We start from the raw sequence: 56482 nt of genomic DNA, 5'->3' as shown, positions 1-56482 counted from the left end.
CGGTGCCTTGACCGCCAGCAGCACGCCGTCGATGGCACCGGCGGCACGCACCTGCGCGCCGATATCACCGACGGTGTCGCTGACGCCGATCGTCGCCACCACCTGGCCACCACGCTGCGCGAAGCGCTCGCGGAAGGCGGCAGCCGCACGGCGGCCGTTGTCATCGTTGCTGTGGATCACCAGCACCTTGCTGCGTTCGCGGCCGCGAAGATACTCGGCGGCGATGATGCCGTCGTCTTCCGGGGCCAGCGAGAAACCGGCGCTGCCGGCCGGCGGGGTGTCCTTGCCGCGGTTCAGCGCCAGCACCGGCACCGGAAGCTCGCGGCGGCCGAACACGGCATCCACTTCGTCGCGGCCGAGCGGGCCGACGATGAAATCGGCGCCGGCGGTCACGGCCTTGTCGTAGGCCGCCACGGCCCCGGCCGCGGTGCCGGCGGTATCGATGAACTGGATGTCCGGGCGGCGGCGGGTTTCACCGTAGTAACCGCTGAGCAGGCCATCGCGGACCGGCTGCGCGGCGGTGGCCAGGCGGCCGCTGAGCGGCAGCAGCACGGCCATCTTCACCGGCGGGCGGTAGCCATCGCTCATGGCCGGCGGGCGCTTGCTGGTATCGAACTGCGAGGCGGCTTCGCGATCGAACGGACGCGGCAGAGGCAGGCCGCGGGCGATCAGCGCACGGCCGGCGAAGTTGTACAGCGGCTCATTGGCCGGCAGGGCGGCGGCGCGGGCGCGCAGGGTGGCATCGTCCAGCGTGCCGAGCAGCCCGGCGATGGCCTGCTGGTTGTCGCTGCGCGCCTTGCCGGTCAGTGCGGCGTGCGCACGGGCGCGCTCAAGCGCGGCACCGAGGTTGTCACCCGTGGCCTGCAGCGCGTTGGCGCGGGCCAGCTGCCAGCGCGTGCGCAGCGAGGGGGTGACCGCATCGGCCGAATCCTTCAGCGCGGCCAGCGCCTGCGCCGGCTGCTTGTCGGCCAGCGCCAGTTCGGCGGTGGACAGCTGGTAGCGCTGCAGGCTGGCGCCGCTGAGCTGGCGCGCGGTGACCTGGGCCAGCAGGGTGCGGGCACGGGTGGCATCGCCGGCTTCGTGCCAGGCAAAGGCGGCATCGGCCAAGGCAGCGCTGCGGGCACTGCCGCGCAGGGTGTTGGCCAGCGCTTCCAGCTGGAGCGCCGCATCGCGCGGCTTGCCCTGCTCGATCAAGGCCAGGGCCTGGCTCTGGGCCGGCGATTCCGGCGCGCTGGTGAAGCTGGTCGTGGCGCAGCCGGCAAGCAGCATCAGCGACAACGAAAGGGCGGAGATCCTTACGACGGGCTTGTTCATGATCAGGTCCATTCGATGGGGGCAGCGGCCGTGGCCGGGGAACGGTACGATTCTACCCTTGACCACGGAAGAGCCGCTGATGAGTGCTGTCCCCACGCTGTATGTCGTTGCCACCCCGATCGGCAACCTCGCCGATCTGGCCCCGCGGGCACAGGACGTGCTGCGTTCGGTGGCCGCGATCTGCGCCGAGGACACCCGCCGCAGCGGCCAGCTGCTGGCCCACTTCGGCATCCAGCAGCCACTGGTGGCGCTGCACGATCACAATGAGGAAGCGCTGTCGCAGCGGATCGTGGCGCGCCTGCTGGCCGGTGAGTCGCTGGCGCTGGTCAGCGACGCCGGCACCCCGCTGGTGAGCGATCCGGGCTACCGCCTGGTCCGCGCCGCGCGCGAAGCCGGGATCAAGGTCAGCCCGGTGCCCGGCGCCTGCGCCGCGATTGCCGCACTGAGCGTGGCCGGGCTGCCCAGCGACCGCTTCACCTTCGAAGGGTTCCTGCCGGCCAAGGCCTCCGGCCGCCGCGAGCGCCTCAACGCGCTGGCCGGTGAGACCCGCACCCTGGTGTTCTACGAATCCTCGCACCGGATCACCGAATCGCTGGCGGACATGATGGCTGCGTTCGGGCCCGAGCGGCCCGCGGTGCTGGCGCGCGAACTGACCAAGCTGTTCGAAACCGTGCTGGACGGCGACCTGGCCTCGCTGCTGCAGCAGGTCGAGGCGGATGACAACCAGCGCAAGGGCGAGTTCGTGGTGATGGTGCAGGGCGCGGCCGACGATGAGGAGGCTCAGTTGGCCGCCGGCCGCCGCATGTACGCCAAGCTCAGCGAACACCTCCCGCCGTCCACCGCAGCCAAGCTCGCCGCCGAACTCACCGGTGCCCCCAGAAAAGCCCTGTACGGCGGTTGATCGGCCGGTCGCGCCACCCCACGGGTGGCTGCACGCGGTGCCAAAGAAGGTAGAGCCACCCCATGGGTGGCTGCACGCGGTGCCAAAGAAGGTAGAGCCACCCCATGGGTGGCTGCACGCGGTGCCAAAGAAGGTAGAGCCACCCCATGGGTGGCTGCACGCGGTGCCAGAACGTGAGGCAGCCACCCATGGGGTGGCTCTACCGCGCGGGCAGATTGAATGCCGGCCCACGCCAACCGTCTGGATGCACAGCCCCCTTTAGTAAAGGGGGGCGCGGCGACAGCCGCGGGGAATGGGGCGCTGGTGGCCCGGGGCCCCAGGTTTGCGCTGCAAACCTTGGGGCTTTTTCGTCATGACGAAAAAAGCGGCGGAGCCGGCCGATAAGCCGGGTTTTGTCGTGGACAGTCATTCTTCTAGGCGCTGCGTCACCGCAGCGCTCAAGCAACCTACCCGGACCCGACGCGGGCCACGCCATTAGGTCCCTATTTGGTCTTGCTCCAGGTGGGGTTTGCCGTGCCGGTCTGTTACCAGACTCGCGGTGCGCTCTTACCGCACCATTTCACCCTTACCGGCTTCCCGAAGGAAACGTAGGCGGTATCTTTCTGTTGCACTTTCCGTCGGCTCGCGCCGCCCAGGCGTTACCTGGCACCTTGCCCTGTGGAGCCCGGACTTTCCTCGGCATCCGCAAGGGATGACGCGACTGTCTGGCCGACTCCGCCGCGCGCATTGTCCCACATTCACGTCACCTCGGCGCAGACAGCCGCGTGGTCGTCAGCCGGGTCTCGCCGATGCAGTCACACTCCGCATCGAACCGGCGCTCGGCGATGAAGCCGTGGCCATTGGCGCCCAGCGCGATGATCGTGCTGGCGCGGGTGCCGTACTCGGGGCTGCGGATGAAGGCGGAGGACAGCCAGCGCTCGCGCGCCAGGCCGATGCCGGTGTCGGGCAGGGCGCTGTCGTCGGCGCGGGTCTCATCGCGCAGGGCGTCCCACAGCGGGGTCAGGTCCTCGCTGCCGGCGTCCACCCACGCGCGCAGCGCTGCGTTCAATGTCACGGTTTTCGGCCACGGCGCGTCCAGCGGCCCGTTGGACACGCCATGGATGCCCGGGGCCAGCGGTTGGCGGTGCAGGGGATGGTTGCCCAGGAACTGGCAGCTGTCGCGGTCGGCCAGCACCAGGTTGAAGGGGGCGAATTCCACCGCGCGCGCGGCGAGCTGGTCGGCGAAGACGGCGGCCGGCGCGTCGTCGCGCAGGTAGCCGGCCACCAGGGCGCCGCGCGAGGGGCCGGTCTGCCGGGCCAGCGGGTCGCGGACGTTGGTCACCACCGCCATCCGGCCCTGCCCGCCGATCCCGGCCCAGGTCCCGCCCGAGCGCAGGTCGCGGCCGGCGGCCACGGCCTCATCCGGCGGAGACCAGCGCGCCAGCGCGGCGGTGGGCCGCGCGTGGAATTCATCGCGGTTGCCGGCCATCACCAGCTGCCAGAGGGGGTGTGTTTTCCATGCGAGGGCGAGCAGACACATGCCTCACATTGTGCCGGTTCTGCGCAGCGGCGAGACGATGCCGACCGCGTCAGGACTGAATACGCGGCGATGTTTCACGCGGTCTCCACAGGCCTGAACTTCGGCGAAATCTCAAAAAATGAGACGAAACAGCAACTTTTGGATAAGCCTTGAACAAGTCTCTAAACATTGCTGCAAGCCCTTGATGTTCAAAGTGATTTCCCCTTCGCAAAGTTGTTGACAACCCAATCGGCACTGCTAAGGTGGGCATCAGAGGGGAAACCGGGTTTTTTGTGGTTTTTCGTGGTTCAATGTTTCACCAGGCGAAGGAAAGGTGAAAACGTCGTGTTTCAAGGCGAGACGGCCATCACTGTTGACGACAAAGGGCGCATGGCGGTTCCGACCGCGCATCGCGACCTTGTCGCGCGTGTGAGCAACAACCGTCTGGTCCTGACCTACAACCCGTTCGAGTCCGGCTGCCTCTGGCTGTACGCCGAACAGGAATGGGAACGCGTCCGTGATGACGTCATGTCCAAGCCCAACACACAGCGCGTCGTGCGCCTCCTGCAACAGAAGCTGGTCGGTTCGGCCGCGCATCTGGAGCTGGACGGCAACGGCCGCATCAGTATTCCCGCCAGCCACCGTGGTGCCGTTGGCATTGAAAAGAAGGCGGTGCTGCTCGGTATGGGCGACAAATTCGAATTGTGGAGCGAGCAGGCTCATCGCGCGTTGATCCAGCAGACGTTGTCTGACGAGGATCTCGGCGATGGGTTGCTCGACCTGAAGTTGTGAGCCGGGGTGCCCGGATGCGCGGAGCAGCGCAGACCGGTCACCTTCCGGTGTCGCAGTCGCCGGCAGGCCACCTGCCGGTCCTGTACACGCAGGTCCTGGATGGCCTGAAGGTGATCGAAAACGGAGTGTATCTCGATGGCACGTTCGGTCGTGGCGGTCACGCCCGCGGCGTGCTCGAGCAACTCGGTCCCGGAGGCCGGCTGCTGGTCATGGACAAGGATCCCGAGGCGATTGCGGTAGCCGAGCGTGATTTCGCGCCGGACCCGCGCGTCTCGATCTTCCGTGGCAGCTTCGCCGATCTGCTGCACTGGGATGCCACCGCGCAGGGCCTGGATGGCGTGCTGTTCGACCTGGGCGTGTCCTCGCCCCAGCTGGATGTCGCCGAGCGTGGCTTCAGCTTCGGCAAGGACGGCCCGCTGGACATGCGCATGGACCCGGACAGCGGCGAAAGCGCGGCGCAGTGGCTCAACCGTGCCGAAGAGCGCGAAATCGCCGATATCCTGTGGACCTATGGCGAAGAGCGCCAGAGCCGGCGCATCGCCCGCGCGCTGGTGGCCCGCCGCGAGAAGCAGCCGTTCAGCCGCACCGCCGAACTGGCCGATGCCATCGCCGCCGTGATGCCGCGTGGCAAGGACAAGATCAACCCGGCCACGCGCAGCTTCCAGGCGATCCGCATCCACATCAACCGCGAACTGGCCGACCTCGAGGCCGGCCTGGATGCCGCCCTGGCGCGCCTCAAGCCCGGTGGCCGCCTGGCCGTGATCAGCTTCCATTCGCTGGAAGACCGCATCGTCAAGCAGTTCATGAACCGCCATGCCAAGGCCCCGCCGAGCAACCGCCGGTTGCCCGAGGCGCAGCCGTTCGTGCCGACCCTGGTGCTGCACGGCGGCGCCATCAAGGCCGACGATGACGAGCTGGCGGTCAATCCGCGCTCGCGCAGCGCCGTGCTGCGCGTCGCCGAGAAGTGCGAGGTGGCCGGATGAGCCGCCTGCTGTTGATCGTGCTGCTGGCCTGCACCGTCGCCTCGGCGATCGGCGTGGTGTTCATGCGCCATCGCCACCGCCAGACCTTCGTGGAGCTGTCCCGGGTCGAGCGGGCGCGCGATGAGATCAACATCGAGTTCGGTCGCCTGCAGCTCGAGCAGGCCACCCTGGCCGAGGCCACCCGGGTCGACCGCGTCGCCCGCGAGCGCCTGGGCATGAAGTTCCCCGAAGCGGCCGATGTCGTGGTGATCCGGCCATGAACAAGTCCGGGCGCAACCGTGCGCGCAACAGCTTCAACCTCCGCCAGCGCCTGAAGTGGGTGGGGCTGGCGCTGGGCTTGTGCTCGGTCTCGCTGGTTGGTCGCGCTGCCTACGTGCAGATCATCAACAGCGAGTTCTACCAGCGCCAGGGCGAAGCCCGTTACCTGCGCGAGCTGCCGATCAATACCTCGCGCGGCATGATCACCGACCGCAACGGCGAGCCGGTGGCGGTCTCCACGCCGGTCGCCTCGATCTGGGTCAACCCGCAGGAACTGCTGCGCGCGCCGGACCGCATCCCGGAGCTGGCCACCGCGCTGGGCATGCCGCTGGACGAGCTGACCTCCAAGCTCTCGCAGAAGGCGGACAAGGAATTCATGTACCTGCGCCGCCGGATCAATCCGGACGACGCGGAGAAGGTGGTCGCGCTGAAGATCCCGGGCGTGGCCTCGCAGCGCGAGTTCCGTCGCTTCTACCCGCAGGGTGAGGCGATGGCGCACGTGCTGGGCTTCACCAATATCGACGACCGCGGCCAGGAAGGGCTGGAACTGGCCTTCGACGAATGGCTGCGCGGCAAGGCCGGTGCCAAGCGCGTGATCCGCAACCGCAAGGGCGACACTGTCGAAAGCGATCTGCTGCGCGCCGCCGAGCCGGGCAAGGACCTTACCCTCAGCATCGACCGCCGCATCCAGTTCCTGGCCTTCAAGGAGCTGCGCAACGCGCTGATCGCCAACAAGGCGGCCGGCGGCTCGATGGTGATCATGGATGTGGCCACCGGTGAAGTGCTGGCCATGGTCAACCTGCCGACCTACAACCCCAACGCCGTCGGCGGCGCGGCACCGGACACCCGTCGCAACCGCGCGGTGACCGATCTGGTCGAGCCCGGCTCGACCATGAAGCCGCTGACCATCGCCTCGGCGCTGCAGTCCGGCGTGGTCACCAAGGACACCACGGTGGATACCAACCCGGGCTACATGGCCGTGGGCCGGTTCACCATCAAGGACGTGCCGCGCAACAACGGCGTGCTCAACGTCACCGGCGTGATCACCCGCAGCTCGAACATCGGCGCGGCCAAGATCGCGGCCAAGATGCCGGACCAGGTCTTCTACGACCACGTGCACAGCTTCGGCTACGGCGTGTCGCCGCACAGCGGCTTCCCCGGCGAATCGGCCGGCGTGCTGCCGCGCCCGGCACGCTGGAGCGGCTCGTCCAAGACCACCATGTCCTACGGCTACGGCCTGAATGTCACCCCGCTGCAGATCGCCACGGCGTACTCGGCGCTGGGCAACGGCGGCAAGTTGATCGCGCCGACCTTCGTCAAGGGCCAGCGCAACGAAGGCAAGCAGATCATCGATGAGAACATCGCCAAGGAAGTGGTGGCGATGATGGAAACCGTGGTCACCCAGGGCGGCGCCAAGCAGGCCGCGGTGCTGGGCTACCACGTGGCCGGCAAGACCGGTACGGCCCGAAAGGCCGGCCCGGGCGGGTACGAGCGCGGGCATTACAACGCGCTGTTCGCCGGCGTGGTGCCGGCCACCAACCCGCGCTTTGCCACGGTGATCGTCATCAACGACCCACAGGCCGGCAAGTACTACGGCGGCCTGGTGTCCGCACCGGTGTTCCACAACGTCATGGAAGGCGCCCTGCGCCTGATGGACGTGCCGCCGGATGACATCGAGTCGTGGCTGGCCGCGCAGCAGTCCGGAAAGATGGGCCACTCGGCCTCGGTGCTGCCGATGCCGCCGCCGGAAACGGTGATCGCCCCCGACGCCGCCGCAGAATTCGATGCCGCGCTGCCCAGCGCGCACGCCACGGTGCCGCCCGCGCAGGGAGGCACCCAATGAGCCAGACGATGTTGCTTTCGCAATTGCTTCCCGATGTGGCACTGAGCCACGATCCGACCCTCACCGGCCTGGTGCTGGACAGCCGCGCGGTGCGCCCGGGCAACGCCTTCGTGGCGATCGCCGGTTTCGGCGCGCACGGGCTGGGGTTTGTCGACCAGGCGCGCGCCAATGGCGCTGCAGCGATTCTGTTCGACCCGCCGGCCCCGGCCGAACTGCCGGCGCCGGCCGATGCGATCGCCGTGCCGGGCCTGCGCAACCGCATGGGTGCGATGGCCGACCAGTTCCACGGCCATCCCTCGCGCGCGATGACGATGGTCGGAGTGACCGGCACCAACGGCAAGACCTCCACCGTGCAGCTGCTGGCCCAGGCCTGGCACCTGCTCGGCACCGCCAGTGGCAGCATCGGCACGCTGGGCGTGGGTCTGTACGGCGACGTCGTGCCGACCGGGTTCACCACGCCGCTGGTGCTGCAGATGCATGAGGTGCTGGCGCAGCTGCGCGATGCCGGCGCCCAGGCCGTGGCGATGGAAGTCAGCTCGCACGCGCTCGACCAGGGCCGCGTGGACGCCGTGCATTACGACGTGGCGGTGTTCACCAATCTCACCCGCGACCATCTCGACTATCACGGTGACATGGCGCAGTACGGTGCGGCCAAGGCCAGGCTGTTCCACCGCGATGGCCTGAAGGCTGCCGTGGTCAACCTCGATGACAGCTTCGGCAGCGAGCTGCTGCGCACCGTCGGCGAGAGCGTCCGCCCGATCGGCGTCAGCTCGCGCGGTGCCGCACAGGCCACCCTGCGTGCCGATTCGCTCACCCTGGATGGGCGCGGCATCGCCTTCGACCTGGTGGTCGACGGCCAGCGCCATCCGGTGCAGTCGCCGCTGCTCGGCCGTTTCAACGTGGACAACCTGCTGGCCGTGGCCGGTGCGCTGTATGCACTGGACCATGCCCCGGCCGCGATCGCCGCGCTGCTCTCGCAGCTGCAGCCGATTGCCGGCCGCATGAACCGCCTGGGCGGCGAGGGTGGGCTGCCCACCGTGGTGGTCGATTACGCCCACACCCCGGATGCGCTGGAACAGGCCTTGACCAGCGTGCAGGGCCATCTGGCCGGCCGCCTGGTCTGCGTGTTCGGCTGCGGCGGCGAGCGCGATACCGGCAAGCGCCCGCAGATGGCCGCCATCGCCGAACAGCATGCCGACGTGGTGATCGTCACCGACGACAATCCGCGCGGCGAAGACGGCGACGTGATCGTGGCCGACATCCTCAAGGGATTTGACGCACCCGCGGCGGTCACCGTGCAGCGCGATCGTGCCGCCGCGATTGCTGCTGCGATCGGCCAGGCCGGCGCGGGCGACATCGTGCTGATCGCCGGCAAGGGACATGAGCCCTACCAGGAGATCCACGGGGTCAAGCACGCCTTCGACGACACCGAGGTGGCCGGCCGAGTGCTGGCCGCGCGTGTGGACAACGCGGGCACGCTGCGCAGGGAGGCCCCATGAAGCGCACGCCGCTGTCGCTGATCGCCCATTGGGCCGGTGGCGAGATCCATGGCGAAGACACCGCCATCGATGCCATCAGCAATGACACCCGCACGCTTGCCCCGGGCAGCCTGTACGTGGCGCTGCGCGGCGAGCGTTTCGATGGTCATGATTTCGCAGCCGACGCCCTGGCGCGCGGTGCTTCGGCGATGCTGGTCGAGCGCCTGCTGGATGTGGCCCTGCCGCAGATCGTGGTTGCCGACAGTGAGCACGCCCTGGGCCGCATCGCCGCCGGCATGCAGCGCGACCGCGGCACCGAGGTGTTCGCGATCACCGGCAGCAACGGCAAGACCAGCGTCAAGAGCCTGCTGCTGGCGATCCTGGAGCAGGTGGCACGGGACGACCGCAAGGTGGTCTACGCCAACCCGGGCAACCGCAACAACGAGATCGGCCTGCCGCTGGCCGTGCTCGATGCGCCGGAAGATGCCGACTACGCCGTCTACGAGATGGGCGCCGGCAAGCCGGGCGATATCGCCTATCTCACCGAGATCGTGCGCCCGCACTACGCGCTGGTGAACAACATCGCGCCGGCGCATCTGGAGCGCATGGGCAGCCTGCAGGGCGTGGCCACCACCAAGGGCGCGATCTACGCGGCGCTGCCCTCCGATGGCGTGGCTGTGATCAATGCCGATGACGCCTTCGGGATCTGGTTCGAACAGCACATCGTCGGCCAGCCGCCGCGCTGCCGCGTGCTGCGCTACGGCCTGGACCACAGCGCCGATGTCACCGCGCGTGCGATCCGTCCGGCCGCGCAGGGCAGCCAGTTCGTGCTGTCCACGCCGCAGGGCGATGCAGAGATCACGCTGGGCCTGCCGGGCCGGCACAACATCAGCAATGCCCTGGCCGCTGCCTCGCTGGCGTTGGCCGCAGGCCTTCCGGTGGCGCAGATCGCCGCCGGCCTGGCCCGCGCCGAGCCGGTCCCGGGCCGCCAGATCGCGCACCAGCTGCCCAACGGCGCGGTGCTGATCGATGACAGTTACAACGCCAACCCCGGCTCGTTGGCCGCGGCCATCGATGCCCTGGCAGGCGTGAAGGAAGAAGGCTGGCTGGTGCTCGGCGACATGCGCGAACTCGGCCCGGACGGCGAGGCGCTGCATGCGCAGGCCGGCCGCCGTGCGCGCGAGGCTGGCCTGGCGCGGCTGTATACGCTCGGTCCGCTGAGCGCCGCCGCCTCGACCGCCTTCGGTGAAGGCGGCCAGCATTTCCAGAGCCACCAGGCCCTGGCCGCCGCGCTCGCCACCGAACTGCATGCCGGCGTGCGCTGCCTGGTCAAGGGCTCGCGTGGCAGCGCCATGGACACGATCGTCAAAGCGCTGCTCGCGCAAGGAGAGGAAACCCCCAATGTTGCTTGAACTGGCCCGATGGCTGCAGCAGTTGGAGAGCCTGTTCGGGCTGTTCGGCTACCTGACCCTGCGCGGCATCCTCGCGGCGCTGACCGCCCTGTTCCTGTCGCTGTGGCTCGGCCCGGCGATGATCCGCAAGCTTGCCCAGTTCAAGGGCGGCCAGCCGATCCGCAAGGACGGGCCGCAGACCCATTTCTCCAAGGCCGGCACGCCGACCATGGGCGGTTCGCTGATCCTGCTGACGATCACGCTGTCGGTGCTGCTGTGGGCCGACCTGCGCAACCGCTATGTCTGGCTGGTGCTGGCGGTGATGCTGTGCTTCGGTGCGATCGGCTGGTACGACGACTGGATCAAGATCGTCCGTCGTGATCCCAACGGCCTGAAGTCGCGCTGGAAGTACCTGCTGCAGTCGATCTTCGGCCTCGCGGCGGGTCTGTTCCTGTTCTACACCGCCGATGTCCCGGCGGCGATGACGTTCTACATCCCGATGTTCAAGTCGATCGCGTTGCCGCTGGCCGGCATCAGCTTCGTGGCCATCGCCTACTTCTGGATCGTCGGCTTCTCCAACGCGGTCAACCTGACCGACGGCCTGGACGGGCTGGCGATCATGCCGACCGTGCTGGTCGCCTGCGCGCTGGGCGTGTTCGCCTACGCCTCGGGCAACGTGGTGTTCTCCAGCTACCTGCAGATCCCGCAGATCCCGGGCGCCGGTGAGCTGGTCATCATCTGCGCGGCGATCGCCGGCGCAGGGCTGGGCTTCCTCTGGTTCAACACCTATCCGGCCATGGTCTTCATGGGCGACATCGGCGCGCTGGCGCTGGGCGCGGTGCTGGGCACGATCGCGGTGATCACCCGCCAGGAACTGGTGCTGGTGGTGATGGGTGGCGTGTTCGTGATCGAGACGCTGTCGGTGATGATCCAGGTCGCCTCGTTCAAGCTGACCGGCAAGCGCGTGTTCCGCATGGCGCCGATCCACCACCACTTCGAACTGAAGGGCTGGCCGGAGCCGCGCGTGATCGTGCGCTTCTGGATCATCTCGGTCGTGCTGGTCCTGATCGGCCTGGCCACGTTGAAGGTCCGCTGATGAACGACCTCTCGCGCCAAGCCACCCGCCTTGAAGCCATCGGAGGCCACTTCGACAAGTGGCTGCTGGGCGCGATCATCGCGCTCACCGGGCTGGGCGTGGTGATGGTCGCGTCGAGCTCGATCGCGCTGATGAGCAGCCCGTTCTACTACCTCAACCGCCACCTGATCTTCCTGGCGGTGGGTATCGGCCTGGCGATCATCGCCATGCGCACCGAGCTCAAGAGCATCGAGCAGTACAACCAGATCCTGCTGCTGGGCTGCTTCGCGCTGCTGGTGGTGGTGTTCATCCCGGGCCTGGGCAGCAGCGTCAACGGTGCCCGCCGCTGGATCAACCTGGGCATCTCCAAGTTCCAGACCGTCGAAGCGGTCAAGGTGCTCTACATCGTGTGGCTGTCCAGCTACCTGGTCCGCTTCCGCGATGAGGTCAATGCCACCTGGCCGGCGATGCTCAAGCCGCTCGGCGTGGCCGGCGCGCTGGTGGTGCTGCTGCTGCTGCAGCCGGACTTCGGTTCGTCCACGCTGCTGCTGGCCATCACCGCCGGCATGCTGGTGCTGGGCGGGGTCAACATGCCGCGCATGTCCATGCCGGTGATCATCGGCATGGTCGGCATGAGCGCGCTGGCGATCATCGAGCCGTACCGCATGCGCCGCATCACCTCCTTCCTGGACCCGTGGGCCGACCAGCAGGGCGATGGCTACCAGCTGTCCAACGCGCTGATGGCCGTGGGCCGCGGCGAGTGGACCGGCGTGGGCCTGGGCAACTCGGTGCAGAAGCTCTATTACCTGCCCGAAGCGCATACCGACTTCATCTTCTCGGTCACCGCCGAAGAGCTGGGCTTCCTCGGCACCTGCCTGATCATCGCGCTGTACGCACTGCTGGTTGGCCGCACCTTCTGGCTGGGCATGCGCTGCGTGGAAATGAAGCGCCACTTCTCCGGCTACATCGCCTTCGGCATCGGGCTGTGGATCAGCATGCAGAGCTTCGTCTCGATCGGGGTCAACCTGGGCATCCTGCCGACCAAGGGGCTGACCCTGCCGCTGATTTCCTCGGGCGGCTCGAGCGTGCTGATGACCTGCGTGGCGATGGGCCTGCTGCTGCGCGTCTCCTACGAACTGGATCGCGCCGAGCGCCGCCAGGCCGTGCGCATGGGTGCCGACCAGGAGGGGCCGCTGCCGGGGGATACGCCCAGGGCCGAGAGCGCCAGTGCGGTCGCTGCCGCGATGCAGGACAGCGGCAACCGTGATGCGGCACCGCGTGACAGCTCCACCCGTGGCACCAGCCGCATGCAGCAGCGCATCGAGCCGACGCTGGGGAGGATGGGATGAGCACGCCTCGCCTCGATCCGTCCCGTCGCCCGGTCATGATCATGGCCGGTGGTACCGGGGGGCACATCTTCCCGGGCCTGGCCGTGGCCAAGGTGCTGCGCGAGCGCGGCGTGCCGGTGACCTGGCTGGGTGCCGATGGCGCGATGGAAACGCGCCTGGTGCCGCAGCACGACATCCCCATCGACACGCTCGCCATCGGCGGCCTGCGCGGCAAGGGCAAGCTGGCCCTGCTCGGCGCGCCGCTGCGGCTGCTGCGTGCGATCCGCGCGGCCGGCTTCCTGATCCGCGATCGCCAGCCGCGTGCGGTGATCGCCTTCGGTGGCTTCGCCTCCGGCCCCGGCGGCATCGCCGCGCGCCTGCATGGCCTGCCGCTGCTGGTGCACGAACAGAACCGCGCCCCGGGCATGACCAACCGCGTGCTGTCGCGCGTCGCGCGCCGCGTGCTGGCCGGTTTCCCGGGCAGCTTCGCCAAGCGCGAGGAAGCGGTCGGCAATCCGGTGCGTGCCGAGATCGCCGCGATCACGCCGCCGGATCTGCGCCTGGCCAATCGCCAGGGCCCGTTGCACCTGCTGGTGCTCGGTGGCAGCCAGGGCGCACGCGTGCTCAACAACGCGGTGCCCAAGGCGCTGGCTGCACTGGGCGCCGGCATGCCGGTGCAGGTGCGTCACCAGAGCGGCGAGAAGCTGCATGCCGAAGCGCTGCAGGCCTATGCCGATGCCGGCGTGCAGGCAAGCGTGGAACCCTTCATCGCCGATATGGCCGAGGCGTTCGCCTGGGCCGATCTGGTCGTGTGCCGCTCCGGTGCCTCCACCCTGGCCGAGCTCTGCGCGGTCGGTGTGGGCAGTGTGCTGGTGCCGTTCGCGGCGGCCGTCGACGATCACCAGACCCGCAATGCGGAGTATCTGGTCGAGCGCGGCGCGGCCGTGTTGCTGAAGCAGGATGAAACGCTGGCGACGCAGTTGGAAGGCGTGCTGCGCGATCTGTCCGAAAATTCCGCCCGACGCATGCAGATGGCCAACGCCGCGCGTGCCCTGGCCAAGGTCGATGCCGCTGAGCGCATCGCCGACATCATTCTCGAGGAATCCAAATGAACACCGCTACGCGCGCCAGCCTGGCGCGAGGCCGCGCATGATCCGCCGCCTCCACGACACCAACGACCTGGTACGTGCGTTCCCGCGCGTGCACTTCGTCGGCATCGGCGGCACCGGCATGAGCGGCATCGCCGAAGTGATGCTGACGCTGGGCTATGAAGTGTCCGGTTCGGACAACGCCGACAACGCCGCGACCCGTCGCCTGGCCGGCCTGGGTGCGCGCGTGATGCGTGGCCATTCGGCTGCCAACGTGCTCGGCACCGACTGCGTGGTGGTCTCCAGCGCGATCCGCGATGACAACCCCGAGCTGATGGAAGCGCGCAGCCAGCGCATTCCGATCATGCCGCGCGCGGCGATGCTGGCCGAACTGATGCGCTTCCGCCGCGGCATCGCGGTGGCCGGCACGCACGGCAAGACCACCACCACCAGCCTGACCGCCGCGGTGCTGAGCGAAGGCGGGCTGGACCCGACCTTCGTGATCGGCGGCCAGCTGCTCGCTGCCGGTGCCAACGCCAAGCTCGGCAGTGGCCAGTGGCTGGTGGCCGAAGCCGATGAAAGCGATGGCAGCTTCCTGCGCCTGAACCCGCTGGTCTCGGTGATCACCAACATCGATTCGGACCACCTGGAAAACTACGGCAACGATTTCGCCCGGGTCCAGGCTGCGTTCGCCGAGTTCCTGCAGCGCCTGCCGTTCTACGGCCTGGCGGTGCTGTGCATCGATGATCCGGAAGTGGCCGCGCTGGCCGCGCAGACGCCGCGCCATGTCATGAGCTATGGCATGAGCAGCAACGCCGACGTGCGCGCCGAGGATGTGGTCCAGGATGGCCCGCGCATGCGCTTCACCCTGCGCCTGCCCGAAGGCAGCAGCCACCCGGTGACGCTGGCCCTGCCGGGCGCACACAACGTACTCAACGCCCTGGCCGCCGCGGCCGTGGGCTGGCAGCTGGGCGTGGCGCCGGAGGCGATCGCACGCGCGCTGGAAAGCTTTGCCGGCATCGGCCGCCGCTTCAACGATCTGGGCATCGTCACCACGCACACCGGTGCCAAGGTGCGTGTGATCGATGATTACGGTCACCACCCGCGCGAACTGGCCGCCGTGTTCGCCGCCGCCCGCGGCGGCTGGCCGAGCCAGCGCCTGGTCGTGGCGTTCCAGCCACACCGTTACAGCCGTACCCGCGATCAGTTCGACGCCTTCGCGGCGGTCCTCTCCGAAGTGGACGCACTGGTGCTGAGCGAGGTCTATCCGGCCGGCGAGGCGCCGATCCCGGGGGCCGATTCGCGTTCGCTGGCGCGCGCCATCCGCGCGCGTGGCCGCAGCGAGCCGGTCGTGGTCGGCAACGCCGCCGAACTGGCGCACGTGCTGCCCGACGTCCTGCAGGACGGTGACCTGCTGCTGATGATGGGCGCAGGCGACATCGGCTACATCGCCCAGCAGATCGCCGGCGAAGGCTTCCAGGAGGCCCCGGCGGCATGAACGCGCTGACCTTCCCGCCCCTGCGCCTCACCGATCCGGCCATGTTCGGCCGCGTCGCCGTGCTGCTGGGTGGCACCTCCAGCGAGCGCAACGTCTCGCTGGATTCGGGCCGCAACGTGATCGAAGCGCTGCGCGCGCGCGGCGTCGATGCGATCGCCGTCGATGGCATCCCGGCCCTGGCGCTGGCGCTGGTCGAGAAGCGTTTCGACCGCGTCTTCAACATCCTCCACGGCCACAACGGCGGTGGTGAGGACGGCATCGTGCAGGGCCTGATGGAGGCCTTCGGAGTGCCGTACACCGGCTCGGACGTGCTCGGCTCGGCGCTGAGCATGGACAAGATCCGCACCAAGCAGGTGTGGATCTCGCACGGCCTGCCGACCCCGCGCTTCATCGCGCTGGACCAGGCCTCCGATGTCCACGCCGCCGCAGCCGAGCTCGGCCTGCCGGTGGTGGTCAAGCCGGCCAACGAAGGCTCCAGCGTCGGCATCAGCCGCGTGGTGGAAGAGGCCGGCCTGGATGAGGCGGTCGCACTGGCAGTGCGCTATGACGGCCAGCTGCTGATGGAGCAGATGGTGGTCGGCGACGAGTTGACCGTGGCGATCCTGGGCGACCAGGCGCTGCCGTCGATCCGCATCGTGCCCAAGGGCCAGTGGTACGACTACAACGCCAAGTACATCGCCGAGGACACCCAGTACCTGTGCCCGGGGCTGGAAGGCGAGGACGAGATCGAGATCCGCCGCCTTGCACTGGCCGCGTTCCGCGCTGCCGGTTGCCGCGGCTGGGGCCGGGTGGACGTGATGCGCGACCGCAGCACGGGCCGCTTCTACCTGCTGGAAGTGAACACCGCGCCGGGCATGACCAGCCATTCGCTGGTGCCCAAGTCGGCCAGCCAGGCCGGGATCGGCTTTGAAGAGCTGGTCTGGCGCGTACTGGAACAGACCCTGCCGGGTCACGCAGCGCAGGAGAACCGCCACGCATGAACGCGGTGCTGCGCATCTTCGTCTGGTTGCTGGCCCTGTCGGTCGTGGCACTGCCCGTGGTGGCGGTGCTCAACGGCTGGGTCGGTGCCGAGCGGTGGCCCTTGGCCAAGCTGCGTGTGCACGGTGAGTTCAAGCGGGTGCCGGCCGAGCAGCTGCAGCAGGTGGTGCTGCCGTATGCGAAGTCCGGCTTCTTCGCGGTCAAGCTGCAGGATGCGCAGGACGCCATCGAAACGCTGCCGTGGGTGGAAAGCGCGCAGGTCCGCAAGCAGTGGCCCGACGTGCTGGAAATCACCCTGGTCGAGCACAAGCCGTTCGCGCGCTGGGGCCATGACCGCCTGCTCTCCGAGCAGGGCAAGCTGTTCGCCACGCCCAAGAAACTGCAGGACCTGGAACTGCCCGACCTGGATGGTCCGGACAGCCAGACCGAAGAAGTGGTGGCGCTCTACAACGATGCGCGCGCGCTGTTCGCGCCGGCCGGGGTGGACGTCAAGCGGGTCACCATGGACGCACGCGGCAGCTGGTCGCTGGTGCTGAGCAACGGCACCGAAGTGGTCGTCGGCCGCGACGATGCCCGCTCGCGCCTGCAGCGCTTCGTGCGCGTGCTGCCGCAGCTGGCCAACCAGGCGGCGCCGATCGAGCGCGCCGACCTCCGATATACCAATGGTTTCACACTGAGCTGGGGTACCCCGGCTCCGGCGACGCCGGCCGCACCGGCCGCGCCGGCCAATGTGGCGCACAGGACGCAGGACAGGACATGAATCGCAAGGGTGACAAATCACTGATCGTCGGTCTGGATATCGGCACCTCCAAGGTGGTGGCGCTGGTCGGCGAGTATTCGCCGGGCAATCCGATCGAGGTCATCGGCATCGGCTCGCACGAATCGCGCGGTCTCAAGCGCGGCGTGGTGGTGGATATCGAATCGACCGTGCAGTCCATCCAGCGTGCGGTCGAAGAGGCCGAGCTGATGGCCGGCTGCGAGATCCGCTCGGTGTACGCCTCGATCTCCGGCAACCACGTGCAGTGCAAGAACTCGCCCGGCATCGTGCCGATCCGCGACGGCGAAGTGACCTGGGGCGACCTGGACCGCGTGCTGGACGCAGCCAAGGCGGTGGCCATCCCGGCCGATCAGAAGATCCTGCATGCGATCCCGCGTGAGTACGTGCTGGATGATTCGCAGGAAGGCATCCGCAACCCGGTCGGCATGACCGGCGTGCGCCTGGAAGTGCACGCCCACCTGGTGGTGTGCGCACAGTCGGCCGCCGCCAACATCTCCAAGTGCGTGCAGCGCTGCGGCCTGCAGGTCGATGACCTGGTGCTGTCCTCGCTGGCCTCCAGCGTGGCCGTGCTGACCGCCGACGAGCGCGAGCTGGGCGTGGTGCTGGTCGACATGGGCGCGGGTACCACCGACCTGGCCGTGTTCGTGCAGGGCGCGATCTGCCACACCGCCTCGCTGCCGATCGCCGGCGACCACGTCACCAACGACATCGCGCACATGCTGCGCACGCCGACCCCGGAAGCCGAGCAGATCAAGGTGCGCTACGCCTGCGCCCTGGCCCAGCTGGCCACCGCCGAGGAAAGCATCCAGGTGCCCAGCGTCGGTGATCGTCCACCGCGCCGGATGCCGCGCCATGCACTCGCCCAGGCGGTGCAGGGCCGCTACGAAGAGATCTTCGAGATGGTGCAGGCCGAACTGCGCCGCTCCGGTTTCGAGGAACTGGTGCGCGCCGGCATGGTGCTCACCGGCGGCGCTTCGAAGATGGAAGGCGTGGTCGAACTGGCCGAGGAAATGCTGCAGATGCCGGTACGCGTGGGCATCCCGCAGCACGTCACCGGCCTGGGCGAAGTAGTGGGCAACCCGGTGCATGCCACCGGCGTGGGCCTGCTGCTGATGGGCAGCCAGATCGAACACCCGCGTCGCCCGTCGCTGCCGACCGGCCGCGCCGGCAGCATGTTCAAGAAGCTCAAAACTTGGTTCCGCGGCGAGTTCTGATCGCGGCCCGCAACAGGCAGTACACATGCAATAAGCGATAAGCAGTTCCCGAAAAATCCACACACCGTCCACGCAACGCCGCAACACCCCGCATCACGACGTACACAGCAAGCGCATTACCCGGCCACCTGGCCGACCATTGAAGCAGGCAACACCGTCGCGGTTGGCTCTATCCAGCCCGGCATACCAACTACAACTCGCCGGCACGACGGTGGGGAGGACAGGAGAAGGATTCTCCGAAGCCCCCGTCCCGCGTAAACGGCAACACGAGGACACGGACATGGCGCATTTCGAACTGATTGAAAAGATGGCACCCAATGCGGTGATCAAGGTGATCGGCGTGGGCGGCGGCGGCGGTAACGCCGTGGCGCACATGGTCAGCACCAGTGTGGACGGCGTGGAATTCATCACCGCCAACACCGATTCGCAGGCCATCAAGAATTGCGGTGCCAAGCTGCAGCTGCAGCTGGGTACCAACGTCACCAAGGGCCTGGGCGCAGGCGCGAACCCGGAAGTCGGCCGCCAGGCCGCGCTGGAAGACCGTGAGCGCATCATGGATGCCCTGCAGGGTGCGGACATGGTGTTCATCACCGCCGGCATGGGCGGCGGCACCGGCACCGGTGCAGCCCCGGTCGTGGCGCAGCTGGCCAAGGAGATGGGCATCCTGACCGTCGCCGTGGTCACCAAGCCGTTCCCGTTCGAAGGCCGTCGCCGCATGCAGGTCGCGCTGAAGGGCATCGAAGAGCTGAGCCAGCATTGCGATTCGCTGATCACGATCCCGAACGAAAAGCTGATCACCGTGCTGGGCCGCAACGCCACCATGATCCAGGCCTTCCGTGCCGCCAACGACGTGCTGCAGGGCGCCGTGCAGGGCATCGCCGATCTGATCGTGCGTCCGGGCCTGATCAACGTCGACTTCGCCGACGTGCGCACCGTCATGTCCGAAATGGGCCTGGCGATGATGGGTACCGGCACCGCGCGTGGCGATGACCGCGCCCAGGCCGCGGCTGAAGCCGCCATCCAGAACCCGCTGCTGGACGATGTGAACCTGGCCGGTGCCAACGGCATCCTGGTCAACATCACCGCCGGCGCCGACTTCACGATGGCCGAGTTCGACGAGATCGGCCGCACCATCGATGGCTTCGCCTCCGAAGATGCCACCGTGGTCGTGGGTACCGTGCTGGACCCGGACATGCAGGACGAAGTCCGCGTGACCGTGGTCGCCACCGGCCTGAATCGTGCCGTCACCGCCAAGACCCAGCGTCCGGGCGAGCGCGCACCGATCAAGCTGGTCCGCAACGCCACCACCGGCCAGCCGGAGTTCGGCGAATTCGACAACGGCGGCGATGCGGTCTCCAAGGCCGTCGGCGGGATGGGCATGGGCATGGGCCTGCGTCGTCCCAGTGCCGACACCGTGGCACCGTCGGCTCCGAGCGCTTCGGGTCCGGCCGCCGCTGAACTGCCCAACGATTACCTGGACATCCCGGCGTTCCTGCGCCGCCAGGCGGACTGAGTAACGCTGGCCGGGGTCTTGTCCTCCCCGGTAAGCACCTCCATGTCCCATGCTGCCGGGCCAGGATCGGCCCGGCAGTCTGACCGCCGTCGTGCATCGCGCACGTCCGGGCAGTGCTGTCGACGCACCACGGTTCACGGAAGGGACAGCGGTAGTGCGTGTTATTCTTGTTTGTCACAGCCGCGCTGACCGCGCGCTTTCTGGTCCTGCCCCCGATGATCCCGCAACGCACCCTCAAGAACACGATCCGCGCCACCGGCGTCGGCCTTCACAGCGGTGACAAGGTCTACATGACCCTGCGCCCGGCCCCGGTCAACCATGGCATCGTGTTCCGCCGCGTCGATATGGACCCGGTGGTGGAAGTGCCCGCGCGTGCGGACCTGGTCACCGAAGTCACGCTGTGCACCGGCCTGACCTACCACGAGGCCAAGATCCAGACCGTCGAACACCTGATGTCGGCCCTGGCCGGCCTGGGTGTGGACAACATCATCGTGGAGCTGTCCTCGGCCGAGCTGCCGATCATGGACGGTTCCTCCGGCCCGTTCGTGTTCCTGCTGCAGTCAGCGGGCATCGCCGAACAGGACGCGCCGAAACGCTTCATCCGCATTCTCAAGACGGTGGAAGTCACCGATGGCGACAAGGTCGCCCGCTTCGAGCCGTACGAAGGCTACAAGCTCGGCTTCACCATCCAGTTCAACCACCCGATGATCCCGGCCAAGCAGTCGCGCGCGGAAATCGAGTTCTCGACCCTGGCCTACACCAAGGAAATCTCCCGCGCCCGGACCTTCGGCTTCATGCGGGATCTGGAATACATGCGCGAGCGCAACCTGGGCCTGGGCGGTTCGATGGACAACGCCATCGTGCTCGACGAGTTCCGCGTGCTCAACGACGACGGCCTGCGCTACGCCGACGAGTTCGTGCGCCACAAGATCCTCGACGCGATCGGCGATCTGTACCTGGCCGGTGGCCAGGTGCTCGGCGCTTACGAGGGCTTCAAGTCCGGCCATGCGCTCAACAACAAGCTGGTACGCGCCCTGCTGGCCGATGCCAGCGCGTGGGAGTGGGTCAGCTACGAGTCGCCTGCGGTCGAGGCCCCCGTCGTCTATGGTCTGCCGGCCTACGCCTGAGCCAAGTGCTGGCCAACCCATTGATCTGAAAGAAAATAGAACGGCGCCCAAGGCGCCGTTTCTGTTTCAGGGGGTCAGGACGGGCTCAACACCGCGTGATCTTGACGTCAATGAACCGTAGGGGTGCACAGCGCACAGATTTGTGAACCTCATCAAGGTTTGTGCCGAATTTAACGTTAATTTAATAAAACACTAACGACTGGCGGCACCGACGCCGCTACAGTGCAGACCGGCTCCCAGCCAAAGTTCACGTGATCGTGACGCGGCCGGGAAGGGGCGGGATGCCCCGATGGCTTCACGACTTGGAGGAATCCACGTCGCGCAGACAAGCCAACGCGTCGCGTAGCCCTTTGTGCGTGGCGGCTGAAACAGCGTGGGGGCCATTCCTGTTGTCGATCGCTGGGGAGCGTGGGGGAGGGGCGGACGCTGTTTTGACGGTCACCTTGGTGACCTTCAGCCCGATGGACCGGGCCGCGTCGATCAACTGTGCTTCGGCAAGCCGGACCTTGGCGTGCCACACGGGAGATTCGACGAGAAAAACGAGGTGCTCGCCGTTTACATTCGCCAGCCGGCAACGGGTGGCCAGTGCAGGCGGCAAATGGGGGCGCAATTGACGGTCCAGCGCGTCGAGCCACAAGGCACGACGCAGCGGGTTACCGGCTTTGTCCGCCATGACCGCATCCAGCGCCGGCTTCGGCGTGGATGGGGAACGGGCACTGGATTTCGGCTCAGACATGAAAACTCACTGATGGCATTCAAAAAGATCGTAATCAAAACGCGTGAAGGACAGGCCAAGACGCCGCTGGCGCGTTTGCGTTTCTACTTCGAAGATTCCCCCCGTGCCCTGCTGGGCAGTGTGCTGGGGGTGGGCTGCCTGATCGGCTTCGGTGCCGGTATCGGTGGCAGCATGTTCAACGATTCCCGGCTCCACGCCAAGGTCGCACAGCAGGAACGCGAACTGGCGCAGGCTCAGAAGGACGCTCAGACCCAGGTCAACGCGCTGGCAGCGCGGATGGGCGAGCTGCAGGCGCAGGCCACCCGTCTCAACGCCCTGGGCGAACGACTCACCCAGATGGGCAAACTGGAAGACGGCGAATTCGACTTCAACGAGACCCCCGGCCTCGGTGAAGGCGAGCCCGGCCCGACCCAGGACATCCCGGTCAGCGCGGTCAACGCCGACTTACAGGTGCTGGAGCAGCGCTTTGCTGCTTCAGGCCGCCAGCTGTCGGTGATGGAATCGCTGATGTTCGACCACCAGCTCGAACAGAATGCCGTGCCCTCGCGCATGCCGATCCGCAACACCTACATCACCTCCAACTTCGGTACCCGCAGCGATCCGTTCGGTCGCGGTGCGGCCACCCACAAGGGCATGGATTTCCACGCCAAGGTTGGTGACCCGGTGATGTCGGTGGCCGATGGCGTGGTCAGCTTCGCCGGCGTGAAGGGCGGTTACGGCAACGTGGTCGATGTGGACCATGGCAACGGCTATGTGACCCGCTATGCGCACAATTCGCGCCTGGTGGTGAAGCCGGGCGATCTGGTCCGGGCCGGCCAGGAAGTGGCCAAGGCCGGTTCCACGGGCCGTTCCACCGGTGCCCACGTGCACTTCGAGGTCTGGGAACGCGGCCAGGTGGTCAATCCGCGCAAGTTCCTCGGTGATGGCGGCAACACCCCGGTCGGCCGCGTTTCGCGGGGCTGATCACGGTAACGAACTTGAACGGGGGTGCTTGAAACGCCGGACCCCCGTCCCAAGCTACAATGGGTGTTGCCATAGACAGGGCGCGGTGCGCCCTGTTTCGTTTGCGGCGTGCGCATCCCCCGGGGAGAGCGCCGCCGTTGGGGCGTCTCATTCCAACCGGTTCCTTCAATGATCAACAGCCTGCTTACCCGCGTCTTCGGCAGTCGTAATGAACGACAGCTGCGCCAGCTCAACCGCATCGTCGCCAAGGTCAATGCGTTGGAGCCGGAAATCGAAAAGCTCTCCGACGAGCAGCTCAAGGCCAAGACCCCGGAGTTCAAGCAGCGCATCGCTGACGGTGAAGCCCTGGACAAGGTGCTGCCCGAAGCGTTCGCGGTCTGCCGTGAAGCCAGCCGCCGCGTGCTCGGCATGCGCCATTACGACGTCCAGCTGATCGGCGGCATGGTCCTGCACCTGGGCAAGATCGCCGAAATGCGCACCGGTGAAGGCAAGACCCTGGTCGCCACGCTGCCGGTCTACCTCAACGCGCTGGAAGGCAAGGGCGTCCACGTGGTCACCGTGAACGACTACCTGGCCCGCCGTGACTCGGCGCAGATGGGCAAGCTCTACAACTGGCTGGGCCTGAGCGTGGGCGTGGTCTACCCGGGCATGCCGCACGGCGACAAGCGCGAGGCGTACGCCAGCGACATCACCTACGGCACCAACAACGAATTCGGCTTCGATTACCTGCGCGACAACATGGCGCTGTCCCGTGCGGACCGCTACCAGCGCGGCCTGCACTACGCCATCGTCGACGAAGTCGACTCCATCCTGATCGATGAAGCCCGTACCCCGCTGATCATCTCCGGCCCGGCCGATGACTCCCCGGAGCTGTACATCCGCGTCAACCGCGTCGTCCCGCACCTGATCAAGCAGGATGCCGAGGAAGGCGAGGGCGATTTCTGGGTGGACGAGAAGGGCAAGCAGGTCCATCTGTCCGAAGCGGGCATGGAGCATGCCGAGGCGCTGCTGGTCGAAGCCGGCATCCTCAATGCCGAAACCGAAGGCCTGTACGCCGCGCAGAACCTGACGGTGGTGCATCACCTCAATGCCGCCCTGCGCGCGCATGCCATCTACCAGCGCGACGTGGATTACATCGTGCGCGATGGCGAAGTGGTGATCGTCGATGAATTCACCGGCCGTACCCTGGCCGGCCGCCGCTGGTCCGATGGCCTGCACCAGGCGGTGGAAGCGAAGGAAGGCGTGCCGGTCCAGCGCGAGAACCAGACCCTGGCGAGCATCACCTTCCAGAACCTGTTCCGCATGTACAAGAAGCTGTCCGGCATGACCGGTACGGCCGATACGGAAGCCTACGAATTCCAGAGCATCTACAACCTGGAAGTGGTGGTGATCCCGACCAACCGCCCGACCATCCGCAAGGACGGTTCGGACCAGGTGTTCCTCAACCGCAACGGCAAGTTCAACGCCGTGCTGGCCGATATCCAGGCCTGCAACGAGCGCGGCCAGCCGGTGCTGGTGGGTACCACCTCGATCGAAACCTCGGAGATGCTGTCCGAGCACCTGACCAAGGCCGGTGTGCACCACGAAGTGCTCAACGCCAAGCAGCACGACCGCGAAGCGACCATCATCGCCAACGCCGGCATGCCGGGCGCGGTGACCATCGCCACCAACATGGCCGGCCGTGGTACCGATATCGTGCTCGGTGGTTCGCTGGAAGCGCAGCTGCATGAGCTGGGCGAAGACGCCACCGACGAGCAGCGCGCCCAGGTCAAGGCCGAGTGGCAGAAGCGCCATGACGCGGTCAAGGCGGCCGGTGGCCTGCACATCGTCGGTACCGAGCGCCACGAATCACGCCGTATCGACAACCAGCTGCGTGGCCGTTCGGGCCGCCAGGGCGATCCGGGTTCGTCCCGTTTCTACCTGTCGCTGGAAGACAACCTGATGCGCATCTTCGCCTCGGACTGGGTCCAGAAGGCGATGCGCATGATGGGCATGAAGGAAGACGACGTCATCGAGGATCGTCTGGTCAGCCGCCAGATCGAGAAGGCGCAGCGCAAGGTCGAAGCGCACAACTTCGACATCCGCAAGAACCTGCTGGACTTCGACGACGTCAACAACGATCAGCGCAAGGTGATCTATAGCCAGCGCGACGAACTGCTGGATGCGGAGTCGGTGAAGGAGAACGTCGATGGCATCCGCGGCGACGTGATCTTCGATGTGGTGGCGCGCTTCGTGCCGCCGAACTCGATCGATGAGCAGTGGGACCTGCAGGGTCTGGAAGCGACGCTGGCCTCGGACTTCGGCATCGACATGTCGCTGACCGAGCTGGTCAAGGCGCACGAGGAACTGGACGCCGAAGGCATCGCCGAGAAGGTGCAGGCCAAGGTGGACGAGCACTTCGCCGCGAAGGAAGCCGGCGTGGGCGACGAGACCATGCGCGCGCTGGAGAAGCACGTGATGCTGACCGTGCTGGACCAGAGCTGGAAGGAGCACCTGGCGCGCATGGATTACCTGCGCCAGGGCATCTACCTGCGCGGTTATGCGCAGAAGCAGCCGAAGCAGGAGTACAAGAAGGAAGCCTTCGAGCTGTTCTCGGAAATGCTCGAGAACGTAAAGCGCGAAGTGGTGACGTTGCTGGCGCGCGTGCGCATCCGCAGCGAAGAGGAAGTGGCGGCACTGGAGCAGGCCGAGCGTCAGCAGGCCGAAGCACGCCTGCTGCAGTCGCAGTTCCAGCACCAGGACGCCGGCGGCTACGGTGCCGACGAAGAGGCCGCGCAGGTGGAGGCCGCCCAGAACGGCGTGCCGCAGGTCACCCGCGATGAGCCGAAGGTCGGCCGCAACGATCCGTGCCCGTGCGGCAGCGGCAAGAAGTACAAGCACTGCCATGGGCAGCTGAGCTGATTGGCTGATCCGCTGATCGGAAGTGCTGAAGAAGCCCCGCCTTGTGCGGGGCTTTTTTTGGCTCCTCTTACATCCGTGTGGCAGGCATGCAGCGCGGTCTGACCTGCTCCAGGGCGGCGGTGGCTGGGTCGGCGCTGGGGCCCTTACGCTCGCGGCAACCCCGAGCGGAGACACCACGACGATCCACACTGCGCCTCCACAACTACCCGCAGGGGCATTGCGTCACCGGGGCCGCTTTGGGCATCCTCCGGGTATGTCATCTCCCCTTCGTTCGATCCATGTCGTGGCCGGCGTCATCACCGATGCCCGCGGCCGCATCCTGCTCAACCGACGTACCGAGAACCGCGATATGGCCGGCCTGTGGGAGTTCCCGGGCGGCAAGCGGGAGCCCGGCGAGACCTCCGAGCAGGCCCTGGTGCGGGAACTGCGCGAGGAGCTGGGGATCGAGGCGGAGGTCGGTGAGTGGATCATGGACGTGCCGCAGATCTACCCGGACAAGCGGCTCCGCCTCGAGGTGCGCCGGATCCAGGGCTGGAAGGGCTCGCCGCGTGGGCGGGAAGGGCAGGCGATCACCTGGGTGGCCCCGGACAAACTGCACCGGTACTCGATGCCGCCGGCGGACCTGCCGGTGGTGGCGGCGTTGCGCCAGCCGGATCGGTATCTGATCACCCCGGAGCTGGAGGGCGAGGAGGACAGTGTCCACCAGGCATGGCTGGGGCGCCTGGCGCAGGCGCTGGAGAGTGGCGTGCGCCGGGTGCAGCTGCGCACGCCCTCCAGTCCGGCGCGGGTGGCGCTGGCCGAGCGCGTGATCCAGCAGCATGGGCCGCGCACGCAGTGGCTGGTGAACCGGGATATCGACCTGGCCGGGCGGCTGGGCGTCGGGGTGCATCTGGGCAGTGAGCAGCTGCTGGCGCTGGGCGAGCGGCCGCTGCCGGCCGGTCAGCTGGTGGCGGCCTCCTGCCACGATCTGGCGCAGCTGCAGGCGGCGCAGCGGCTGGGCTGTGATTTTGCGGTGCTGGGACCCGTGCAGGCGACGGACAGCCATCCCGGCATAGCGCCGCTGGGCTGGGACGCGTTCGAAGCGCTGCGCGAGCAGGTCTCGCTGCCGCTGTACGCGCTGGGCGGGATGACCCCCGGCGATATCGAGCAGGCGCGCCGCCACGGCGCGCAGGGCATCGCGGCGATCCGCTCGCTGTGGCCGGCTACAGCGTGATCCAGAAGCAGCCGTACTGACGCCGCAGGCCGAACACGGTCCGGGCCGGGGTGGCGGTGCTGCCCAGGGTCTGTTCGATGCGCAGTCCGATGGGGCGGGGGCGCGAAGGCGCCGATTCAGGACCTGCAGCGGCAAGCGCCGGGTCCACCATCACCGGCGCGCTTTCGGGGTAGATCGGGGCGATGTCGACCAGGGGGCGCTGAACCACCGATTCAAGCCGCCCGATGATGTGGTTCGCGGTCGCGTTGGAGACGTTGCTCCACAGGTAGATCGAGGACAACCGGTTCACGTCCTGCGCGCTGACCGCGTCGCGGATCTGGCCGGTCAGCTCGCTGAGCCGGCGCGCGCAGCCGGCGCGATAGATGCCGGTGTTGCCGACGCTCGCGGTGCGCGGGGGCAAGCGCGACGTAGCACCCACTGCATCGCAGCGGCGGTCGGTGAAGACGGTTTCGCCCTGCGCGTTGGTACAGCGGTTCACGCGCTGCGGCGCCTGCGCCAGGACGGGCAGCGAGGGCAGGCACAGCGCACACAGCAGGAGCCACACGAGCGGTTTCATCGCAGCAGCGTAGCGGCGCCGGCGTTATCTGCAAGCGATGCGAAACCGCCTCAGCTGCGCAGCAGTTTCAGCACCTGGGTGGTCGGCTTGGCCAGGTTGAGCGTGTAGAAGTGCAGGCCCGGGGCGCCGCCGGCGACCAGGCGTTCGCACAGGCTGGCCACCACCTCGGCACCGAACGCGCGGACCGATTCGGCATCGTCGCCATAGGCCTGCATGCGTTTGCCGATCCAGCGCGGGATTTCCGCACCGCACTGCTCGGAGAAGCGGCGCAGCTGGCTGAAATTGGAGATCGGCATGATGCCCGGCACGATCGGCACGGTCACGCCCAGCGCGCGCACGGCATCGACGAAGTGGAAGTACGCGTCGGCGTTGAAGAAGTACTGGGTGATCGCCGCATCGGCGCCGGCGTCGATCTTGGTCTTGAAGTGCTTCAGGTCGAGCAGGGCGTCGCTGGCCTGCGGATGGGTCTCCGGATACGCGCCCACTTCAATGCGGAACGCATCGCCATGCTCGGCACGGATGAAACTGATCAGTTCGGAGGCATAGCGCAGATCGCCGGGATGGCCCATACCGGAGGGCAGGTCACCGCGCAGGGCGACGATCCGCCGGCAGCCGATCGCGCGGTACAGCTTGAGCAGCTCGCGGATCTCCTCGCGGCTGCCACCGACGCAGGACAGGTGCGGGGCGGCTTCGAAACCATGGTGCTGCTTGAGGTGGCGAACGGTTTCGGAGGTATAGCTGAGGGTGGAGCCGCCGGCACCGAACGTACACGAGACGTACTCCGGCGCGAAGGCCTTCAGCTTGGCCGCGGTCCGGTCCAGCTGGGCACGCTGGTCGTCGGTCTTGGGCGGGTAGAACTCGAAGCTGATGGCGGTCATGGGCGGGGCGCGTCGGCGGGTGTGGCTCAATCATATCTCTTCATCGCGATGAATGTGAAGTGAGTCGATGCGCCGTGCACGCCGCGCCGGGTACAGTGAGCGCTGATCTTCCGGAGCAATCGCCATGCAGATTCTCGTGACCGGTGGCACCGGCTTCATCGGCAGCCGCCTGTGCGCGCGCCTGCTGGCCGAGGGCCATGACCCCATCGTGTTGACCCGCCGGCCCGGGCGGAACCCGCAGCCGGGGATCCGCAGCGTTGCCACGCTGGACGAGGTCGGCCCGGTCCAGGCGGTGGTCAACCTGGCCGGCGAGCCGCTGATGGACGGCCGTTGGAGCGATGCGCGCAAGCAGGCGCTGCGCGACTCCCGGATCGGCACCACCCAGGCGCTGCTCGCCTGGATCGCTGCGCTGCCCGAACGGCCCCGGGTGCTGGTGTCCGGTTCGGCGATCGGCTGGTACGGCCCGCGTGACAGCACACCCCTGGATGAAACCGCCTCGCCCGGGCATGACTTCGCGGCGATGCTGTGCCGGCAATGGGAAGCGGAGGCCCTGAAGGCGGAAGACCTCGGCGTGCGTACCTGCGTGCTGCGAACCGGTATCGTGCTCGACCGGGACGGCGGGGCCCTGCTGAAGATGCTGCCCCCGTTCCGGATGGGCGTGGGCGGCCCGATGGGCGACGGCCGGCAGTGGATGAGCTGGATCCACCGCGAGGACCTGGTCGGCATGATCCTGTGGCTGCTGGGCAACGGGCAGGCGCGCGGTGCCTACAATGGGACCGCGCCGGGTACCGTCACCAACCGCGTGTTCGCCACCACGCTGGGCGAAGCGCTGCATCGTCCTGCGCGGCTGACCACCCCGGCCTTCGCGCTCAAGGTGGCGTTCGGCGAGATGGCCGGGCTGCTGTTGACCGGGCAGAACGTGCAACCGGTACACGCGCTGGCCGAAGGCTTCACGTTCCAGTACCCCTCGCTGCCGGGCGCCCTGCAGGCGATCGTGGGCGCGCCGGAGCGCTGAGGTCGCATTTCCATCCCCGCCTGGCGACCGCTCATGGCCCGCTGCGGCCGCTGCTCATGTCATCGCCCCGGCCGTGCCTGCGTGCGGCAGTCTGCAGGCTCACCCCAGCCGGAGCCTGCCATGTCGACCCGCCGCAACCGCCGCATCCACTCCCTTGCGCCATTGGCCGCACTCGCGCTCACCGCCTGGGCCACCTTGGTCAGCCCCGCCCACGCAGCGACCGAAGCGTTTCAGGATCTGCAGGTCGAGGTGATCGGCACCGGCCGACCGGTGCTCATGATCCCCGGCCTCAACAGCGGCGCGCAGGTCTGGCGCGAGACCTGCGCCGCGCTGCAGCCGCAGGTGCAATGCCACCTGATCCAGCTGCCCGGCTTCGCCGGTGCGCCCGCCGTGGCCAGCGATGATTTCCTCAGCGCCATGCGGGACCGCCTGCTGGCCTACAGCGCCGACCGCAAGCTCGATCATCCGGCGGTGATCGGCCACAGCCTCGGCGGCGTCCTGGCCCTGCAGATGGCGATCGCGGCGCCGCAGAAGATCGGCCCACTGGTGATCGTCGATGCCTTGCCCTACTTCGGCGCGGTGCAGAACCCGGCGGCGACACCGGCTACGCTCAAGCCGATGGCCGAGCAGATGCGGGCCGGCATGCTCGCCGCCGACGCCACCCGGTACGCGGCGCAGACCGATGCCGCGGTGGCCGGGATGGCGCATGCACCAGAACATGTTGCAACGTTGAAGCAATGGGGACGCGACAGTGACCGCGCCACCACCGCCAACGCGATGTATTCGATGACCATGACCGACCTGCGCCAGCCGATCGCCGGCATCACCGCCCCGGTGATGGTGCTAGGTGCCTGGGCGGCCTACCAGCCGTTCGGTGCGACCGAAGCCAGCACGCGCCAGGTGTTCGCGACGCAGTACGCCGCGCTGCCCGGGGTGCGGATCGAGATGAGCCGCGCCGGCTACCACTTCCTGATGTGGGATGATCCGCGCTGGCTGCAGACGCAGATCCGGGACTTCCTCGATCTGCCTGCGGCGCCCTGATCGATAGCGGCATGGAGATGATGAGCACGACGCAGGCAGCACGCAGTTCCGGCTTCTGGTGGCGCAACAGCGCGGTCTGGCTGGTCTACCTTGGGGTGAGCCTGGTGCTCGGGTTTTCCTATGGAGGCCACTGGTCCGGCATCGTCCTGATCTCGCTGATGGTGTCGCTTTGCTTGTGGGTGGGCAGCGCGTTCATCCGCCGCTGGGCGCTTGGCCATGACTGGTTGCAGCGCGATCTGCTTGGGTTGACGTGGCGGCTGCTGCTCGCGGTGGTGATCGTGGCAGCGGCTACCCAGGTGCTCACCGCCGCTGTGCTACTGCCCGCTTTGGCCTGGGACTGGGTGCAGCTGCCGGGGCAACGTGCGAACTATCGCCCGGCCGCCGTCTTCGGCTACTGGTTCAATACCGCCATCGTCCTGAGCGTGTGGTGCGCACTGTGGACCGGCCGCCGCGCGCTGCTGCGGGCCCGGCACAGTGAAATGGCACAGCTGCGCGCCGAAGCACAGCGGGCGACGCTGGAGCACCAGGCACTGCGTGCGCGGCTCAATCCCCACTTCGTGTTCAACGCGCTCAACAACCTGCGTGCACTGATCAATGAAGACCCGGCGCGCGCACGCGACATGGTTACCCATCTGTCCAGCACGCTGCGCCACGCCTTGGTGCATACCGATGGCGATTGGGTGACCGTGGCCGAGGAGTGGCGCGTGGTGCAGGACTACCTCGCGGTGGAGGCGATCCACTACGAAGACCGCCTGCGGGTGCGCACCGATATCGACCCCGCCGCGCTGTCCGCACGGCTGCCGCCGATGGCCCTGCAGCTGCTGGTGGAGAACGCGATCAAACACGGCATCGCGGTCCACCCGGGCGGTGGCGAGCTGACGATCCGCGTGCACCTCGATGGCGGCTGGCTGCGGGTGGAGGTGGACAATCCCGCCCCGCACGACGCCAGCAGCGCAGGCCACGGTATCGGGTTGACGTATCTGCGCGCCCAGCTCGGCCTGGACGAGTCGCGTTCCGCATCCGGCCGCGGCACGTTCCTGCTGGAGCGTCAGGGCGAGCGCATGATGGCCCGATTGCAGGTGCGGCAATGAGCCCCTCCCTGCGCGTGCTGATCGTGGACGATGCGCGGCTGGCGCGCAGTGAACTGCGCACGCTGCTGGCGGCGATCCCGTGGGTGGACTGTGTCGGTGAGGCGGACGATGTACCCGCCGCGCGCGATGCGATCCTGCGCGAGCAGCCCGACCTGGTGCTGCTGGATGTGCAGATGCCCTCGGGTGAGGGGTTCGATGTGCTGGATGGACTGGAGACCGTGCCGATGGTGGTGTTCGTCACCGCCTACGACCAGTACGCCGTGCGCGCCTTCGACACCAATGCGCTCGATTATCTGGTCAAGCCGGTGGAGGCCGACCGCCTTCGGGCGGCGCTGGAACGCGGCCGGGCGCGCCTCCCGGTGCCGGCCGCGCCTGTAGCGCCGCACGCCACGCGTGACCTGCTGGGCGCCGACGATCAGGTGTTCCTGCGCGATGGCGAGCGCTGCTGGTTCGTGGCACTGGGCGAGATCCGCAAGATCGTGGTCGACGGCAACCATGCCCGGCTCTGGTTCCGTGACCAGAACGCGGTGCTGGCACGCAGCCTCAGTACCCTGGAAGCACGACTGCCGGCGATGTTCTTCCGCGCCAACCGCAACACCCTGGTCAACCTGCGCCGCGTGCGGGCGATCGAACCATCGCTCGGCGATGGCTACGACCTGACCCTCGACGACGGCAGCCAGGTCGAGGTCTCGCGGCGCCAGGCGCGCGAGCTGCGTGAGCGGTTGGCGCTGTAGGGCACGCGCCGCACACGCTACCCTGTATGGGATCTCCACCGCCTGACTGTGCCCATGTCCATCGTCCTCACTGCATTCGCCCGTCCCCGCCTGTTCCCCCGCGTGCCGCGCGGCAACACCATCCAGGACTGCAGCGCCGAGCAGTTCGAACAGCACCTCAACACGCACGCGCCGTTCAAGGTGCTCGATGGCTACGCGCCGTTCTGCAAGCTGCATGTGTACGAAAACTGGACCTCCACGCGCTGCCTGACCGTGCCGATCACCGAGGCCAACCGTCACCAGCTGCGCAGTGGTTATGAAGCGCGCAACCGCGAGGAGCTGCCGGTGCTGGTGCGCTGGTTCGAAGGCGTGGAATCCCCGCGCGCGAACTACCTGGTGGTGATCCTGTACAGCGCCGAGCAGCTGGCAAAAGAGGGCTCACCCATCGATGCGGAGTGGGGCATCGTGGGCTGCATCTACACCGCCGAGCCGGAGGAAGTGCCGATGGCCCCGATCACCATGATGCGCAATGCGCTGGGCGTGGAAGAAGGCGGCTCGGGTGTGCCGCTGGATCGCGACGCTTATGCGCGCGCGGTGGCGTTCTGGGAGAGCAACGCCAACTGGCGTCCCTGAGGCGCCCAGGCTCGCTGCACGCCTCCCCTGTAGAGCCACCCCATGGGTGGCTGCACGCGGACCGGGGCGAACGCAGCCACGCATGGCGTGGCTCTACAGGTCTATAGAGCGTCCACCTGGATGCCCATGCGCCCAAGCGTCGCGCCAGTACGATGTGCAGCGGCGATGCAATCACGCATGCGTTGGGGTTCCCTCCACGGTGGGACGCGTCAGTTTCCACTCCCACCACGGGTAGTGATACTCGCGGTCGGTGGCCAACAAGTGCGTTGCGCAGTCCACGCAGGTGACGGCATGCGCCTCGCCCCAGCCGTCCTCGGCTTCCCCCACGGCATCGATGACCACATGCCCGCGCGTGGCCTCGCGACGCGGATCGAAGAACGGGTAGTGCGGGTAAAGCGCACACAGGCAGCCGGCCCGGTCCCGCCAGAAGCGCAGCCGGCGCAGGGCGAACTGCAGGTGATGGTTGTTGGCGAAGAGGGCGCCACCCAGCGCGATGTCCGCGGTGGCGCGCTCGATCCGTTCGACCCACGGCGAAAGCGCGTCCAGTTCGGCCGGATCACGGAGCTGGGCGATGGCGCAGGCTGCGCTGTAGATGCGGTCAGGCTCGGATGACAGCAGCGCCTGCAGGTGCTGCGCGCCAGGTCCCTCAGTGGGGGCGACTGAGTCCCGGTTGAAAGGCCCGCGCATCACCGGGCCTTGCCGATGGCGGCATAGCATCCGCCGGTGAGCCGCAGCAGATCGGCCGGTGCCAGCGCCACCTCCAGCCCACGCCTACCCGCACTGACATGCACGGTCGGCAAGGCCTGCGCGCTGGCATCAAGAAAGGTGCGGTGCTTTTTCTTCTGCCCCAGTGGGCTGATCCCGCCGACCAGGTAACCGGTCGCGCGCTGCGCCGCTTCGGCGTTGGCCATCCCGCACTTCCGGCAGCCGGCCGCGGCGGCGAGTGCCTTGAGGTCCAGGGTGCCGCTCACCGGCACGATCGCCACCAGCAGCTCATGTGTCTCGGTGTTTGCCAGCAAGGTCTTGAACACCTGGGCCGGATCCAGTCCGAGCTGCTGCACGGCCTCGCCACCGTAGGATTCGGCGGCGGCGTCATGGTGATAGGACAGCACGGTGTGCGCGATGCCGGAGGTCTTCAGCAGGTTGATGGCGGGGGTCATGGCGGCATCGTAACCCGGTGCGTACCGGCTGCCTTGACCGAGGCTACTGCGGTCGCTGCGATAATGGCGGCGTTCCCGTCTGGAAAGATCCCATGCGCCTCTCTGGCCAATTCAACGCGCTCAGCTTCGACAGTGACGTTGCGCGCGGACCGTATCCCCCTCAGGGGTTTGTATCGATCGCGGAAGGCGCGCTCGGCAACGGCGATTGTTTCGGGCTGTACTGGCCGTTGGGGCGTGAGGGAGATGCGCCCTTCGTCTGCGAGATGTTCCATGACGAATGGCGTATGGAACTGCGCCATTCCTCGGTGCAGGTGTTTTCGCAGTGGCTGGAACTGAACGAAGGCGAGTATGGCGAGCTTGAGGTCGAAGATCCCGGTTCGCCAACCGCGCAGTTGGAGCAGGCGCGCGCGCAGGTGCTGGCGGGGCAGGTCGAGCAGGCGGTTGAACTGCTGCGTGCAGCGTGCACCGCCTTCCCGGAGCTTCAGCAGGGCTGGGCGCTGCTGGCAAGCCAGTACATGCGGCAGGGGCAGCGCGATGCGGCGATCGATGCAGCACGCTCGGCCGTGATCGCCAACTGGGCGTTTGGCATTCCCGAGGCCGGCGTGCTGCGCATTCTGCGCGCTGCCCCGGCCAGCACTGACCCGGTGATCGCGTTGGTGCAGCGGATGGGCTTCGCCTTTGGCGGGGCCAAGACCAATCCGGATTACGCGCTGATGCAGGCCTGCATCGATGACTGCTGGGCGGCCGGTGACGTGCTGACCGCGCTGCGACTGTCGCAGAACCGCTGCTACGTGCTTGCGGGCGAAACGGTGTCTTTCCAGGAACGGGAAGGGTTCACGCTGTCGCGCTGGCAAGCCGAATTCGCCGCGCAGTGCCAGGCCGTCCTGAACGACGACCGCAGGTGTTTCGGCCAGGATTGAAGGGCCTTCCGCCACGAAAACGGGCGCCTTTCGGCGCCCGTCTGTGTTCAACGCAACTGGACCGGCAGGCCGATCAGTAGCGGTAATGCTCCGGCTTGAACGGACCGTCCACCGGCACGCCGATGTAGTCGGCCTGTTCCTGGCTCAGGGTGGTCAGCTTCACGCCGATCTTTTCCAGGTGCAGACGCGCCACTTCCTCGTCCAGCTTCTTCGGCAGCAGGTACACCTTCTTCTCGTAGCTGTCCTTGTTCGCCCACAGGTCGATCTGTGCGAGCGTCTGGTTGGCGAACGAGTTGGACATCACGAAGCTCGGGTGGCCGGTGGCGCAGCCCAGGTTCACCAGGCGGCCTTCGGCCAGCAGGAAGATCGCGTTGCCGTTCGGGAAGACGTACTTGTCCACCTGCGGCTTGATGTTGATGTGCTGCACGCCCGGGAAGCCGACCAGCGCATCGACCTGGATCTCGTTGTCGAAGTGGCCGATGTTGCAGACGATGGCCTGGTCCTTCATCGCGCTCAGGTGCTCGATGCGGATGATGTCCTTGTTGCCGGTGGTGGTGACGTACAGGTCGGCACGGCCCAGGGTGGATTCGATGGTGTTGACCTCGAAGCCTTCCATCGCGGCCTGCAGGGCGCAGATCGGGTCGATCTCGGTGACCACCACGCGCGCGCCGTAGGCACGCAGCGAAGCGGCGCAGCCCTTGCCCACGTCACCGTAGCCGCAGACCACGGCGACCTTGCCGGCCAGCATCACGTCCATCGCGCGCTTGAGGCCATCGGCCAGCGACTCGCGGCAGCCGTACAGGTTGTCGAACTTGCTCTTGGTGACCGAGTCGTTGACGTTGATCGCCGGGATCAGCAGGGTGCCGGCCTGGGCCAGCTGGTACAGGCGATGCACGCCGGTGGTGGTCTCTTCGGAGACGCCCTTCCACTCCCTGACCACGCGGCCCCAGTAACCCGGGCGCTCGGTGGCCACGCGCTTGAGCAGGTTCTTGATGACCTGCTCTTCGTGCGAGGCGGCCTTTTCATTGACCCAGTTGCTGCCGTTTTCGAGCTCGTAGCCTTTGTGGATCAGCAGGGTCACGTCGCCGCCATCGTCCACCACCAGCTCCGGGCCGGTCAGGGTGCCGTCGGGCAGGGTGAAGGTCAGCGCGTCCAGGGTGCAGTCCCAGTATTCCTCCAGCGACTCACCCTTCCAGGCGAACACCGGGGTGCCGGACTTGGCGATCGCGGCGGCAGCGTGGTCCTGGGTCGAGAAAATGTTGCACGAGGCCCAGCGCACGTCGGCGCCGATGTCCTTCAGGGTCTCGATCAGCACCGCGGTCTGGATGGTCATGTGCAGCGAGCCGGTCACACGCACGCCCTTCAGCGGCAGGGTGGCGGCGTGCTTGCGGCGGATCGACATCAGGCCCGGCATTTCATGCTCGGCGATGTCCAGCTCCTTGCGGCCCCAATCGGCCAGGGAGATGTCGGCAATCTTGTAATCGCCTTCGGTGGAGAAGGTCTTGGCAACAGCGTTCATTCAAAGCTCCGGTGTAATGACGAGTCGGTACTCGTGTTCGCCGGGCGCCGTTGGAACCAATCCTGGCCACCGAGCCTGGCCGCCCCCGGAAAGGTCCGGAACGGTCGCAGCGCCCCTCGGTGGAGGGTCGCCCATTATATCGCGGCCCGCTGCGTTGGCATGAATCGGTCCCCGCCCCCAACCATCGGCAGGGGGGCGATCGGCGCCCGGCTGTTAAGGTCGGGGGTTTGTATCAGCATAGGGACGGAACATGACACGCAACCATGGTCGACGCGCACCGCAATGGCGCCATACCTTGATCCTCGGCCTGGCCCTGCTGGCGGTGCCGCCGTTGGCGCTGGCCGCCGCGCCGGCCGCGAAGACCTCCGCGCAGGCCGTGGCCGCCGCCAAGGGTGACCCGAGCGGCTATGAGCTGCCCTCGCCGGCGCTGCAGGCGGTGGTCGACGCGCCGCGTGCCCCGACCCTGAGCCTGTCCCCGCGCCGCGACCTGGCCGCGCTGCTGCAGACCCCGCCGCTGCCGTCGATCAACGACGTCGCCCAGCCCGAACTGAAGCTGGCCGGCCTGCGCATCAACCCGGCCACGCATTCGGCCAGCCGCTTCAGCTTCGCCGACAAGCTGTGGCTGATGAACGTGGCCGATGGCAAGGAGCGCCAGATCAGCGGGCTGCCGCAGCCGTTGTCGATCGCCACCTTTGCGTGGTCGCCGGACCAGAAGTACATCGCCTTCAACCAGGTGCATGCGGCCACCAACACCAATGAACTGTGGATCGTTGATGTGGACGCCGGTTCGGCGCGGCGCCTGGTCGGCGATCTGAACACGGTGATGGGCGATGGCTACAGCTGGCAGCCCGACAGCCGGGGCCTGCTGGTGATGCAGCAGCTCAAGGGCCAGGGGCCGGCACCGTCCGCCGGCGGCATTCCGACCGGCCCGGCGATCCAGCAGACCGAGGCCGACGCCGGCGTCCGCACCATCCGCACCTACCAGGACATGCTCAAGAACGAGGCCGATGCCCGCCTCTTCGATTATTACGCCAGCGCGCAGCCGGCCAAGGTCGCGCTCAACGGCGTGACCACGCCGCTCTCCACGGGCGGGGTGTACTGGGACGTCACGCTCTCCCCGGATGGCCGTTACCTGCTCAGTGAACGGGTGGTGCGTCCGTATTCCTATCTGGTGCCGGCCAGCGCATTCGCGCGTCGCATCGAAGTGCTGTCCGCCGTGGACGGCAAGCTGGAGCACACCGTAGCCAACCTGCCGTTGAAGGAAGGCCTGCCGACCGGCAACGATGCGGTGGCCACCGGCGTGCGCCGGATCGACTGGCGCGCCGATGCCCCGGCGACCCTGGTCTGGGCCGAGGCGCAGGATGGTGGCGACCCGAACCGCGAGGCCAAGGTGCGCGATGCGGTGCTGATGCAGGCCGCCCCCTTCGACAAGCCGCCGGTGACCCTGGCGCAGCTGGGCAGCCGCTATGCCGGCATCCAGTGGGGCCGTGGTGATCTGGCGCTGCTCAACGAATCGTGGTGGAAGAACCGCGAGGTCAAGCAGTGGCGGATCGCGCCCGACCAGCCGGAGAAGGCAGCTGAACTGTTGTCCGCACGTTCCTCGCAGGACCGCTACAACGATCCCGGTCGCCCGGGCCTGGTGCGCGACGTCAACGGGCGCGCGCGCCTGCAGGTGAGTGCCGATGGCCGCAGCATCTTCCTGTACGGGCTGGGCGCTTCGCCGGAAGGCGATCGTCCGTTCGTGGATCGCTTCGATCTGGACAGCAAGCAGACCACGCGCCTGTTCCACTCGCAGGCCCCGTCCTATGCCGCGCCGGTGGCGCTGCTCGACCAGGAAGGCACCTCGCTGCTGTTGACCCGTGAATCGCCCGATGAGCCGGCCAACTTCTACGTGCAGTCGCTGGGTGATGCCACGGCTGCACCGAAGGCGCTGACCCACTTCCAGCACCCGCTGCCGCAGCTGCGTGGGGTGAGCAAGGAGCAGATCCGCTACAAGCGCAACGACGGCGTCGACCTGACCGCCACGCTGATGCTGCCGCCGGGTTACAACGCGAAGAAGGACGGTCCGTTGCCGCTGCTGATGTGGGCCTACCCGGGGGAGTTCAAGACCGCCGAAGCCGCCAGCCAGGTCACCGATTCGCCGTACCGCTTCAACGCGATCAGCTACTGGGGTCCGCAGGCGTTCCTGGCCAAGGGCTACGCGGTGCTGGTCAGCCCGTCGATGCCGATCATCGGTGAGGGCGACAAGGAGCCGAACGACACCTACCTGCCGCAGCTGATCGCCAATGCCGAGGCCGCCGTGAATGAAGTGGTGCGGCGTGGCGTGACCGACCGCGAGCACATCGCGATCGGTGGCCACTCCTACGGTGCGTTCATGACCGCCAACCTGCTCGCGCATACCCGCCTGTTCAAGGCCGGCATCGCGCGCAGCGGCGCCTACAACCGCACGCTGACCCCGTTCGGCTTCCAGGCCGAAGAGCGCAACTACTGGCAGGCGCAGGACGTCTACCAGAAGATGTCGCCGTTCAACTACGCCGACAAGATCAAGGACCCGATCCTCTTCATCCATGGCGTGGACGACAACAACTCCGGCACGTTCCCGATCCAGAGCGAGCGCATGTTCGCCGCGGTGAAGGGGCTGGGCGGTACCTCGCGGCTGGTGATGCTGCCCAATGAATCGCACGCTTACCGGGCACGCGAATCGATCATGACCATGCTGGCCGAGAGCGAGCGCTGGCTGGAGCAGACCGTGGGCGAGGGCAAGCCAGTGAAGAAGAAGCGCTGAAACAACCGATGTGTACCGGCCGTTGGCCGGTACCTCGCGATGAAGGTGACCGGTAGTGCCGGCCGCTGGCCGGCTCCTCGGAATGCACGCGATCGGTAGTGCCGGCCGCTGGCCGGCTCCTCGCGATGCCCGCACTGGCACCTGTCAGATCTGCATGGAGCCGGCCAGCGGCCGGCACTACCAGATGTAACTATTTGCGCGACGCAGCAACGACGCGATTGTGGGTTAGGCTTGAGCGGATTCCGTTCCCGAGGCCAGTGCGTCGCAGATGAACGAGTACCGTAGCAGCATCGTTTTTGCCACTCCCGATATTCCCCTGCGCGACGATGTACGCCGACTCGGCGCACTGGTCGGCGACCTGCTCGCCGAGCAGGTCTCCACGCAGTTTTTCGATGATGTGGAACAGGTGCGTACACGCGCCATCGCCCGCCGCGAAAGCGACGCCCCCCTGTCCGATCTCAACGATGCGCTGACCGGCCTGCCACCGGCGCGCGCCGAAGCGATGGTGCGTGCGTTCAGTACCTATTTCCAGGTGGTGAACATCGCCGAGCGGGTGCACCGCATCCGCCGCCGCCGCGACTACCAGCGCGCCGGTACCGCCACGCCGCAGCCCGATGGCCTGCAGGACGCACTGGTCAACCTCAAGGCACAGGGCGTCACCCTGGACGAACTGGCCGAGTGGCTGCCGCGCATCGACATCGAGCCGGTGTTCACCGCGCACCCGACCGAGGCGGTCCGCCGCGCGCTGCTGGAGAAAGAGCAGTTGATGGTGGCCAGCCTGGTCGACAACCTCGACGGCCAGCGCACGCCGGGCGAAGCGGCCGCTGACGCCGCGCGTTTCCGCATGGCGCTGACCGCCTCGTGGCAGACCACCGATTCCTCGCCCGTGCGCCCGACCGTGGAAGACGAGCGCGAGCATGTCGGCTTCTATCTGGTGCAGGTGCTGTACCGGGTGATTCCGGTGCTGTACGAATCGCTGCAGCAGGCACTGCTGGATACCTATGGGCAGGAACTGCCGCTGCCGCGCCTGCTGCGCTTCGGCACGTGGGTGGGCGGCGACATGGATGGCAATCCGAACGTGGATGCCGGCACCATCCGCAACACCCTGGATGCGCAGCGCCAGGCCGTGCTCGGCCGCTACCAGAAAGACCTGCTGCAGTTGGCCAGCCTGCTCAGCCAGTCCACCGAGCGCGTGGCGGTCAGTGATGAACTGCAGGCCCGCGTGGACCATTACAAGGCGTTGCTGCCCAAGGTCACCTCGCGCCCGCGTCATGCCGACATGCCGTACCGTCTGCTCAATGACCGCATGCGCGCACGCGTGCAGGCGACGATGGACGATGCGGAAGGCGCCTACGTGTCGCCGCAGGAACTCACCGACGACATCGAGCTGATCCTGCGCAGCCTGCACGAGAACAAGGGCGACCATGCCGGCGGCTTCGCCGTGCGTCGCCTGCTGTGGCGGGTGCGCACCTTCGGCTTCCATCTGGCGCGCCTGGACGTGCGTCAGGAATCGAGCGTGCATGGTCGCGCGCTGGCCAGCGTGCTGGATGGGCAGGAGGCCTGGGACGCTGCCGATGCGGTCACCCGCGCGGCACGGCTGGCCCCGTTCGCCAGCGGCGAGCAGGTGCTGCCGGTGAGCAACGAAGAAGGCGGTGAGCGCCTGGACGCGGTGTTTGCGGCGCTGGCCGATGCCCATCACCGGCATGGGGCCGATGCACTGGGCAGTTACATCATCTCGATGGCGCATGACCGCAGCGATGTCCTCGCCGTGCTCGCCTTGGCACGTCGTGGCGGCCTGGTGGATGACGCCGGTGCGGTGCCGCTCGACATCGCCCCGTTGTTTGAAACCGTGGACGATCTCAAGCGCGGTACCGACACGCTGCGCGATCTGCTGGCCGATCCGGTCTACCGCACGCACCTGGCCTCGCGCGGCGATGTGCAGATGGTGATGCTCGGCTACTCGGACAGCGGCAAGGATGGGGGCATCGCGGCGTCGCGCTGGGGCCTTCAGCGCGCCCAGGTAGAACTGTTGGAGGTCGCTGCCGAGAACGACATCCGCCTGACTTTCTTCCACGGCCGCGGCGGCTCGATCAGCCGCGGTGGCGGCAAGACCACGCACGCCGTGGATGCCTCGCCGCGCGGCAGCATCGACGGCCGCCTGCGCGTGACCGAGCAGGGCGAGGTGATCCACCGCAAGTACGGCATCCGTGCGCTGGCACTGCGCTCGCTGGAGCAGTCCACCGGTGCGGTGCTGCGCTCCAGCCTGCGCCCGCGTGCACCGGAACCGCGCGAGGAACAGTGGCGCCCGGTGATGGACCTGATCGCGCAGAAGAGTGCGGAGGCCTACCGTGCCTTCGTCGGCCAGAAAGACTTCATGCAGTACTTCCGCCTGGCCACGCCGATCGATGTGATCGAGCGGATGACGTTGGGCTCACGGCCCTCGCGCCGGTTGGGCGAAGATGCCGCGTTGAGCAACCTGCGCGCGATTCCGTGGGTGTTCGCCTGGAGCCAGGCGCGTGCCGTGATTCCGGGTTGGTATGGCGTGGGTAGCGGCCTGCAGGCGGCGATCGATGCCGGCCACGAGGACATCCTGAAAGAAATGGCGCGCGACTGGCCGTTCTTCAGCACCTTCCTGGATGACATCGCGATGGTGCTGTCCAAGGGCGACCTGACCATCGCCGAGCAGTTCTCGCAGCTGTCTGGTGCGTTGCATGGCCGTTTCTTCCCGCAGATCCAGCGTGAGCTGGAGCTCACCGCGCAGTGGATCCTGGCGCTGACCGGGCAGGATGCACTGCTTCAGCACGATCAGCGCCTGGCGCTGTCGATCCGCCTGCGCAATCCCTACATCGATCCGATCAGCGTGCTGCAGGTGGACCTGCTGCGCCGCTGGCGTGAAAGCGGTGGCGAAGACGATGACGTGCTGCGCGCGCTGGTGGCCTGCGTGAACGGTGTTTCGCAGGGCGTACAGAACACCGGGTAGGCCATGAAGGGGGAGTGCCGGCCGCTGGCCGGCAGCGCTTCTCAGACCCGCTCGACCAGATCACCTGGTGCAGGCGGATTGGATGCCAGCAGCTCCAGGTGGCGCTGCTCCATCTCCTCGCGCAGCTGGCGGCGGATCAACGCGGCGGCATGCCGGCGGCGTTCGTCGGCGGTCTCCAGCACGAGCGGCGGCACCGGGGTCGGCTTGCCCTCGTCATCCACCGCGACCATGGTGAAGAAGCAGCTGTTGGCGTGGCGCACGCTGCGCTTGAGGATGTCCTCGGCCACCACCTTGACCCCGATCTCCATCGAGGAGGTGCCGGTGTAGTTCACCGAGGCCAGGAAGGTGACCAGCTCGCCGACCGCGATCGGCTGGCGGAACATCACCTGGTCCACCGAAAGGGTGACCACGTAGCTGCCGGCATAGCGGCTGGCGCAGGCGTAGGCAACCTGGTCGAGCAGGCGCAGCACCGCACCGCCGTGCACCTTGCCGGAGAAGTTGGCCATGTCCGGCGACATCAGCACCGTCATGGAGAGCTGGTTGGATTTGAATTCGGGCATGGCAAGAGTGTAGCGCCGCTTGACCCATTGGTAGAGCCGACCGTTGGTCGGCTGTTCGTGCGCGGCGCGACGATGGGTCAAGGCGCCCAAACGACGACGGGCCGCTTTCGCGGCCCGCCGTTTGTTTCGCCGATCATTGCCGCGCTGCGCGCGGCCAGCCGACCAACGGTCGGCTCTACCCGCCGCCAGCCGACCAACGGTCGGCTCTACCCTCGGCCAGCCGACCAACGGTCGGCTCTACCCGTAAGAAAAGGGCCGCTTTCGCGGCCCATTTCTTACTTCAACTTCGCATCCGCGCGCAGGGCGGCGGCGCGATCGGTCTTCTCCCAGGAGAAGGCGGTCGCATTGACCTGTTCGCCAGCACCGTTGGTGTAGCTGAACTCCTTGGCCTTGCGGCCGAAGTGGCCGTAGGCCGCGGTCTGCTGGTACATCGGGTGGATCAGGTCCAGCATCTGGATGATGCCGTACGGGCGCAGGTCGAAGTGCTTGCGGATCAGCTTTTCGATCTTGTCATCGCTGATCTTGCCGGTGCCGAAGGTGGTGACCGAGATCGAGGTCGGCTCGGCCACGCCGATGGCGTAGGAGACCTGCACTTCGCAACGGTCGGCCAGGCCGGCAGCCACGACGTTCTTGGCGACGTAGCGGGCAGCGTAAGCGGCCGAACGGTCGACCTTGGACGGATCCTTGCCCGAGAACGCACCACCACCGTGACGGGCCCAGCCGCCGTAGGTGTCGACGATGATCTTGCGGCCGGTCAGGCCACAGTCGCCCACCGGACCGCCGATCTCGAACTTGCCGGTCGGGTTGATGTGGAACTTGGTGCCCTTGTGCAGCCACTTGGCCGGCAGCACCGGCTTGATGATCTCTTCGCGGACGGCCTCGATGAGGTCCTTCTGCTTCACGCCCGGGGCGTGCTGGGTCGACAGCACCACCGCGTCGATGGCCGAGACGGCGCCGTTTTCATAGCGCAGGGTGACCTGGCTCTTGGCATCCGGGCGCAGCCAGGACAGCGGCGAGTTCTTCTTCTTGCGGATCTTGGCCTGCTGCTCGACCAGGCGGTGCGACAGGTGGATCGCGGCCGGCATGTAGCTGTCGGTCTCGTTGGTGGCATAGCCGAACATCAGGCCCTGGTCGCCAGCGCCCATTTCTTCGGGCTTCTTGCGGTCCACGCCCTGGGCGATGTGCGGCGACTGCTTGCCGATCAGGTTCAGCACGCCGCAGGTCGCGCCGTCGAAGCCGACGTCGGAGCTGTCGTAGCCGATGTCCAGGATCACCTTGCGGGTCAAGGCTTCCAGGTCGATCCAGGCGCTGGTGGTGATTTCACCGGCGACGATTGCCACGCCAGTCTTGACCATGGTTTCGCAGGCCACGCGCGCACGCTTGTCCTGGGTCAGGATCGCGTCCAGCACCGCATCGGAGATCTGGTCGGCAATCTTGTCCGGATGGCCTTCGGAGACCGATTCGGAGGTGAACAGGTAGCTGGACATCAGGCGTAATATCCTTTGATTCGGATGGAAAGATGGGCGCGAATGATACACGGCAAGTCGCGCGCTTGCATTGTGCGCCAGCGAGGGTTGCCCGTGGTTAAGCCTGCGTGCCCGTCGCAGGGCCCGGTGTGACGGGATTGAGGCCCAGCGTCACCGCCCAGTGTTCCACCAGCGTGACAAACGGCCGCCCGCAGCGGCACCTGCCCCGAGAAGCACGCCAGCCGCACGCGCCTCACGAAGGGCGCGACGTGCATCCGAACCCCGCGAGCGTCACCGGCCCGTCGTCAAACCGCCATCGGGCTGTCGTCGACGCAGGGCAGGCTTCGGCGCATCCGGCCGCCGGACCTGAGGAGCACGCCATGCACGACGTCGAGCAGCGCGACGCGCGGGAAGCCGCCAAACGGCCCGTGACGACCCTGGCGCCCCATCGGCGGGCCGTCTTCCTTTCCGACGTCCACCTTGGCTCACGCCACTGCCATGCCGCCGAACTGGCCAGGTTCCTGGCCGGGCTGCGCTGCGAGCGCCTGTATCTGGTGGGCGACATCATCGACCTGTGGTGGATGGCGCACCGCCGGGCCAGTTGGCGGCCGGCGCACAGCGAGGTGATCCAGGCCCTGCACGCGCTGCAGCGGGCCGGCACCCGGATCATCTACATCCCGGGCAACCACGATGCTTCGCTGCGCAAGGTCTGCGGGCTGATGCTGCCGGCCATGCAGGTACGCCGGCGGGCGATCCACGTGACCGCCGACGGACGGCGGCTGCTGGTCGTGCATGGTGACGACTACGACGGCATCACCCATTTCGGTGGCCTGCAGGAGCGCTTCGGCGACTGGCTGTACTACCGCATCCTGACCGGCAACCACCTGCTCAACGCGGTCCGGCGGCGGCTGGGTCAGCGCTACTGGTCTCTCTCTGAATTCCTCAAGAAGCGCAGCGGCGCGGCCGAACGCTACATCGAACGCTTCGTCCAGGCCGGGCTCGAGGATGTGCGTCGGCGTGGGCTGGACGGGATCGTCTGCGGGCACATCCACCGCGCCGCACTGGTGGAGCGCGACGGGCTGATCTATGCCAACGACGGCGACTGGGTCGAGAGCCTGACCGCGCTGGCCGAGGATCCGGACGGCAGCCTGCGGCTGCTGGATCACACCGGGCAGACCCTGGCGGCGCTGCCCGGCAACGCCGCACTGGCCAGAGCTGCCTGAGCAGAACGGCATCAACGCAGCGCCAGGCCCGGCTGCTAGCATCGGCCGATGGACTCCCTGACCCAGATCGTACTCGGTGGCGCGGTCGCCGCCGCCATCGCACCGGCCGGCCATCGCCGCGCCGCCCTGTTGGCCGGTGCCGCGCTCGGCACCCTGCCGGACCTGGACGCGCTGCTGCTGGCGTTCACCGCCGCCGATCCGGTGGCGCTGATGGTCGAGCACCGCAGCTACAGCCACTCGCTGCTGGTGTTGCCGTGGGTGGCCGCGCTGATCTGGTGGCTGTTCAAACGCTTTGGTCACGGCCGGGTGGCGCAGGCGCCGGGCCGCTGGTTCTGGGCGATCACGCTGGCGCTGATCACCCATCCGCTGCTGGATGCCTTCACCGTCTACGGTACCCAGCTGTGGTGGCCGTTCACCCCGCACCCGACGATGTGGGCCAGCGTTTTCATCATCGACCCGCTCTACACCGTGTGGCTGCTGATCGCCTGTGCAGTGGCGTGGTTCGCGCGGGCGCGGCCGTTGGCGCAGAAGGCGCTGGTGGCCGGCTTGGTGCTCAGCAGTGGCTACCTGGGCTGGTCGCTGCTGGCCAAGCACAGTGTCGACCGCGAGGCCGACCGCGCCCTGGCCGCGATGGGGCTGGGCGATGCGCCGCGCTTTTCGGTGGCGATGCCGTTCAACACGCTGCTCTGGCAGGTCGTCGCGATGACGCCCAACGGCTACGTGATCGGCGAGCGCTCGCTGATCGCCGACCGCGGCCCGATGACCTTTGAAGGCCATCCCTCCAACGTGCAGGCCCTGCGCCAGGCGGCCACGCTGCCGGCCGTGCAGCGCCTGAACTGGTTCAACCGCGGCTTCATGCGCGCGCAGGTGGTCGATGGCGAGCTGCGGCTGAGCGATCTGCGCATGGGCCTGGAGCCGGACTACACCTTCACCTTCGCGGTGGCCCGGGCCGAGGGCGGGGGCTGGGCCGCGATCACGCCGCGGCAGCTGCGCCCGGCGTATGAAGGGGAGCAGGGCAGGGCGATGGTGAAGCGCCGGTTCTCGGCGATGTGGCAACGCATCTGGCATGCACCGGCGAGCACCGAGGTGATCGCACCCAAGGCAGGTTGGACGGAGGCACCGTGACCGAACGGTTTGAAATGGAGATCAATGGCACGCGCTACACCCGGCTGGCCGATGTACCGCCGGAGTACCGCGCGCTGTTGCTGGATGTGACCCCGGGCCGCTCCGCCGAGCAGCCGGCGGTGCCGTTGCGCGAGATCCTGCACAAGGCCAGGGCACAGCCGGACCGCGCGCGTCAGCAGCAGGTGCTGCTGGAGGAACTGCACAAGGTCGACCCTGAGCGGGCGCGGCGCATGCAGAACAAGCTCACCGAGCGTAACCAGCGGCCGGCCACCGGCATGCTGGAAGTAGGCCACACGCCCACCGCGCGTCCGCGCGAAGGTGCCCGTCTCACCGCCGGCAGTGCGACGGTCGCCCCGGGTGATCGGGGCGGACTGGGCCTGTGGTTGCTGCTGGCCGCAGCGGTGGTGGTGACCGTGATCGCCTGGGCGACGCGCTAGCGCCGCCCCCCGGTCAATACACCGTCGCGCGCGCCTGCACGAAGGAGAAGAAGAACACCGCGTTGGGGTCGTTCTGGACCAGGCTGAACTCGCGGCGCATCCCGTCCACCGTCTCCTGGTCGACCAGGCCGGCTTCCAGCAGCGGATCGGCCGCCGACAACAGCAGTTGCTCCCAGAACGCGATCATCGTCTTGCGACGCGCCGGCTCGCGGTTGTCCAGGTGGATGGTCTTGATCTCGGTGTGCACGTCGCGGAAGCCGCCGGCCAGCAGCAGGTTGCCGAGCTTGGCACCGACGAACGGATCGCCGCCGTGGTCGTACTGGAAATCGTTGAACGCCATCCAGTAGCGCCAGATGTGCGGCGAGTAAGGATCGAGCAGGAACGAGGCGTTCATCACTTCGGTGACATACACCGGCGAACCCGGGACCAGCACGCGTCGCACTTCGTTGAGCACCCGCGCCGGCGAAGGCACATGCTCCAGCACCCAGCACAGGAAGGCCGAATCGAACTCGCGCGCACCGAACGGCAGATTGCCGGCGTCGGCCTGCAGCAGGGTGTAGCGCTCGCGGCACCACGGGGTCTTGGCCAGGTTGGTGGCGGCAGTGGCCAGCTGCGCTTCGCTCAGGTCCACGCCGGTGACGTGCAGGTCCGGGAACCGCCGCAGCAGGATGTCCGTTTGTGCGCCCACGCCGCTGCCGACTTCCAGCAGGCGCGTTGCGCCGCCGTAGTCGATGCCGCTGAAGATGCTCGATTCGAACAGGCGCGACTGGGTGACCAGGCGATGCTGCTCGGTATCGGAAAAGCCGTGGAGATAGGTCGGTGCGGTGATCGGCGGGTTCATGACAGAAGGCTCAGGCAGCGGACGACAACGGCTCGCCGGCGGCGAGGGCGTCGAAATAGTCGGTGGTCAGGGCGACCTGGCTGGCGGCATCCTCGGCGCGGTTGACCACCGCACGGAAGGCGGCGTTCTCCGGCCGGTCCTTGGCGTACCAGCCCAGGTGTTTGCGCGCGATGCGCACCCCCTGCTGCTCGCCATAGAAATCGTGCAGCGCGTGCAGGTGGCCCAGCAGCAGATCGCGGACCTCGGTGACCGAGGGCGGCGCCAGCAGCTCGCCGGTGGCCAGGTAGTGCGCCACCTCGCGGAAGATCCAGGGCCGGCCCTGGGCGGCGCGGCCGATCATCACCGCGTCCACGCCAGTCTGTTTCAAGACCTGCGCCGCTTTCTGCGGTGAATCGATGTCGCCGTTGGCGACCACCGGAATGCGCAGCGCCGCCTTGATCGCGGCGATGGTTTCGTATTCGGCGGTGCCGGTGTAATGCTGGTCGCGGGTACGGCCATGCACGGCCAGCGCGGCGATGCCGCTGTCCTCGGCGATGCGCGCGATCAGCGGGCCATTGCGGTGGTCGCAGTCCCACCCGGTGCGGATCTTGAGCGTGACCGGCACGTCCACCGCATTGACCACCGCGCCCAGGATGCGCGCGACCAGGTCTTCATCGCGCATCAGCGCCGAGCCGGCCCAGGCGTTGCAGACCTTCTTGGCCGGGCAGCCCATGTTGATGTCGATGATCTGCGCACCGTTGTCCACGTTGTAGCGTGCCGCCTCGGCCAGCTGCTGCGGCTCGGTCCCGGCGATCTGCACGCTGATCGGGTCCGGCTCGCCGGCATGGTCCATGCGGTGGAGCGACTTGCGGGTGTTCCAGAAGCGCGGGTCGGAGATGGTCATCTCCGAGGCGGCCAGGCCCGCGCCCAGCCGTTTGCACAGCAGGCGGAAGGGCTTGTCGGTGACACCGGCCATCGGTGCCAGCACCACGTTGGGCTGGATGTTGTAGGGGCCAATCTGCATGTGCGCATTGTAGTGCCGGCCGCTGGCCGCCAACCACGCAGGTACCGCTACCTGTTCAGGCCGATCCGGAAGGGACTGATGCGCTCCGGTCATGAGGATATGCTTGACGATTGGTTCCGCCGCCCCCAGCAGCGGCGGATGCTGGGTGGTTACCGGCCGTGCCGGCCGCTGGTCTGGAATCGCATGATCAGGCGGGGCCTGCCGCGATTCCGGCGATCGTTCAGGGCACCGGACCGCACGCATAGGCCAACACCGCCAGATGCCGCTGCGGGTCGAGCCCGAGCAGGGCCAGGAGGGCGGCGTCGTCGAACGAGCCGATCGCGCAGCCGGCGGCGTTCATCGACGCCACCTGCTGCCCCAGCGCCCCCAGCCAGACTCCAGCCTCGATCAACACGAAGCGGCCGCCGCGCTCGCCGTATTTGGCCAGCGTCCCACCTGGCTCGGCGATCAGGAACAGCACGGCCGCCGGCCGCTCCGGCCAGTCCACGCCCAGCAGCCCGGACAGCGCCGGCCATGCGGGGCAGGGCCCCACCGGTACCAGCGCGTGCTCGAGCGGGTCGTACCAATGGATGCCCGGCGCTGATGCGATCGCATCGTCGATGCCGTACAGCGCGGCATAGGCCTGGATCGGGTACTTGGCCCCACCGGACGGCAGACGCCGCGTGTCACTGTCGCCGGGCCGGGCCCGCAGCGGGGCCAGCACGCGCCCCAGTTCCTGCGCGCCCCACTGTGCATCACCGAAACGGCGGCCACTGCGGCGCTGCGCGAGGGCATCGCCGGGGCGTACCGGGTCCGGCAAGGCGACGCCGGCTGCTGCATGCAACGGCCGTGGCGGCGACCAGGCGCGTGCGGCATCTTCGGCGATGCGCGCGCGCATCACGTCTGCGCGCGCGGGATTGAGCTCGCCGTTGTGCCAGAACAGATGGAACAGCGGGGCATCGTCCCAGGGGGAAGGCGGTGACGGCATGCGGTCCTCGGGGATCAGCCCAATGGATGCGGGAAGGGGTTGGGAAACGCGCCGCCGTGCGGCACGCCGGGATAGCGCCATGCCACGTCGCGGCAGCGGCCACCAAGGAACGGCGCACGTTCGTCGGCATGCAGACCGCTGAGCTGTGGCGACAACACCCGCATCACCCGCAGGCCAGCCGCGGCCACATCGGCGGTGGTCAACTCGCGGTAGTACAGCGCGATGCCGGCACGGCCCAGCCGGCGCCGCAGCTGATCCAGCTCGCCCATCGCGCGCGGCGCGGCCGGGCGATCCGCTGCGCCGGGTGGGGGCAACTGCAACGTGCTGCGGCCCGCCTCCCGCAGCAGCGGCAGCTGCGGCCACAGCTCCGGGCGCAGGGTGTAGAAGGCGGCATGCTCGTCGAAGCTGCGCAGCGCTGCGGGTTCACGAGGCAGCCGGGCGCTTTCGCGGCCACACAGATGCGCGGCAAAGGTCAGTGCCTGCTGCCATTCCAGCAGCGCCTTGTGCAGTGCCTCGCCCGGATCGGCACGGCAGGCGATGCCGAGGACGTAGCGGGGGCGGCCTTCGAAGGGAATGCCACCGGCGACCGCGATGACCGGGTGCGGATTCCAGTGCTGGGTCAGGTCGAACGCCTGCAGTTCACCACCGCGCGCGTCCACATGGGCGTGCCATTGCGCCGGCAGCGCGATTCGCCGGCCGGCCACGCCATTGAGCCATGTCACTGCCAGCGCATCGCGCTCCAGCAGCTCCTGGGCCGCGCGCAACAGCGCCAGCCAGGCGCCATCGCGCCCATCCCGCCAGGCCGCCAGACCACTGGACGTCGATGGCAATCGCGCCTGGCCGCTGCGCGGCCCCAGTCCAACCAGCTCTTGCGGCACCCAAGCGACCCGGTTGTCGTCCAGCGCATGCACCGCTGCGAACAGGTCCTCGTCGCGCTCGGGCATCGGCCACGGAAAGTCCGGCATGGCGCGTTGGCTCGCCGAGAACAGCGCGAATGCCGATTCGTCCAGACGTTGTGTGGGCGTCAGCGCATCGCGACGACGCACTTCCAGGCTCGCCTGCGCCGCCGCCAGCCGCTCCAGCGCCTCGGCGACCGCGCCGTCGGCGGCCGCAGCGGCTTCCAGCGCAACCGCGCCCGAGACGCCCTGCCAGGGATTGGCCGGGTCGGCCGGCGTGGCGGCATTGTGTACGCGCCGTCCCTCGAACAAGGGGCCGGTTGCATCGCACGGGTTGGCCTCGATCGGTTGGGCCGGGCGCACCAGGCCACAGCGCGGACGCGCTGCGCCATGCAGCAGGTGCGAAGACAGCGTGGGCATATCCGGCTCTGCCGCCTGCACGGCGGCGCGGCTCATTTCATCACGCTCAGCCAGAGCATCATCTCGAGCGCGCCCACGGCGAACAGGCCCAGCAGCAGCCCGATGGCGATGCCGATGCCGCGCCCGAGCGAACGCCCCGCGCGCTCGTAGACCAAGGCATAAATGCCGAGATACAGCCCGACGGCGACGAACAGCCCGAATATCGGGTTGGAGGTGCTGATGAAAATGCCGCCGCCGATCGCGGCCAGCGGCAAGGCGAACAGCCCCAGCAGTATCCGGCTGGTGCGGCTCAGGCCGGTTGCCGGCATCACCGGTGCCGGTGCCGCCGGGTGATCGGGAGTGACGGCACTGGGCGGTTCCTGCGGCAACGCAGGTGGCTGGCCGTGGCGCTCGGTGGGGGTATCGACGGTGACGGGGGGGATGTCTGCGGCGCTGCTGATGGCGGCGGGCGCGACGGGTTCCAGCTTGCCCAGCACCACTGCCGACAGTACCGAGGTGCCGAGCAGGGTGACGACGCAGGAACTGCAGGTAGTCGATGTCGAGCCGCCACCTGCCGCGGCAAGGTCCTGGCGCGAGGCACTGGCATCGAACTGGGTCGGCAGGCGATACATGGTCACTCCGTTGACCGAGGCGGAAACGCCCGGCGCACGCCCCACATTATCACGGGCGCCCGGTGTCCCAAGGCAGCGGCAGCGGTGCAGGCATCGACATCTCACCGCCCTGGCAGGCGGGGCACCACGGCAGCCGCAGCACCCGGTCGCGTTCCCCATGCAGGCGATGCAGGTCGAGCCAGACGCTGCGTTCGAGATAGCCCAGCAACAGGTGCGGCTGATCCAGCAACGGCGCGACCAGCGCCGCGATCCGTGCCGGTTGCGCTGCGACTTCCGGCAGCGCCGGCACCACCGCTTCGCCCCAGCGGCGCAGTACGCGGTTGCCCAGGCAATACACACAGGCAGTCTGGCCGGGCACCACATAGGGTCCAAGCGCGAGGGTGTGGTGATAGCTGAGGTCCAGCAGCAGATGCGGCTGTACCGGCATATGTGACACGTAGCGGGCCAAGGCCTGTTCCCAGCCGAGCCCGTGGCGGACCAGCACGAGGAGATCGGCATCGGCGGCGGCATCGACGCGCTGCAGGTCCGCACCAGCATGCTGGTCGAAGGCCTCGGCCAGCCCAGGCAGCGGTTCCCCGAGCCAATCCAGTGCATAGCGGCGCACAGGGCGCGCCGCCTGCGACGGCACCAGTACGCCGAGGCGCATCAACTGGCGGACCGCCGGGCCACAGTCGGCATCGTCCTGCAGAAGCGTCAGTGTGTCGTCCTGCCAATGGCCGAGGATGCGTTCGATGACCGTCGGGGTATCGGCCTCGTCGACCACATACAATTCGTCGGCGCCACCGGACACCAGCAGCAGCGGGCGCTGCGCATGGGTCTGCGAAAACAGGGCCCAGGCCGGATTGCGCGTCCAGCGCGGTGTGTCCGCGTGCGTACGTGCGTGTTGCTGACTGCCTGCTGCTGCCACTGCGTACAGTCCCGGTATCCGCGAAAGCGCAAGGATAGCGGCAAACACGCTTGCCACGTTCTGCTACGGTGCGCGCGTGCCCACCCCGCCTCATGCCAACACTCCGCTCCCGCATCCGCCCTGGCGCGAGGCCATGCTGTGGATGCTGCTGCTCGGCGCGATGTTCATCCATGGCTACAGCTGGACCAATCAATGGGCCGCCAGCCAGGCCCATACCTACAGCCTGCACGGTCGCTGGGACGAGGCGATCCCGTTCTGGCCATGGACGATCTGGCCGTACCTGGCGCTGAACCTGCTGTACCCGCTGACGTTCTTCCTCTGTCCGACCCGATCGGCGCTGCGCCGCCATGCGATGGCCATCGCGCTGGTGCAGGCCGCCTGCATGCTCGCCTTCGTGTGTTGGCCGACCGGCAACGTGCGCGTTTTGCCCCAGCCGGATGGCGCGAGCGGACTGGTGTTCGCCCAGCTGCGCGCGTTCGAGGCGCCGTTCAACATGGCGCCGTCGCTGCATGCCGCGGTACTGATGGTGGTCTGGCAGGCATGGCGGCGCTGGCTGCTGGCCGATACGGCGGCGTTGCGCTGGCTGTGGCACGGCGCCTGTGGGCTGATCCTGGTCTCGACGCTCACCACCTGGCAGCACGATCTGCTGGACGTGCTTGCCGGCCTCCTGGTGGGCGCGCTGGCGCTGTGGATCACCGCGAGCTCAAGGGCCCCGTAGCGACCGGTAGGCCCCTCGGCAAATGTCCCCCGGCCGCCGCCTCACAGCGACGACCTCCTCCTTGATTTTGCCCAGGGGCCTACCGGCCGCTACGGCGCTCCGGCTCGCGGTAGGCAGAAGAGAAGCCGTGCTTTCCATGCAGCGCAAGTGGTCTGGACACGTGGGGCGCGATGCCCTTGTGGGCGAAATAAAGGAGGAGGGGGCGGCCGCAGGCCGACGCCGGGGGACATTCGCCGGCAAGGGCATCGCGCCCCAGCGCTCGACCTACTCGAGGCCTCGCCCGGAAAGGCTCAGAGGGCGCTTCTTGATTTCACCCAGATGGAGCAGAACAAAAAAAGGCCAGCGCGAACGCTGGCCTTACGATATCCACACCGGTGACGCTTACTTGTTCTCGGCATCACCCGGGGTGAAGTGCGGCATCGCCGCAGCGGCGCCTTCCTTCTCGGTCGAACGACCGGCGAACTGGTTGGCGAACCGCACGTGACGGGCGAAGGCCGCCTCCGGGTCCTGCGCGATCGAGGCCACCAGCGCACCGTTGAACGCATCGCCGGCACCGGTGGTGTCCAGCACCTGCACCTGCTCGGCGCCCACGCGGTAATACGGCTGGGTATCGCCACGCAGGTTCTCTTCGGCGTGCGACACGAACACACCCACCGAACCCAGCGTCACCACCACGGTGCCGTTGCCGACCAGCTTGCGGCACAGCGCATGCAGGCTGGCGCCATCCAGCGCGGCGACATCGTTGGCATCCACGCGCTCGCCGACATGACGGCCGAGCAGGGCGGCGAACTCGGTCTCGTTCGGGGTCAGCACATCGGCCAACTTGAGCAGGCCGATGCTGGACGGCGCATCGGCAGGCGCGACGTTGAGCACGGTGGTGGCACCGGCCTCGCGTGCGATGGCCAGGGCCGCCTCGATCGTTTCCACCGGCGATTCCAGCTGCGCCAGCACCACCTTGGCACCGGCCAGCAGCGCGCGCTGCTGGTCAACGAAACCCAGGCTCAACGCGGCGTTGGCGCCCGGGCCGATCACGATGGTGTTGCGGCCGCGGCTGTCGACATAGATGCCGCCGGTGCCGGTCGGCTCGCTGCTGGCCTCGGCGGTCAGCGCGAAACCGTCCTGCTCGGCCAGGCCGCGGGCCATCGCACCGCCGGCGTCATCGCCCAGCGCGCACAGGAACGTGGTCGGCGCGCCGGCACGGCGGGCGGCCACGGCCTGGTTGAAGCCCTTGCCGCCGGGACCGGTGCTGTAGCGGCCGGCAATGGTCGCACCCGGGGCCGGGAGCGACTCACAACGCCAGACATGATCCACATTGAAGGAACCGATTACGACGACACTGCTACTCATAAAGACTGTTTCTCAGGGAACGGATATCAGCTGAAATGCGTCAGCACGCCGGCGATGGTCGCCGTCATGAAGGTGGCAATGGTACCGCCCAGCACCGCACGCAGGCCGAACTTGGCCAGATCGTGGCGGCGCTCCGGTGCCAGACCACCAATACCACCGATCTGGATCGCGATGGAGCTGAAGTTGGCAAAACCGCACAGCGCGTAGGTGGCGATCAGGCGGCCCTCGTCGGAGAGCACCATGCCCGGCACCTGGCCGTTGACGATCTTGGACAGCTCCGAGTACGCCACGAACTCGTTGATCACGACCTTCTGGCCGATCAGCGAGCCGACCGTGGTGGCATCGGCCCACGGGGTACCGATCACCCAGGCGATCGGAGCCAGCAGGTAGCCGAACAGGGTGGACAGGTCGGTCGGGCGGCCGATGATCGCGGCCAGGCCGGTCACGTCACCCAGCCAGGTCAGCGGGGCGTTCAGCAGCGCGATCAGCGCGATGAAGGCCAGCAGCATCGCACCGATGTTCAGCGCCAGCTTCAGGCCGTCGCCGGCACCGGCCGCGGCGGCGTCGATGATGTTGCTGGAGGTCTTCTCCACTTCCATCTTGACCGTGCCGCGGGTCAGCGGGGTGCCGGTTTCGGGCACCAGCAGCTTGGCCACCACCAGGGTCGCCGGGGCGGCCATGATGCTCGCCGCCAGCAGATGCTTGGCGTAGAAGGCCTGCTGGGCCGGATCGCTGCCACCGAGCATGCCCACGTAGGCGGCCAGCACGCCGCCGGCGATGTGCGCCATGCCGCCGATCATCATCGTGATCAGCTCGGACTGGGTCATCTTGGCGATGTACGGGCGCACCGTCAGCGGTGCTTCGGTCTGGCCGATGAAGACGCTGGCGCAGACGCTGGTGGTTTCCGCACCGGACACGCGCATGATCTTGGTGATCGCCCAGGCCATCGCACGCACGATCGTCTGCATCACGTTGAGGTGGTACATGACCCCCATCAGCGCCGAGAAGAAGATGATGGTCGGCAACACCTGGAAGGCGAAGATGAAACCGAACTGCTCGGTGTTCATCAGGCTGCCGAAGATGAAGCCCGAGCCCTCGTTGACGAAGCTCAGGATCTTGACGAAGCCCTTGCCCAGCGCATCGAACACATCACGGCCACCCGGCACCAGCAGCACCACCGCCGCGAAGGCGATCTGCAGTGCGATACCGGTGACTACCAGGCGCCAGTCGACGGCCCGCTTGTTGTTCGAGAACAACCAGGCAATGCCGATCAGCACTGCCAACCCGAACAGGCCGAAGCCAATCCTGCCCAAACCTTCGACCATGAGACTTCCCTTGGGGCGCCGCGAAAAACGGGAAGCCTAGAGCAGCGGCAAGGGCGGGGCAAGGAAAAGCAGCGTCTGCGAGCCGATCGGTCGTGATCGGGCCTGTATCGACAAGGCATGGCTGGCTTGGCGCGTGGTGTGTCACGGGCCGTGAGATCGCCGCGGCCGGCCTGCGCGCGCTGCGCGCCACCCTCTACACTTACCGGCATCGATCCGGCCCGGTTGCGGGCCCGCAGCAGGAGAATCACATGCTCTATCGCCGTCTTGGCTCCACCGGCCTGAAGCTTTCGGCCCTGTCCTTCGGGGCCTGGGTGACCTTCGGCGACCAGATCGGCCGCGATGAGGCCCGCAAGCTGATCGCCACCGCCTGGGATGCCGGGGTCAACTTCTTCGACAACGCCGAGGGCTATGCCCGCGGCCGCGCCGAGCAGGTGATGGGAGATGTGATCGCCGACCTGCGCCTGCCCCGTGATGG

General features: G+C 67.7%; 50 protein-coding genes, 1 other RNA gene and 1 riboswitch (2 of these 52 running past the window's edge). Of the genes, 32 read left to right on the top strand and 19 right to left on the bottom strand.

Annotated elements, in window-relative coordinates; genetic code table 11:
* Positions 1–1314, bottom strand: partial view of a penicillin-binding protein activator gene (locus POS15_RS14910; protein WP_037552989.1) — the 5' portion only. The gene continues 408 nt to the left of window position 1, outside the view; only the first 1314 of its 1722 coding nucleotides appear in the window; it begins with the start codon at positions 1312–1314; the stop codon falls past the left edge of the window.
* A gap of 79 nt (positions 1315–1393) precedes the next feature.
* Here POS15_RS14910 and rsmI point away from each other — a divergent pair, with 79 nt between their 5' ends.
* Entirely contained in the window at positions 1394–2215 is an 822-nt protein-coding gene (gene rsmI, locus POS15_RS14905; protein ID WP_019182496.1) for a 16S rRNA (cytidine(1402)-2'-O)-methyltransferase, read from the top strand.
* Positions 2216–2580: 365 nt separating this feature from the next.
* On the opposite strand, the gene rnpB is transcribed toward rsmI, so the two are convergent.
* Both rnpB and POS15_RS14895 read right to left on the bottom strand, forming a co-directional pair.
* Positions 2581–2931, bottom strand: an RNA gene (gene rnpB, locus POS15_RS14900) — RNase P RNA component class A.
* A gap of 26 nt (positions 2932–2957) precedes the next feature.
* A complete protein-coding gene (locus tag POS15_RS14895; RefSeq protein WP_019182495.1) occupies positions 2958–3734 on the bottom strand; it encodes an NRDE family protein in 777 nt (258 codons plus the stop codon).
* A 324-nt stretch (positions 3735–4058) separates the two neighbouring features.
* On the opposite strand from POS15_RS14895, the gene mraZ reads away from it, so the two are divergent.
* From mraZ to lpxC, 15 genes are all read left to right on the top strand, one after another.
* Entirely contained in the window at positions 4059–4505 is a 447-nt protein-coding gene (mraZ, locus tag POS15_RS14890; RefSeq protein WP_019182494.1) for a division/cell wall cluster transcriptional repressor MraZ, read from the top strand.
* Between the two features lie 14 nt (positions 4506–4519).
* Positions 4520–5488 (top strand): 16S rRNA (cytosine(1402)-N(4))-methyltransferase RsmH, encoded by a 969-nt coding sequence (gene rsmH, locus POS15_RS14885; protein ID WP_284128366.1) that lies wholly within the window; start codon positions 4520–4522, stop codon positions 5486–5488.
* A complete protein-coding gene (gene ftsL / locus POS15_RS14880) occupies positions 5485–5748 on the top strand; it encodes a cell division protein FtsL (RefSeq protein WP_019182492.1) in 264 nt (87 codons plus the stop codon). Before rsmH ends, ftsL begins: the two co-directional genes overlap by 4 nt.
* Entirely contained in the window at positions 5745–7589 is a 1845-nt protein-coding gene (locus POS15_RS14875) for a penicillin-binding transpeptidase domain-containing protein (RefSeq protein WP_019182491.1), read from the top strand. The genes ftsL and POS15_RS14875 overlap by 4 nt, the downstream gene beginning before the upstream one ends.
* Positions 7586–9088, top strand: a complete 1503-nt coding sequence (locus POS15_RS14870; RefSeq protein ID WP_284128365.1) for a UDP-N-acetylmuramoyl-L-alanyl-D-glutamate--2,6-diaminopimelate ligase — start codon at positions 7586–7588, stop codon at positions 9086–9088. The genes POS15_RS14875 and POS15_RS14870 overlap by 4 nt, the downstream gene beginning before the upstream one ends.
* Positions 9085–10479 (top strand): UDP-N-acetylmuramoyl-tripeptide--D-alanyl-D-alanine ligase, encoded by a 1395-nt coding sequence (murF, locus tag POS15_RS14865; protein WP_284128364.1) that lies wholly within the window; start codon positions 9085–9087, stop codon positions 10477–10479. Before POS15_RS14870 ends, murF begins: the two co-directional genes overlap by 4 nt.
* Positions 10469–11554 (top strand): phospho-N-acetylmuramoyl-pentapeptide-transferase, encoded by a 1086-nt coding sequence (mraY, locus tag POS15_RS14860; protein ID WP_019182488.1) that lies wholly within the window; start codon positions 10469–10471, stop codon positions 11552–11554. The genes murF and mraY overlap by 11 nt, the downstream gene beginning before the upstream one ends.
* A complete protein-coding gene (gene ftsW / locus POS15_RS14855; protein ID WP_019182487.1) occupies positions 11554–12882 on the top strand; it encodes a putative lipid II flippase FtsW in 1329 nt (442 codons plus the stop codon). Before mraY ends, ftsW begins: the two co-directional genes overlap by 1 nt.
* The gene (murG, locus tag POS15_RS14850; RefSeq protein ID WP_019182486.1) at positions 12879–13973 is read left to right on the top strand and encodes an undecaprenyldiphospho-muramoylpentapeptide beta-N-acetylglucosaminyltransferase; all 1095 of its coding nucleotides are present in this window, start codon (positions 12879–12881) and stop codon (positions 13971–13973) included. The genes ftsW and murG overlap by 4 nt, the downstream gene beginning before the upstream one ends.
* A 37-nt stretch (positions 13974–14010) precedes the next feature.
* Positions 14011–15447, top strand: a complete 1437-nt coding sequence (gene murC / locus POS15_RS14845) for a UDP-N-acetylmuramate--L-alanine ligase (RefSeq protein WP_019182485.1) — start codon at positions 14011–14013, stop codon at positions 15445–15447.
* Positions 15444–16427, top strand: coding sequence for a D-alanine--D-alanine ligase (locus POS15_RS14840; protein WP_019182484.1), 984 nt, complete (start codon positions 15444–15446; stop codon positions 16425–16427). The genes murC and POS15_RS14840 overlap by 4 nt, the downstream gene beginning before the upstream one ends.
* Positions 16424–17185 carry a cell division protein FtsQ/DivIB gene (locus POS15_RS14835; protein WP_019182483.1) on the top strand — a complete coding sequence of 254 codons (762 nt, stop codon included), beginning with the start codon at positions 16424–16426 and terminating at the stop codon, positions 17183–17185. Before POS15_RS14840 ends, POS15_RS14835 begins: the two co-directional genes overlap by 4 nt.
* A complete protein-coding gene (ftsA, locus tag POS15_RS14830) occupies positions 17182–18417 on the top strand; it encodes a cell division protein FtsA (RefSeq protein WP_017355446.1) in 1236 nt (411 codons plus the stop codon). Before POS15_RS14835 ends, ftsA begins: the two co-directional genes overlap by 4 nt.
* A 280-nt stretch (positions 18418–18697) precedes the next feature.
* Positions 18698–19930, top strand: coding sequence for a cell division protein FtsZ (ftsZ, locus tag POS15_RS14825; protein ID WP_019182482.1), 1233 nt, complete (start codon positions 18698–18700; stop codon positions 19928–19930).
* Between the two features lie 215 nt (positions 19931–20145).
* Entirely contained in the window at positions 20146–21057 is a 912-nt protein-coding gene (lpxC, locus tag POS15_RS14820; RefSeq protein ID WP_019182481.1) for a UDP-3-O-acyl-N-acetylglucosamine deacetylase, read from the top strand.
* A 295-nt stretch (positions 21058–21352) separates the two neighbouring features.
* On the opposite strand, the gene POS15_RS14815 is transcribed toward lpxC, so the two are convergent.
* Positions 21353–21793, bottom strand: a complete 441-nt coding sequence (locus tag POS15_RS14815) for a DUF721 domain-containing protein (protein WP_026069663.1) — start codon at positions 21791–21793, stop codon at positions 21353–21355.
* Positions 21794–21805: 12 nt separating this feature from the next.
* On the opposite strand from POS15_RS14815, the gene POS15_RS14810 reads away from it, so the two are divergent.
* The 3 genes from POS15_RS14810 to POS15_RS14800 all read left to right on the top strand — a co-directional run bounded on the left by POS15_RS14810 (position 21806) and on the right by POS15_RS14800 (position 26870).
* Positions 21806–22756 carry a M23 family metallopeptidase gene (locus POS15_RS14810; protein ID WP_019182479.1) on the top strand — a complete coding sequence of 317 codons (951 nt, stop codon included), beginning with the start codon at positions 21806–21808 and terminating at the stop codon, positions 22754–22756.
* A gap of 168 nt (positions 22757–22924) precedes the next feature.
* The gene (secA, locus tag POS15_RS14805; protein ID WP_019182478.1) at positions 22925–25657 is read left to right on the top strand and encodes a preprotein translocase subunit SecA; all 2733 of its coding nucleotides are present in this window, start codon (positions 22925–22927) and stop codon (positions 25655–25657) included.
* 253 nt (positions 25658–25910) lie between these two features.
* The gene (locus POS15_RS14800; RefSeq protein ID WP_019182477.1) at positions 25911–26870 is read left to right on the top strand and encodes a Nudix family hydrolase; all 960 of its coding nucleotides are present in this window, start codon (positions 25911–25913) and stop codon (positions 26868–26870) included.
* On the opposite strand, the gene POS15_RS14795 is transcribed toward POS15_RS14800, so the two are convergent.
* Together POS15_RS14795 and metF are read right to left on the bottom strand one after the other, a co-directional pair.
* On the bottom strand, positions 26860–27426 hold the full coding sequence (locus POS15_RS14795) for a hypothetical protein (protein ID WP_019182476.1): 567 nt from the start codon (positions 27424–27426) through the stop codon (positions 26860–26862). The genes POS15_RS14800 and POS15_RS14795 overlap by 11 nt on opposite strands.
* 50 nt (positions 27427–27476) lie before the next feature.
* Complete coding sequence (gene metF / locus POS15_RS14790) at positions 27477–28304, bottom strand: methylenetetrahydrofolate reductase [NAD(P)H] (protein WP_019182475.1); 828 nt, start codon at positions 28302–28304, stop codon at positions 27477–27479.
* Between the two features lie 124 nt (positions 28305–28428).
* On the opposite strand from metF, the gene POS15_RS14785 reads away from it, so the two are divergent.
* The 5 genes from POS15_RS14785 to POS15_RS14765 all read left to right on the top strand — a co-directional run bounded on the left by POS15_RS14785 (position 28429) and on the right by POS15_RS14765 (position 32797).
* On the top strand, positions 28429–29319 hold the full coding sequence (locus POS15_RS14785; protein ID WP_019182474.1) for a TIGR01777 family oxidoreductase: 891 nt from the start codon (positions 28429–28431) through the stop codon (positions 29317–29319).
* 120 nt (positions 29320–29439) lie between these two features.
* Complete coding sequence (locus POS15_RS14780) at positions 29440–30360, top strand: alpha/beta hydrolase (RefSeq protein WP_046273652.1); 921 nt, start codon at positions 29440–29442, stop codon at positions 30358–30360.
* A gap of 20 nt (positions 30361–30380) precedes the next feature.
* Positions 30381–31451 (top strand): histidine kinase, encoded by a 1071-nt coding sequence (locus tag POS15_RS14775; protein ID WP_284128363.1) that lies wholly within the window; start codon positions 30381–30383, stop codon positions 31449–31451.
* Positions 31448–32185: a response regulator gene (locus POS15_RS14770; protein ID WP_046273653.1), complete on the top strand. Its 738-nt coding sequence runs from the start codon at positions 31448–31450 to the stop codon at positions 32183–32185. Before POS15_RS14775 ends, POS15_RS14770 begins: the two co-directional genes overlap by 4 nt.
* A 54-nt stretch (positions 32186–32239) precedes the next feature.
* Positions 32240–32797, top strand: coding sequence for a DUF3228 family protein (locus POS15_RS14765; protein ID WP_284128362.1), 558 nt, complete (start codon positions 32240–32242; stop codon positions 32795–32797).
* A 171-nt stretch (positions 32798–32968) separates the two neighbouring features.
* Here the strand turns inward: POS15_RS14765 and POS15_RS14760 are convergent, their stop codons facing one another.
* Together POS15_RS14760 and ybaK are read right to left on the bottom strand one after the other, a co-directional pair.
* Entirely contained in the window at positions 32969–33484 is a 516-nt protein-coding gene (locus tag POS15_RS14760; protein WP_284128361.1) for a hypothetical protein, read from the bottom strand.
* On the bottom strand, positions 33484–33957 hold the full coding sequence (gene ybaK / locus POS15_RS14755; RefSeq protein WP_284128360.1) for a Cys-tRNA(Pro) deacylase: 474 nt from the start codon (positions 33955–33957) through the stop codon (positions 33484–33486). Before ybaK ends, POS15_RS14760 begins: the two co-directional genes overlap by 1 nt.
* A 17-nt stretch (positions 33958–33974) precedes the next feature.
* Between ybaK and POS15_RS14750 the strand changes: the two genes are divergently transcribed.
* Entirely contained in the window at positions 33975–34877 is a 903-nt protein-coding gene (locus POS15_RS14750; RefSeq protein WP_152663767.1) for a hypothetical protein, read from the top strand.
* Positions 34878–34950: 73 nt separating this feature from the next.
* Here the strand turns inward: POS15_RS14750 and ahcY are convergent, their stop codons facing one another.
* Positions 34951–36396: an adenosylhomocysteinase gene (gene ahcY, locus POS15_RS14745; RefSeq protein WP_284128359.1), complete on the bottom strand. Its 1446-nt coding sequence runs from the start codon at positions 36394–36396 to the stop codon at positions 34951–34953.
* A 35-nt stretch (positions 36397–36431) separates the two neighbouring features.
* A riboswitch (S-adenosyl-L-homocysteine riboswitch) is annotated at positions 36432–36520 on the bottom strand.
* A 126-nt stretch (positions 36521–36646) separates the two neighbouring features.
* Here ahcY and POS15_RS14740 point away from each other — a divergent pair.
* Both POS15_RS14740 and ppc read left to right on the top strand, forming a co-directional pair.
* Positions 36647–39181, top strand: coding sequence for a prolyl oligopeptidase family serine peptidase (locus POS15_RS14740; protein ID WP_070426635.1), 2535 nt, complete (start codon positions 36647–36649; stop codon positions 39179–39181).
* A 268-nt stretch (positions 39182–39449) separates the two neighbouring features.
* Positions 39450–42161 carry a phosphoenolpyruvate carboxylase gene (gene ppc, locus POS15_RS14735; RefSeq protein ID WP_284128358.1) on the top strand — a complete coding sequence of 904 codons (2712 nt, stop codon included), beginning with the start codon at positions 39450–39452 and terminating at the stop codon, positions 42159–42161.
* Positions 42162–42202: 41 nt separating this feature from the next.
* Here the strand turns inward: ppc and POS15_RS14730 are convergent, their stop codons facing one another.
* Positions 42203–42721: an acyl-CoA thioesterase gene (locus tag POS15_RS14730; RefSeq protein WP_026069660.1), complete on the bottom strand. Its 519-nt coding sequence runs from the start codon at positions 42719–42721 to the stop codon at positions 42203–42205.
* Positions 42722–42996: 275 nt separating this feature from the next.
* A complete protein-coding gene (gene metK / locus POS15_RS14725; RefSeq protein WP_019182462.1) occupies positions 42997–44208 on the bottom strand; it encodes a methionine adenosyltransferase in 1212 nt (403 codons plus the stop codon).
* A gap of 359 nt (positions 44209–44567) precedes the next feature.
* On the opposite strand from metK, the gene POS15_RS14720 reads away from it, so the two are divergent.
* The 3 genes from POS15_RS14720 to POS15_RS14710 are packed head-to-tail and all read left to right on the top strand — an operon-like array spanning position 44568 to position 46972.
* Entirely contained in the window at positions 44568–45410 is an 843-nt protein-coding gene (locus tag POS15_RS14720) for a UDP-2,3-diacylglucosamine diphosphatase (protein WP_046273660.1), read from the top strand.
* A gap of 48 nt (positions 45411–45458) precedes the next feature.
* The gene (locus POS15_RS14715; RefSeq protein WP_070426638.1) at positions 45459–46535 is read left to right on the top strand and encodes a metal-dependent hydrolase; all 1077 of its coding nucleotides are present in this window, start codon (positions 45459–45461) and stop codon (positions 46533–46535) included.
* Positions 46532–46972, top strand: a complete 441-nt coding sequence (locus tag POS15_RS14710; RefSeq protein ID WP_284128357.1) for a hypothetical protein — start codon at positions 46532–46534, stop codon at positions 46970–46972. Before POS15_RS14715 ends, POS15_RS14710 begins: the two co-directional genes overlap by 4 nt.
* Positions 46973–46985: 13 nt before the next feature.
* Here the strand turns inward: POS15_RS14710 and POS15_RS14705 are convergent, their stop codons facing one another.
* From POS15_RS14705 to POS15_RS14680, 6 genes are all read right to left on the bottom strand, one after another.
* Complete coding sequence (locus POS15_RS14705; RefSeq protein WP_046273661.1) at positions 46986–47813, bottom strand: methyltransferase domain-containing protein; 828 nt, start codon at positions 47811–47813, stop codon at positions 46986–46988.
* A gap of 10 nt (positions 47814–47823) precedes the next feature.
* On the bottom strand, positions 47824–48816 hold the full coding sequence (dusB, locus tag POS15_RS14700) for a tRNA dihydrouridine synthase DusB (protein ID WP_026069658.1): 993 nt from the start codon (positions 48814–48816) through the stop codon (positions 47824–47826).
* Between the two features lie 220 nt (positions 48817–49036).
* Positions 49037–49783, bottom strand: a complete 747-nt coding sequence (locus POS15_RS14695) for a SagB/ThcOx family dehydrogenase (protein ID WP_019182456.1) — start codon at positions 49781–49783, stop codon at positions 49037–49039.
* A gap of 14 nt (positions 49784–49797) precedes the next feature.
* A complete protein-coding gene (locus tag POS15_RS14690; RefSeq protein WP_284128356.1) occupies positions 49798–51135 on the bottom strand; it encodes a YcaO-like family protein in 1338 nt (445 codons plus the stop codon).
* Positions 51132–51710 (bottom strand): hypothetical protein, encoded by a 579-nt coding sequence (locus POS15_RS14685; protein WP_046273664.1) that lies wholly within the window; start codon positions 51708–51710, stop codon positions 51132–51134. Before POS15_RS14685 ends, POS15_RS14690 begins: the two co-directional genes overlap by 4 nt.
* A 49-nt stretch (positions 51711–51759) precedes the next feature.
* Positions 51760–52617, bottom strand: coding sequence for a hypothetical protein (locus POS15_RS14680; RefSeq protein ID WP_046273665.1), 858 nt, complete (start codon positions 52615–52617; stop codon positions 51760–51762).
* Between the two features lie 133 nt (positions 52618–52750).
* On the opposite strand from POS15_RS14680, the gene POS15_RS14675 reads away from it, so the two are divergent.
* Entirely contained in the window at positions 52751–53335 is a 585-nt protein-coding gene (locus POS15_RS14675; protein ID WP_019182452.1) for a phosphatase PAP2 family protein, read from the top strand.
* A 381-nt stretch (positions 53336–53716) separates the two neighbouring features.
* On the opposite strand, the gene POS15_RS14670 is transcribed toward POS15_RS14675, so the two are convergent.
* Positions 53717–54682: a ribokinase gene (locus tag POS15_RS14670; RefSeq protein ID WP_019182451.1), complete on the bottom strand. Its 966-nt coding sequence runs from the start codon at positions 54680–54682 to the stop codon at positions 53717–53719.
* A 26-nt stretch (positions 54683–54708) separates the two neighbouring features.
* Positions 54709–56007 (bottom strand): nucleoside transporter C-terminal domain-containing protein, encoded by a 1299-nt coding sequence (locus POS15_RS14665; RefSeq protein ID WP_019182450.1) that lies wholly within the window; start codon positions 56005–56007, stop codon positions 54709–54711.
* Between the two features lie 248 nt (positions 56008–56255).
* Between POS15_RS14665 and POS15_RS14660 the strand changes: the two genes are divergently transcribed.
* A protein-coding gene (locus tag POS15_RS14660; RefSeq protein WP_019182449.1) for an aldo/keto reductase crosses the window boundary here: on the top strand, positions 56256–56482 show its 5' end (the start). The gene runs 742 nt beyond the window's last position; the window shows 227 of its 969 coding nt (coding positions 1–227); it begins with the start codon at positions 56256–56258; its stop codon lies off the right edge, out of view.

The sequence above is a fragment of the Stenotrophomonas sp. BIO128-Bstrain genome, assembly GCF_030128875.1.
GTDB lineage: Bacteria > Pseudomonadota > Gammaproteobacteria > Xanthomonadales > Xanthomonadaceae > Stenotrophomonas > Stenotrophomonas bentonitica_A.
Note: the sequence above shows the minus strand (reverse complement) of the source record. Positions and strands in the feature narration are given on the sequence as shown.

Excerpts from the sequence above, each read along its gene's own strand:
- rsmI (WP_019182496.1), top strand. The coding sequence starts at position 1,394 with ATGAGTGCTGTCCCCACGCTGTATGTCGTTGCCACCCCGATCGGCAAC.
- POS15_RS14895 (WP_019182495.1), bottom strand. The coding sequence starts at position 3,734 with ATGTGTCTGCTCGCCCTCGCATGGAAAACACACCCCCTCTGGCAGCTG.
- rsmH (WP_284128366.1), top strand. The coding sequence starts at position 4,520 with ATGCGCGGAGCAGCGCAGACCGGTCACCTTCCGGTGTCGCAGTCGCCG.
- ftsL (WP_019182492.1), top strand. The coding sequence starts at position 5,485 with ATGAGCCGCCTGCTGTTGATCGTGCTGCTGGCCTGCACCGTCGCCTCG.
- POS15_RS14875 (WP_019182491.1), top strand. The coding sequence starts at position 5,745 with ATGAACAAGTCCGGGCGCAACCGTGCGCGCAACAGCTTCAACCTCCGC.
- POS15_RS14870 (WP_284128365.1), top strand. The coding sequence starts at position 7,586 with ATGAGCCAGACGATGTTGCTTTCGCAATTGCTTCCCGATGTGGCACTG.
- murF (WP_284128364.1), top strand. The coding sequence starts at position 9,085 with ATGAAGCGCACGCCGCTGTCGCTGATCGCCCATTGGGCCGGTGGCGAG.
- mraY (WP_019182488.1), top strand. The coding sequence starts at position 10,469 with ATGTTGCTTGAACTGGCCCGATGGCTGCAGCAGTTGGAGAGCCTGTTC.
- ftsW (WP_019182487.1), top strand. The coding sequence starts at position 11,554 with ATGAACGACCTCTCGCGCCAAGCCACCCGCCTTGAAGCCATCGGAGGC.
- murG (WP_019182486.1), top strand. The coding sequence starts at position 12,879 with ATGAGCACGCCTCGCCTCGATCCGTCCCGTCGCCCGGTCATGATCATG.
- murC (WP_019182485.1), top strand. The coding sequence starts at position 14,011 with ATGATCCGCCGCCTCCACGACACCAACGACCTGGTACGTGCGTTCCCG.
- POS15_RS14840 (WP_019182484.1), top strand. The coding sequence starts at position 15,444 with ATGAACGCGCTGACCTTCCCGCCCCTGCGCCTCACCGATCCGGCCATG.
- POS15_RS14835 (WP_019182483.1), top strand. The coding sequence starts at position 16,424 with ATGAACGCGGTGCTGCGCATCTTCGTCTGGTTGCTGGCCCTGTCGGTC.
- ftsA (WP_017355446.1), top strand. The coding sequence starts at position 17,182 with ATGAATCGCAAGGGTGACAAATCACTGATCGTCGGTCTGGATATCGGC.
- ftsZ (WP_019182482.1), top strand. The coding sequence starts at position 18,698 with ATGGCGCATTTCGAACTGATTGAAAAGATGGCACCCAATGCGGTGATC.
- lpxC (WP_019182481.1), top strand. The coding sequence starts at position 20,146 with ATGATCCCGCAACGCACCCTCAAGAACACGATCCGCGCCACCGGCGTC.
- POS15_RS14815 (WP_026069663.1), bottom strand. The coding sequence starts at position 21,793 with ATGTCTGAGCCGAAATCCAGTGCCCGTTCCCCATCCACGCCGAAGCCG.
- POS15_RS14810 (WP_019182479.1), top strand. The coding sequence starts at position 21,806 with ATGGCATTCAAAAAGATCGTAATCAAAACGCGTGAAGGACAGGCCAAG.
- secA (WP_019182478.1), top strand. The coding sequence starts at position 22,925 with ATGATCAACAGCCTGCTTACCCGCGTCTTCGGCAGTCGTAATGAACGA.
- POS15_RS14800 (WP_019182477.1), top strand. The coding sequence starts at position 25,911 with ATGTCATCTCCCCTTCGTTCGATCCATGTCGTGGCCGGCGTCATCACC.
- POS15_RS14795 (WP_019182476.1), bottom strand. The coding sequence starts at position 27,426 with ATGAAACCGCTCGTGTGGCTCCTGCTGTGTGCGCTGTGCCTGCCCTCG.
- metF (WP_019182475.1), bottom strand. The coding sequence starts at position 28,304 with ATGACCGCCATCAGCTTCGAGTTCTACCCGCCCAAGACCGACGACCAG.
- POS15_RS14785 (WP_019182474.1), top strand. The coding sequence starts at position 28,429 with ATGCAGATTCTCGTGACCGGTGGCACCGGCTTCATCGGCAGCCGCCTG.
- POS15_RS14780 (WP_046273652.1), top strand. The coding sequence starts at position 29,440 with ATGTCGACCCGCCGCAACCGCCGCATCCACTCCCTTGCGCCATTGGCC.
- POS15_RS14775 (WP_284128363.1), top strand. The coding sequence starts at position 30,381 with ATGAGCACGACGCAGGCAGCACGCAGTTCCGGCTTCTGGTGGCGCAAC.
- POS15_RS14770 (WP_046273653.1), top strand. The coding sequence starts at position 31,448 with ATGAGCCCCTCCCTGCGCGTGCTGATCGTGGACGATGCGCGGCTGGCG.
- POS15_RS14765 (WP_284128362.1), top strand. The coding sequence starts at position 32,240 with ATGTCCATCGTCCTCACTGCATTCGCCCGTCCCCGCCTGTTCCCCCGC.
- POS15_RS14760 (WP_284128361.1), bottom strand. The coding sequence starts at position 33,484 with ATGCGCGGGCCTTTCAACCGGGACTCAGTCGCCCCCACTGAGGGACCT.
- ybaK (WP_284128360.1), bottom strand. The coding sequence starts at position 33,957 with ATGACCCCCGCCATCAACCTGCTGAAGACCTCCGGCATCGCGCACACC.
- ahcY (WP_284128359.1), bottom strand. The coding sequence starts at position 36,396 with ATGAACGCTGTTGCCAAGACCTTCTCCACCGAAGGCGATTACAAGATT.
- POS15_RS14740 (WP_070426635.1), top strand. The coding sequence starts at position 36,647 with ATGACACGCAACCATGGTCGACGCGCACCGCAATGGCGCCATACCTTG.
- ppc (WP_284128358.1), top strand. The coding sequence starts at position 39,450 with ATGAACGAGTACCGTAGCAGCATCGTTTTTGCCACTCCCGATATTCCC.
- POS15_RS14730 (WP_026069660.1), bottom strand. The coding sequence starts at position 42,721 with ATGCCCGAATTCAAATCCAACCAGCTCTCCATGACGGTGCTGATGTCG.
- metK (WP_019182462.1), bottom strand. The coding sequence starts at position 44,208 with ATGTCCAGCTACCTGTTCACCTCCGAATCGGTCTCCGAAGGCCATCCG.
- POS15_RS14720 (WP_046273660.1), top strand. The coding sequence starts at position 44,568 with ATGCACGACGTCGAGCAGCGCGACGCGCGGGAAGCCGCCAAACGGCCC.
- POS15_RS14715 (WP_070426638.1), top strand. The coding sequence starts at position 45,459 with ATGGACTCCCTGACCCAGATCGTACTCGGTGGCGCGGTCGCCGCCGCC.
- POS15_RS14705 (WP_046273661.1), bottom strand. The coding sequence starts at position 47,813 with ATGAACCCGCCGATCACCGCACCGACCTATCTCCACGGCTTTTCCGAT.
- dusB (WP_026069658.1), bottom strand. The coding sequence starts at position 48,816 with ATGCAGATTGGCCCCTACAACATCCAGCCCAACGTGGTGCTGGCACCG.
- POS15_RS14695 (WP_019182456.1), bottom strand. The coding sequence starts at position 49,783 with ATGCCGTCACCGCCTTCCCCCTGGGACGATGCCCCGCTGTTCCATCTG.
- POS15_RS14690 (WP_284128356.1), bottom strand. The coding sequence starts at position 51,135 with ATGAGCCGCGCCGCCGTGCAGGCGGCAGAGCCGGATATGCCCACGCTG.
- POS15_RS14685 (WP_046273664.1), bottom strand. The coding sequence starts at position 51,710 with ATGTATCGCCTGCCGACCCAGTTCGATGCCAGTGCCTCGCGCCAGGAC.
- POS15_RS14675 (WP_019182452.1), top strand. The coding sequence starts at position 52,751 with ATGCTGTGGATGCTGCTGCTCGGCGCGATGTTCATCCATGGCTACAGC.
- POS15_RS14670 (WP_019182451.1), bottom strand. The coding sequence starts at position 54,682 with ATGAGTAGCAGTGTCGTCGTAATCGGTTCCTTCAATGTGGATCATGTC.
- POS15_RS14665 (WP_019182450.1), bottom strand. The coding sequence starts at position 56,007 with ATGGTCGAAGGTTTGGGCAGGATTGGCTTCGGCCTGTTCGGGTTGGCA.